Source organism: Porphyromonas canoris (assembly GCF_000769115.1).
GTDB classification, from domain to species: Bacteria; Bacteroidota; Bacteroidia; order Bacteroidales; family Porphyromonadaceae; genus Porphyromonas_A; species Porphyromonas_A canoris.
In genome coordinates this window covers 749,729-807,399 of the sequence record NZ_JQZV01000013.1, presented here as the reverse complement: position 1 = coordinate 807,399, position 57,671 = coordinate 749,729, and the positions used below count along the sequence as shown (strand labels likewise).

41 protein-coding genes and 1 CRISPR repeat array (2 of these 42 running past the window's edge) are annotated in these 57,671 nt (G+C 44.0%); of the genes, 16 read left to right on the top strand and 25 right to left on the bottom strand.

The features are described from left to right. The 10 genes from HQ43_RS08455 to purB form a co-directional block, all read right to left on the bottom strand. Positions 1-1,917 carry the 5' portion of an FtsK/SpoIIIE family DNA translocase gene (locus HQ43_RS08455; protein ID WP_036792181.1) on the bottom strand. 561 nt of this gene lie to the left of the window's left edge, so 1,917 of the gene's 2,478 nt are visible here — the first part of the coding sequence; its start codon is at positions 1,915-1,917; its stop codon lies beyond the left edge, outside the window. Positions 1,918-2,014: 97 nt separating this feature from the next. Beyond that, positions 2,015-2,770, bottom strand: coding sequence for a LytR/AlgR family response regulator transcription factor (locus HQ43_RS09560; protein WP_052103166.1), 756 nt, complete (start codon positions 2,768-2,770; stop codon positions 2,015-2,017). Positions 2,771-2,773: 3 nt separating this feature from the next. Then, positions 2,774-3,721, bottom strand: a complete 948-nt coding sequence (locus HQ43_RS08445; RefSeq protein WP_036866914.1) for a LiaF domain-containing protein — start codon at positions 3,719-3,721, stop codon at positions 2,774-2,776. Between the two features lie 421 nt (positions 3,722-4,142). After that, a complete protein-coding gene (locus HQ43_RS08440) occupies positions 4,143-4,970 on the bottom strand; it encodes a purine nucleoside phosphorylase I, inosine and guanosine-specific (RefSeq protein WP_036792175.1) in 828 nt (275 codons plus the stop codon). Positions 4,971-4,999: 29 nt separating this feature from the next. Next, positions 5,000-6,286 carry an amidohydrolase gene (locus tag HQ43_RS08435; protein WP_036792174.1) on the bottom strand — a complete coding sequence of 429 codons (1,287 nt, stop codon included), beginning with the start codon at positions 6,284-6,286 and terminating at the stop codon, positions 5,000-5,002. An 8-nt stretch (positions 6,287-6,294) separates the two neighbouring features. Beyond that, positions 6,295-7,659: a dipeptidase gene (locus tag HQ43_RS08430; RefSeq protein ID WP_036792173.1), complete on the bottom strand. Its 1,365-nt coding sequence runs from the start codon at positions 7,657-7,659 to the stop codon at positions 6,295-6,297. Positions 7,660-7,781: 122 nt separating this feature from the next. Then, on the bottom strand, positions 7,782-8,639 hold the full coding sequence (ypfJ, locus tag HQ43_RS08425) for a KPN_02809 family neutral zinc metallopeptidase (protein WP_036792172.1): 858 nt from the start codon (positions 8,637-8,639) through the stop codon (positions 7,782-7,784). A 467-nt stretch (positions 8,640-9,106) separates the two neighbouring features. Continuing rightward, the gene (gene asnS, locus HQ43_RS08420) at positions 9,107-10,510 is read right to left on the bottom strand and encodes an asparagine--tRNA ligase (RefSeq protein ID WP_036792171.1); all 1,404 of its coding nucleotides are present in this window, start codon (positions 10,508-10,510) and stop codon (positions 9,107-9,109) included. Between the two features lie 31 nt (positions 10,511-10,541). Then, positions 10,542-12,128 carry a pseudouridine synthase gene (locus HQ43_RS09730; RefSeq protein WP_081964578.1) on the bottom strand — a complete coding sequence of 529 codons (1,587 nt, stop codon included), beginning with the start codon at positions 12,126-12,128 and terminating at the stop codon, positions 10,542-10,544. Positions 12,129-12,278: 150 nt separating this feature from the next. Beyond that, positions 12,279-13,643, bottom strand: coding sequence for an adenylosuccinate lyase (purB, locus tag HQ43_RS08410; RefSeq protein WP_036792168.1), 1,365 nt, complete (start codon positions 13,641-13,643; stop codon positions 12,279-12,281). 120 nt (positions 13,644-13,763) lie between these two features. Here purB and folB point away from each other — a divergent pair, with 120 nt between their 5' ends. The 10 genes from folB (at position 13,764) to HQ43_RS09945 (ending at position 25,794) form a co-directional block, all read left to right on the top strand. Beyond that, on the top strand, positions 13,764-14,144 hold the full coding sequence (gene folB / locus HQ43_RS08405) for a dihydroneopterin aldolase (RefSeq protein ID WP_036792165.1): 381 nt from the start codon (positions 13,764-13,766) through the stop codon (positions 14,142-14,144). Between the two features lie 54 nt (positions 14,145-14,198). Then, a complete protein-coding gene (gene rfbA, locus HQ43_RS08400) occupies positions 14,199-15,086 on the top strand; it encodes a glucose-1-phosphate thymidylyltransferase RfbA (protein ID WP_036792162.1) in 888 nt (295 codons plus the stop codon). A gap of 822 nt (positions 15,087-15,908) precedes the next feature. Continuing rightward, complete coding sequence (argS, locus tag HQ43_RS08395; RefSeq protein ID WP_036792159.1) at positions 15,909-17,705, top strand: arginine--tRNA ligase; 1,797 nt, start codon at positions 15,909-15,911, stop codon at positions 17,703-17,705. A 44-nt stretch (positions 17,706-17,749) separates the two neighbouring features. Next, a complete protein-coding gene (locus tag HQ43_RS08390) occupies positions 17,750-18,193 on the top strand; it encodes a dCMP deaminase family protein (RefSeq protein ID WP_036792156.1) in 444 nt (147 codons plus the stop codon). Next, positions 18,183-19,916: a S41 family peptidase gene (locus HQ43_RS08385; RefSeq protein ID WP_052103165.1), complete on the top strand. Its 1,734-nt coding sequence runs from the start codon at positions 18,183-18,185 to the stop codon at positions 19,914-19,916. Before HQ43_RS08390 ends, HQ43_RS08385 begins: the two co-directional genes overlap by 11 nt. 4 nt (positions 19,917-19,920) lie before the next feature. Further along, positions 19,921-20,493 carry a 5-formyltetrahydrofolate cyclo-ligase gene (locus HQ43_RS08380; RefSeq protein WP_036792152.1) on the top strand — a complete coding sequence of 191 codons (573 nt, stop codon included), beginning with the start codon at positions 19,921-19,923 and terminating at the stop codon, positions 20,491-20,493. Further along, on the top strand, positions 20,493-21,671 hold the full coding sequence (locus tag HQ43_RS08375) for a 1-deoxy-D-xylulose-5-phosphate reductoisomerase (protein ID WP_036792150.1): 1,179 nt from the start codon (positions 20,493-20,495) through the stop codon (positions 21,669-21,671). Before HQ43_RS08380 ends, HQ43_RS08375 begins: the two co-directional genes overlap by 1 nt. A gap of 24 nt (positions 21,672-21,695) precedes the next feature. Beyond that, a complete protein-coding gene (gene rseP, locus HQ43_RS08370; protein ID WP_036792147.1) occupies positions 21,696-23,000 on the top strand; it encodes an RIP metalloprotease RseP in 1,305 nt (434 codons plus the stop codon). Further along, positions 23,001-25,469 (top strand): endonuclease MutS2, encoded by a 2,469-nt coding sequence (locus HQ43_RS08365; protein WP_052103164.1) that lies wholly within the window; start codon positions 23,001-23,003, stop codon positions 25,467-25,469. 163 nt (positions 25,470-25,632) lie between these two features. Further along, the gene (locus HQ43_RS09945; RefSeq protein WP_161785902.1) at positions 25,633-25,794 is read left to right on the top strand and encodes a hypothetical protein; all 162 of its coding nucleotides are present in this window, start codon (positions 25,633-25,635) and stop codon (positions 25,792-25,794) included. Positions 25,795-26,188: 394 nt separating this feature from the next. On the opposite strand, the gene rho is transcribed toward HQ43_RS09945, so the two are convergent. The 5 genes from rho to aspS form a co-directional block, all read right to left on the bottom strand. Then, positions 26,189-28,312 (bottom strand): transcription termination factor Rho, encoded by a 2,124-nt coding sequence (gene rho / locus HQ43_RS08360; RefSeq protein WP_036792145.1) that lies wholly within the window; start codon positions 28,310-28,312, stop codon positions 26,189-26,191. Positions 28,313-28,651: 339 nt separating this feature from the next. Beyond that, entirely contained in the window at positions 28,652-29,974 is a 1,323-nt protein-coding gene (gene tilS / locus HQ43_RS08355; protein ID WP_161785901.1) for a tRNA lysidine(34) synthetase TilS, read from the bottom strand. A 140-nt stretch (positions 29,975-30,114) separates the two neighbouring features. Continuing rightward, positions 30,115-30,870 carry a zinc ribbon domain-containing protein gene (locus HQ43_RS08350; RefSeq protein WP_036792139.1) on the bottom strand — a complete coding sequence of 252 codons (756 nt, stop codon included), beginning with the start codon at positions 30,868-30,870 and terminating at the stop codon, positions 30,115-30,117. Between the two features lie 10 nt (positions 30,871-30,880). After that, positions 30,881-31,987 (bottom strand): Nif3-like dinuclear metal center hexameric protein, encoded by a 1,107-nt coding sequence (locus HQ43_RS08345; protein WP_052103163.1) that lies wholly within the window; start codon positions 31,985-31,987, stop codon positions 30,881-30,883. A gap of 12 nt (positions 31,988-31,999) precedes the next feature. After that, on the bottom strand, positions 32,000-33,763 hold the full coding sequence (gene aspS / locus HQ43_RS08340) for an aspartate--tRNA ligase (protein ID WP_036792137.1): 1,764 nt from the start codon (positions 33,761-33,763) through the stop codon (positions 32,000-32,002). A 1,140-nt stretch (positions 33,764-34,903) separates the two neighbouring features. On the opposite strand from aspS, the gene HQ43_RS08330 reads away from it, so the two are divergent. The 6 genes from HQ43_RS08330 (at position 34,904) to HQ43_RS08305 (ending at position 43,775) form a co-directional block, all read left to right on the top strand. Continuing rightward, positions 34,904-36,307: an MFS transporter gene (locus tag HQ43_RS08330; protein WP_036792132.1), complete on the top strand. Its 1,404-nt coding sequence runs from the start codon at positions 34,904-34,906 to the stop codon at positions 36,305-36,307. A 27-nt stretch (positions 36,308-36,334) separates the two neighbouring features. Next, a complete protein-coding gene (gene rsfS, locus HQ43_RS08325; RefSeq protein ID WP_036792131.1) occupies positions 36,335-36,691 on the top strand; it encodes a ribosome silencing factor in 357 nt (118 codons plus the stop codon). A 99-nt stretch (positions 36,692-36,790) separates the two neighbouring features. Next, positions 36,791-38,749, top strand: a complete 1,959-nt coding sequence (ftsH, locus tag HQ43_RS08320) for an ATP-dependent zinc metalloprotease FtsH (protein ID WP_235305971.1) — start codon at positions 36,791-36,793, stop codon at positions 38,747-38,749. Between the two features lie 82 nt (positions 38,750-38,831). Further along, positions 38,832-40,352, top strand: a complete 1,521-nt coding sequence (gene guaA, locus HQ43_RS08315) for a glutamine-hydrolyzing GMP synthase (protein WP_036792124.1) — start codon at positions 38,832-38,834, stop codon at positions 40,350-40,352. A gap of 135 nt (positions 40,353-40,487) precedes the next feature. Then, on the top strand, positions 40,488-41,822 hold the full coding sequence (locus HQ43_RS08310; RefSeq protein ID WP_036792121.1) for a PhoH family protein: 1,335 nt from the start codon (positions 40,488-40,490) through the stop codon (positions 41,820-41,822). An 87-nt stretch (positions 41,823-41,909) separates the two neighbouring features. After that, positions 41,910-43,775, top strand: a complete 1,866-nt coding sequence (locus HQ43_RS08305; protein ID WP_036792102.1) for a biotin/lipoyl-binding protein — start codon at positions 41,910-41,912, stop codon at positions 43,773-43,775. 989 nt (positions 43,776-44,764) lie between these two features. Here the strand turns inward: HQ43_RS08305 and ahpF are convergent. From ahpF to HQ43_RS09975, 10 genes are all read right to left on the bottom strand, one after another. Beyond that, entirely contained in the window at positions 44,765-46,315 is a 1,551-nt protein-coding gene (gene ahpF, locus HQ43_RS08300) for an alkyl hydroperoxide reductase subunit F (RefSeq protein WP_036792099.1), read from the bottom strand. A gap of 129 nt (positions 46,316-46,444) precedes the next feature. Beyond that, a complete protein-coding gene (ahpC, locus tag HQ43_RS08295; protein ID WP_036792096.1) occupies positions 46,445-47,011 on the bottom strand; it encodes an alkyl hydroperoxide reductase subunit C in 567 nt (188 codons plus the stop codon). A 119-nt stretch (positions 47,012-47,130) separates the two neighbouring features. After that, complete coding sequence (hisS, locus tag HQ43_RS08290; RefSeq protein WP_036792093.1) at positions 47,131-48,489, bottom strand: histidine--tRNA ligase; 1,359 nt, start codon at positions 48,487-48,489, stop codon at positions 47,131-47,133. 386 nt (positions 48,490-48,875) lie between these two features. Then, positions 48,876-50,617: a CRISPR direct-repeat array (repeat unit 37 nt; unit sequence GTCTTGATAGTCTTACTGACTGAATATGTATAGATAC). A 172-nt stretch (positions 50,618-50,789) separates the two neighbouring features. Further along, entirely contained in the window at positions 50,790-52,010 is a 1,221-nt protein-coding gene (gene cas6 / locus HQ43_RS08285; protein WP_052103161.1) for a CRISPR system precrRNA processing endoribonuclease RAMP protein Cas6, read from the bottom strand. Next, positions 51,988-52,746 (bottom strand): type III-B CRISPR module RAMP protein Cmr6, encoded by a 759-nt coding sequence (gene cmr6 / locus HQ43_RS08280; RefSeq protein WP_036792089.1) that lies wholly within the window; start codon positions 52,744-52,746, stop codon positions 51,988-51,990. The genes cas6 and cmr6 overlap by 23 nt, the downstream gene beginning before the upstream one ends. After that, complete coding sequence (gene cmr5, locus HQ43_RS08275; RefSeq protein ID WP_036792088.1) at positions 52,743-53,180, bottom strand: type III-B CRISPR module-associated protein Cmr5; 438 nt, start codon at positions 53,178-53,180, stop codon at positions 52,743-52,745. Before cmr5 ends, cmr6 begins: the two co-directional genes overlap by 4 nt. Further along, on the bottom strand, positions 53,173-53,883 hold the full coding sequence (gene cmr4, locus HQ43_RS08270; protein ID WP_036792087.1) for a type III-B CRISPR module RAMP protein Cmr4: 711 nt from the start codon (positions 53,881-53,883) through the stop codon (positions 53,173-53,175). The genes cmr5 and cmr4 overlap by 8 nt, the downstream gene beginning before the upstream one ends. 13 nt (positions 53,884-53,896) lie before the next feature. Beyond that, positions 53,897-55,087: a type III-B CRISPR module-associated protein Cmr3 gene (gene cmr3 / locus HQ43_RS08265; protein WP_036792085.1), complete on the bottom strand. Its 1,191-nt coding sequence runs from the start codon at positions 55,085-55,087 to the stop codon at positions 53,897-53,899. Between the two features lies 1 nt (position 55,088). Continuing rightward, positions 55,089-56,717, bottom strand: a complete 1,629-nt coding sequence (gene cas10 / locus HQ43_RS08260) for a type III-B CRISPR-associated protein Cas10/Cmr2 (protein ID WP_235305965.1) — start codon at positions 56,715-56,717, stop codon at positions 55,089-55,091. Beyond that, on the bottom strand, positions 56,692-57,671 hold the 3' portion of the coding sequence (locus HQ43_RS09975) for a hypothetical protein (protein ID WP_036792083.1). Its footprint extends 259 nt past the window's final position; 980 of the gene's 1,239 nt are visible here — the last part of the coding sequence; its start codon lies off the right edge, out of view; it ends in the stop codon at positions 56,692-56,694. The genes cas10 and HQ43_RS09975 overlap by 26 nt, the downstream gene beginning before the upstream one ends.

Here is a 57,671-nt window from a genome sequence, read left to right as displayed (position 1 = left end):
AATAATAGAGTGTATTCCCACTGCACGGGCTTTTTGAGCGATTCGAGCAAGAGGAAGCTCTATCTCTTTACCCGCTGTCATGATGAGATCTCCATACTCATCTATCACCAGCACTATGTATGGCATAAACTTATATCCGTTGCTCGGACTCAAAAGCCTGCGTTTGAACTTGTGGTTATACTCCACAATGTTTTTTACACCTGCTTTGGTGAGAAGTTCATACCTGTCATCCATCTCCTTACAAAGAGAGTTAAGTGTACTTACAACCTTGGCTGTATCGGTGATGATAACCTGTTCTTCATCTTCCAACTTAGCCATATAGTGGTTTTGAATCATGGAAAAGACACTAAACTCAACCATTTTAGGATCCACCATGACGAATTTAAGTTCGCTCGGATGCTTGCTGTATAGCAGTGAAAGAATGATCACATTAAGACCTACGGACTTTCCCTGCCCCGTTGCTCCGGCTACAAGAAGATGAGGAATCTTTGCAAGGTCGAAGCTGAACACTTCGTTCGTAATAGTCCGACCCAATGCAACCGGAAGCTCGTACTTTTTCTCCAAAAACTTTTGAGAGCTTAGCACAGAACGGAAGCCGACAGTCTTTGGATTTCTATTGGCTACCTCTATACCGATAGTACCTTTGCCCGGAATAGGAGCAATGATACGTATTCCAAGTGCAGACAAACTAAGTGCAATATCATCCTCCAAATTTTTTATTCTGGAAATGCGCACACCATCTGCCGGTACCACTTCGTAAAGAGTTACAGTAGGACCAACGGTTGCCCTGATAGAGACAATGCTGACCTGAAAACTCTCTAATGTCGCAGTGATACGCCTTTTATTATCTTCTATTTCATCTAAATCTACCGTCTGCGTATCCTCTTTTCTGTCGTCCAAAAGCTCTATGGAAGGCATCTTGAAATGACTCAATTCGATATGAGGATCATACTCTCCCAACTCCTGCAATAAGGCTTGTGCTAAGGCGTTATCTTCTAAAGTATCACTCTTGGGACGTACAACTTCAAGATCTATTCCATCTTCTTTTCCGGAAGCATAGGTTTCGATATGATGATCAATAAGTTCCTCATCAGAACCGGAATGGGTTGGCGAATAGGATGATGCCGGTTGAGAAGAGGAATCGGAGGTAAAAACATCTTCATCAATGCCTTCAATCTCATCTCCCAAAGCATCATAATCGTCTTCTTCTTTTCTTCTCTTTTTGAAACGTGCAAAGAAACCATTTCCTTTTTTCTTCTCTTCAGGCACAACAGGGATGGCTTCGGCTGGCTGTTTTTTCTTTATCTCCAACCATCCTTTGACCTTTGGAGTGAAACTCTGAAAGAATATGAGCAGTATCGCAAAAAGGAAAAAGATTAAGACAAGAATGGTTCCCGGATATCCTATCTGTAATACACTGTAATCTGCGAGCTTTTTACCAAAAAGGCCACCAAGGAAAAAGAACTGATTCGGGAATAATGCGCCTCCTGCAAGACCCAGTAAAAGCATGCTCCAAAACATCAATGAACCACACAGGAAGAATAGTCTTATGTATCCCCCTTTGCGATTACGTAAAATGCGCAACCCGGCTAAGCAGATAAAGACAATGGGGAAAATGGCAGACAATCCAAGCCACCCATTAACAATATTGTGCATGGAGTACGCGCCCTTTACTCCCGAAGGATTGGCAATAGTATCTCCCGTAGAGACTTCAGCTTGTGGGACATTAAGCACAACACTCTGATCCGCCTTTCCGGTAAAGAAATAAGAGAAGAATGCTATAAGAAGAAAGACTCCCAAGAAAGTCAAAAGAGCACCGATCAAAAGCACATACGTATCCCTCGTAACGTGTATGCCGGTATTCTTGACCCATTCAGGGAGTTTTATATTTTTGGTTTTGCCTTTATTTGTCTTCATCTTCAGAGTAAGGAGAGATTATTTAGCTTAGCAAATGTAGTGATTTTTTCGTACTATTCAGAGCCTTTTCTGCCCTTACATATCTCTTCTTTCTCTTTTATAATCCCAGTTTTTGTCTCAGTAAACGGTATCTGGAAAGACTGATGCGTATAATGTCCCCACTATGTAAAACCAGCTGTCTCTGCTCTCCATAACGCTCTATTCTTGCAATGTGCTTGACATTTACAATGTAGGAACGGTGTACACGGACAAAAAGATCCTGAGGAAGCATATCTTCTGTTGCTTTCATCGTTTGCTCTTTCAGCCAATGTCCGTCCGGTGTATGGATAGCAATATAGTCTCCATCCGCTGCAATATAAAGAATTTCATCTAAAGAAAGTATGCGTATTTTAGATCCGCTCCTTACAGTCAGCTTATCTGCTACCGGAGAAGAAGCGGTCAAAGCCTGTTCTTCAACGGGTATCTTCTCTTCCTCTTCCTGTGTCTCTTTCACTTTGTTGAGGTATCTCATCATGAATATTATCCCGAACAGACAAGTGATCAACACTCTTACCGGAGCCGTTTTCAGCCACTGCTCCCATGAAAGAGACTCAAAAAGATTTAGAAAAAGATACTCTGCACCAACAGCCACAATGCTTATACACAACAATGCAACAGCTATCCAAACTCTTACTTTACTAAACCGGAGCAGGGAAGAAAAGGCATAACTTCCTAAGAATAGTACCGCAGCATAGAAAAGTATATCCCAAACAGAAAGATAAAGATTAAGCCCTCCTACTGCAAAGGTATATACTGATGCTATTACCAAACAAGCAAAGATGCGGTGTTTCTCTATGTTGTGCAGCTGCTCCATCCGTTATTTGATCTCCACTCCGGAGAATATTGCAGACTTGACATTGATAATCAGTTTGCGGTCTGAATTCTGATTGAAAATTCTCATACGCTTATTGGAAACACCTCCGAATGTAGAAACTGATTTTACCTCTACGTTCCAATCGGGCGGCATCAGTATCTCAACACCACCAAAAGCTGCTGTAACCACCAATTCAGTCTCTCCAACAGGAAGCGTGGTCTGTCTTAAATCCAAATCGACTCCGCCAAACAAAACATCTATACTCCCTCCTCTGAATACCGGATCCAGTACAACGTACTCGCCACCGGAGAAAAGATATCGGCAATCTATTCTTCCATCATCTGTTATCCCATTGCCATTAGTTTCTTTGGTATAGTGTCTTGTAAAAGATTTTCGTAGTTTTTCCCTCCTGTTATTCTGAATGGCCGGTAAGGCATACAGAAAAAGAAGAGCTCCCAAAATCATTGCTCCAACAGGCCAATATGTAGACAATGACTCCAGATAAAAGGATATTTCCGGAAATATCTTACTAAGCTTCAGCAGAAGAAAGCCCAAACCAAATCCGGTAACCACCAATCCTCCGATATCAAAAGAGTGAGACAGATAAAAAAGTCCGACAGTAATGAGCAACATCTGCCATGAGAATATGATTCTAAGGAATGATTTGTCCAATAATCCCATGTTAGACAATAAAAAGAGAAGTGCTCCTGCTATGATCAATAACGCAATCGAAGCTGTTGTATTCCTGCCTCCGGTATCTCTTTTAGCTAAAAACCGTCCCATGAATCCCGCTCCTAATATATATAGCATCACCGCTCCCAATATTTCTATAAGAGCATCGAAGTTGTCCCCTCCGGATATAACACCGGCAAACAACAGACCTCCACCTGCTATCATAAGCAAGAGAGAAAAGAACAGAGTAAATCCCGATTTTTGATTTGAAATATTCATATCACAATACATTAGTTTATCAGTTACTATTCAGACCAAAGAGTTGGCTCTCTCATCCGGAGCAGTACTCTCGTCTATCTGATACAAAAATAGGATAATCAGGCTCCTAATACAATACAACCCCGACTAAACGGCTTAATAATCCCGATGAATGACCTCTTTTAGACGATCAAAACCGACAAAATCAATCTTCATTTTTTGTTCCTTATACCGATAAGGTGTTCTTCCCAAAGGTCTCCTGAAAAGGCATTCCGCCTCTCTGTTTTTATCGAAAAAGACCGACACTGCCTTCTAAAGCAAGTCGGTCTTTCTGTTTTATTGTCAAACATTATCTCTGTCAGAGATCTTCCCTCAAACTAATCTTTCATAAAGATTTTTGCATCAAGGGATTTCGTACAGGATAACGCCTTTGAGTCAATCATCAATACAGAGATCGGATAACCTCTGTAAAGAGTGCCGTCATCTTCTTGGAGGCGGAATTTGCTGCTCGTATCACGTCATCGCCATCATTTACAAAGTCATCATCGAAATGATACCCCTCATTTGTTATCACGGACATACCAAATACACGAATATCGCAATGGCGAGCCATTATCACCTCAGGCACTGTACTCATACCTATTGCATCCCCTCCGATTATATTCAGGAACTTATACTCCGCCGGTGTTTCATAAGAAGGACCTGTCCAACCCACATATACACCCTCTTTCAGAGCGGTATTCTGTTGGGCTGCCACCTCTTTGGCTTTTGCGATAAGTGCACGATCATAAGCTCTGGTCATATCGGAAAAACGAGGTCCAAACTCTGACATATTCGGTCCAATGAGAGGATTGGGCAGAAGATTTATATGATCCGTTATGATCATCAAGTCTCCGACCTTAAAAGATTCGTTGGTACCTCCTGCGGCATTGGAGACAAAAAGATACTCTATACCCAAAAGCTTGAACACTCTTACGTGGAATGTTACCTGCTGCATGCTGTACCCCTCATAGTAGTGAAAGCGTCCCTGCATGGCGACAACCGGAACACCCCCCAACTTTCCTACGATAAGCTGACCTTTGTGCCCTATGGCTGTGGACTTTACAAAGTTTGGAATTGTATCATAAGGTATTGCCTTGGCATCCTCTATCATATCTGCCAATGCTCCCAATCCGCTACCAAGCGTGATGGCAACCTTTGTATCTTCCGGGATGAAGCGACGCAGATAAGCTGCCGCCTCTTCATAATGTTTATATTCAAACTGTGTCATAATGTAGCAATATAAGTGTCTGTTAATATTTATCCTCTTCCGGCTCTGCGAAGCAAGTCGTTAGAAACTTCCACTCCTTTCTTTAAGAGGACATCGTATTCCGGTATCTGCCGTTCTCTCATCAGTACTTTTCCATCTACGATAGTGGTATCCACGGCACTACCGGAGGCAGAATAGACCAAATTTGAGATAAAGTCATGGCACGGCGTCATTTCCGGAATATCAAGTCGGACAAGAGACAAATCTGCCAGTTTTCCCGGCTCTATCTCTCCCCCGTCTATTCTAAGAATCTCGCTTCCTGCCTTTGTCGCAGCCACGAACATCTCTTTAGCCGGTGTTGCTTTGGGATCTCCGCGCCAAGCTTTCCCAAGAAGTGAAGCGAGTTTCATCGCTTGCACCATATCCAGATTGTTGGAAGAAGAGCATCCGTCCGTACCTATTCCCACACGTATTCCTTTCTCACACATCTCTTCGCTCCTGAACTTGTACCCGGATGCCAACTTCATATTGGAAGCCGGATTGTGTACGGTGCTGCAACCATAATCGGCAAGGATTTGCAGCTCTTCACTATCCATCCAAAGGGAGTGAGCCAAAACCAAACGAGGAGAAAGGACGCCGAGATCTTTGAGATACCTTACCGGCGTTGTTCCAAAGTTCTTAGTGCAGTCTTTCCACTCTTGATAGGTCTCAGCCAAGTGCAGATTCACGAGACAGTCATGCTCCTTTGCAAACTCATGTGCAAACTGTAACTGAGGAGCAGAAACGGTATATATGGCATGAGGTCCTACTGCAAACCGGACTCTGTCGGAGTAATGAGAAAACAGCTCAAAGTACTTATGGCAGTTTTTCTGATCCAATTTTGCTCGTGCATCATCCCATCTGTCAAACATGGTGTAAGACAATACGGCTCTTATTCCACTATCTTCCACCGCCTGAGCAGTAGCTTCCGGGAATGTGTACATGTCCAAAAAAGCCGTCGTTCCGGTCTGTATCATCTCCATGCAAGCCAGACGAGAGCCCCAATAGATGTCGTCCGGCGTAAGATGTGCCTCTACCGGCCAAATCATGTTTTCGAGCCAATCCATCAAGTCTCTATCGTCTCCATAACCTCTAAAATAGGTCATCGCCGCGTGAGTATGACAGTTGACCAGTCCCGGTATCACTCCCCTGTTTTTACCGGGAATGATATCCACCTCACCTGAAAGAGATGCCGGATTTATAGACCCGGAATTCTCTACCTTTGTTATTCTGTTTCCTTCTATTAAAATATCTACCTGCCTGTCTATGTGCAGGACATCTTGTATCAGTATAGGCATGTATCCTCTTATTTATGTCCAAAACGCTTGTAAAACTCAGCCACGGCTTCTATACCTTTCTTCCAGATATCTATGCTGATATTTTCGTTTGGAGAGTGAATGGCATTACTTTCAAGTCCGACCCCCATAAGTACGCTCTTAAGACCCAATACTCGCTCGAAAGTGGCAATAATAGGAATACTTCCACCGCTTCTACGTGCCAATGGGCGTTTGCCGAATGCTACTTCAAAAGCCTCTTCCGCTACCTTGTAAACCTCAAGATTAGTAGGGCAGATGTATGGACTGCCTCCGTGAAGAGGTGTAACCTTTACCTTGATGTAGTCCGGAGCAATGCTCTTAATGTGTTTAACGAAGTCTATGGAGATCTTTTCAAAGTCCTGATTAGCCACCAAACGTGTAGAAACCTTTGCATAAGCCTTGGATGGCAATACTGTTTTGGCGCCTTCTCCGGTGTAGCCACCCCATATACCGCAACAGTCTAAGCTCGGACGAGAGCTGTTCCGTTCAAGGGTATGGTATCCCTTTTCCCCATGTACCGCATCTATCTTTAAGAATTTCTTGTAATCTTCTTCCGAGAATGGAATCTGCTTTATCATCTCTCGTTCTTCCGGAGACATCTCTTCCACATCATCATAGAAATGAGGAATAGTGATCTTGCCATCCTCATCGGTCAGCCCGGCGATAAGCTTACAAAGCTCATTTATAGGATTTGCAACTGCTCCCCCAAAGTGTCCGGAGTGAAGGTCGTGGCTTGGTCCAGTAACCTCTATTTCCCAGTATGCCAAGCCTCTAAGCCCTGTACAGATGGATGGTACATCCTTGCTTATCATACTGGTATCGCTTACCAGAATGATGTCGGCACGGAGCTTCTCTTTGTGTTCTATGCAGAACTCTTCCAAAGAAGGAGAACCCACTTCTTCTTCACCCTCCATGATCACCTTCACATTGCAGTTGACATAGCCCAACTTCAATGCTGTCTCAAACCCCTTGATCTGTACCATGCTCTGACCCTTATCGTCATCTGCACCACGTGCCCAGATATGTCCGTCGCGAATTTCGGGTTCAAACGCTCCACTCTTCCATAATTCGATAGGCTCTGCCGGCATCACGTCATAGTGTCCGTACACCAATACCGTAGGAAGAGCTTGGTCTATGATACGTTCGGCATAGACAACCGGATTGCCTTTGGTCGGCATTACCTCTGCTTTTTCAAATCCGGAGCTCAGCAGCAACGCTTTATATGCTTCCGCACAACGGATCATATCCTCTTTGTGAGTAGTCTTGGCGCTGATAGAAGGGATACGAATAAGATCGAATAACTCTTCTATAAATCTATTTTCATGCTCTGCAATGTACTGCTTAATAGTAGCCATAATGTTTATATTTTTAGTTGGTTTTATATTGTTTCAAGGCATATCATTCCAAAGATACCAAGATATTGCAAGATAGCCAAGCTAAAAAGAGTGCGCCCGGATAGTCCGGACGCATCATCTTTTCATCTTTTGGGGTCAGGCAGATTAAATGTATCTCCTCCTTCCAACGTACCTGTGGTATAGCCTTTTCTCAACCAGGCCATCCGCTGTTCGGATGTACCATGATTGAAAGACTCCGGCACCGTATATCCCTGTGCCTGCATCTGAAGTCTGTCATCCCCTATGGCTTGAGCCGCAACAAGTCCATCTTCCAGGTCGCCTATCTCCATGGACTGAAACATTTTGTTGTCATGATGCGCCCAAAGCCCTGCATAATAGTCCGCTTGCAGTTCGAGCCTCACACTGATGGCATTGGACTCTTTCTCGGAAGCCTTTGACATGGCTGCATGAGCCTTATCCAAAGTACCCAAAAGATACTGAACGTGATGCCCCACTTCATGGGCTATGACATACGCAAAAGCAAACTGCCCTTTGGCTCCAAACCTCTGCTCCATCTCCTTAAAGAAAGAAACATCCAGATATATAGTCCGGTCTGCCGAACAGTAAAAAGGTCCTGTCGCGGCAGAAGCATATCCGCAGCCGCTATTGGTGGCTCCGGTAAAAAGCACCAAGCGGGGAGGTTGGTATCTGCGACCATAGTCCGCAAAAATCTTTGTCCAGACATCTTCTGTTCCTGCGAGTATCTGAGAAGAAAAAGCAGCCAGGGCATCTTCTTCTGCAGAAGGTTCATAACTCTGCTCTGAACTGAATGAGCCACCTATGCCTTCCTGTATCACCGTAAGAGGATTCCCTCCTAAAAGCCACGTGATAAGCCCTACAATGATAAGCCCACCCAATCCGAGTCCTCCGGCTTTGCCGGATATTTTCATTCTTCTATTGTCTTGAACATTACTGCTCTCTCTTCTTCCATCAAGCCTCATAATCAATATCTTTTTTGCTTAAACTACTGTACAAAGACAAAATTACACGAAATTTTATCATTCAGGCTCGTATGCAATAATATGAGACTTTTGAAAAAGGATTTTTTTAGCCGTTCAAAACTTTCTGTTACCCTGTTAAGAACTTTTCCTGAACAGATTCAATCTTCACATTCAAGGCTTGGTTTTTAGAAATCGGCGCTTGGTTGCCATTCTTCAAATCTTGATCTCCGGAAATCGTGCCTTGATCTGTAAAGCTGTTCCTGTTTAACGAAACTATTGAACGGGATAAGAGAAACATCCGAACGCTTTTACCTCTTCTTCAAGAAAGCATCATGAGTTTATCTCAACCTTTGCATAGCACCTCATCTATCATTAAACAAGAAGCAAACATAGCAGAAAGAGCCACACAAAAATGTGCAGCTCTTCCCGTTTCTATGCAGACCTCTCTGTCTGTTTATCTTGAAATATTAAAACTCTGCGTTGTTTGGAGTTCTTGGAAAAGGTATCACATCTCGGATATTACTCATACCCGTAACGAATAGAAGCAGACGTTCAAAACCTAATCCGAATCCGGCATGTGGAGCCGTACCGTAGCGACGAGTGTCCCAATACCACCACATCTCTTCGTGAGGCACACCCATATCTATGGCTCTTTGGGTAAGTTTATCGAAGTCAGCCTCTCTTTCGGATCCTCCGATTATCTCTCCGATCTTCGGGAATAGGACATCCATTGCGCGGACAGTCTTACCATCATCATTCTGCTTCATGTAGAAAGACTTGATCTCCTTAGGATAGTCTGTCAGAATAACCGGTGCTTTGAAGTGCTGTTCCACCAAATATCTTTCGTGTTCGGAGGCAAGATCTGCTCCCCAAAAGATTGGGAACTCGAACTTAACGCCATCTTTCACCGCTTTTTCCAAGATTTCGATACCCTCCGTGTATTTCAAACGCACAAAAGGTTTGTCCAAAACAAACTTTATACGGTCGAGAAGCTCCTTATCTATCATGTCATTGAGGAACTTCAAATCATCTTCGCAATGATCCAAAGCCCATTGGAGACAATACTTGATGAACTCTTCCGCCAAGTTTTGGTTATCCTCGTTATCGAAGAAAGCCACTTCCGGCTCAATCATCCAGAACTCAGCCAAGTGTCTTGGAGTATTCGAGTTTTCGGCACGAAACGTTGGACCAAAAGTATAGATACCGCCAAGAGCCATGGCTGCTAATTCTCCTTCCAACTGTCCGGACACGGTAAGATTGGCGTGTCTTCCGAAAAAGTCTTCCGAATAGTCTATCTCTCCGCTTTCGGTCAAAGGCAGATTGTTAAGGTCTAACGTGGTTACCTTAAACATCTGCCCCGCACCTTCGGCATCGCTGGCAGTGATCAGTGGTGTATGGAAGTAGTAAAAGCCTTTGTTGTGAAAGAACGTATGGATAGCCATAGCCATGTGGTGGCGTATTCTGAATACCGCTCCAAAGGTGTTGGTACGAGGTCTCAAGTGAGCAATCTCCCTCAAAAACTCCATACTGTGTCCCTTCTTTTGAAGAGGATAAGTATTAGGATCTGCCGTACCCAGTACCGTAATAGAGTTGGCTTGAACCTCTACATTCTGACCTTTACCTTGCGATTCGACAACAACTCCGACAATACTCACACTCGCTCCCGTAGTAACAAGTTTAAGTGTCTCTTCATTCTCTTCGTTTGGTACTATAACCACTTGAAGATTATGGATAGTAGAGCCGTCGTTGAGAGCTATAAAGGTTACACTCTTACCGCCTCTCTTGGTTCTGACCCATCCCATAACGGTAACTTCCGACCCTACGGGAGTTGCCTTAAATACATCTGCTATTTTAGTTCTTTTGATAGACATATTTACTATCTCCTTTTTACATCAATCTATTTTATTCAAACGCTCCCATGCGAAGCATATTTACCTCTTCTTGACTTAGGTATCTCCACTTTCCTTTACCCAAATTCTTCTTGGTCAATCCGGCAAAATAAACTCTGTCAAGCTTGTACACCTTGTATCCGAGATGCTCGAATATACGTCTTACAATCCTGTTTCTTCCGGAGTGGATCTCTATACCCACTTGAGACATATCGTCTTGAGATACGTAAGAGATTGCATCGGCGTGTATCTCTCCGTCTTCAAGCTCTATACCATCGGCTATCTTTTGCATATCTTCTACTGCCACAGGCTTGTCGAGCCACACATGATAGATCTTCTTTTTATCGTACGACGGGTGCATCAACTTGGTTGCAAGATCTCCGTCATTAGTTAAAAGAAGGACTCCCGTAGTGTTTCTATCGAGACGTCCGACAGGATAGATACGCTCCTTGCAAGCAGTCTTAACCAAATCTAAAACCGTCAATCTCTCTTGCGGATCATCGGAAGTGGTTACGCAGTTCTTGGGCTTGTTGAGGAGGACATATACTTTGTTCTCCAAAGAGAGCAGTTGGTCATTCAACTTCACTTCGTCTGTAACATAAACCTTTGCGCCAAGTTCGGAAACCACAACACCGTTCACCATTACTTTACCTGCTTGAATGAGTTCATCTGCCTCCCTTCTTGAGCAGACTCCGGAGTTAGCCATATATTTGTTCAGACGTATAGGTTCTGTAACATCAATATGATCCTGAGTGTAAACTATCGGTTTAGGTCTTGGATGGAAAACTCTCTGTTGAGACTGATTAGACCTTTGCTTTTTGCCCTTATTGTTCTTAGAGAAATTATTGTTGGGTCTGTTGTTGCCGTAATAGTTGTTGTTAGGAGAACCATACCCTTCATTATACTCGTTTCTTTGAGGTCTTTGTCTGTACGGATTGTTGTTATTGTTGTAGCGACCACGAGACTGAGCATTGTTATTGCCATAACGTGGCTCTCTTGGCTGCCTGTAAGGAGTAAAGTTTCTCTCCCCGTGAGGATGATAATTGTTGTCTCCGTACTGGTTTTGTCTGGAATATCTTCTTTGTTCGTACTTCTCGTCGTATTCGGCAGACTGGGCAGGAGAGTAGCCGTTATTTTCATAACCGAATCTTTCTCTCTGGTAATTACCCGGAGAATAATCACGATAATTGTTGTTATCCTGATTATACCTGTCATTTCCTGCCTGATAGCTGTTATAAGATCGCTCGGATCTTCTGTTGTCTTGATACTGAGATCTTGGATGTCTGTTCATATTACCATACTCGTTAGGGCGATAAGACTCAGAGTCCATAGATCTTCTATAGTTTTGTTGATAGTCCGAAGAAGAACGCTCTCTGTCCATTTCGGATATGCGAACACGTCTCCGTCCCACAGGACCTGCGGGTGCATTGGATGCTCCATACTCTTCGGAGCGACCTTCAGCCTGTGGTTCGTTTCCATTATCCATTCTTCTTGGAAATCTTTGCTTCTGTGGTGATTGAGTGTACTCCTCAAAACCTCTCGGAGTCGAAGAGTTCTTTTCTTCTACTCTCTCTTCGTTCTCAAAAAACTTATTCTCCATCTTTTTTTGATTTAATGATGTAAACTCTACATTATTACTCTACAACCTCTCGGTTTTTTATCAGTTAAAACGATAAAAGGTAAGGTTTGTTGGATATTAGTGTAATGATTTCTATCGAAATTTTCCGGTATTATTTATTATGGTTTATACTTACTCCGTATAGTCCAACCTCAATCCGGTATAAGACTCAGGAGTTATGTTCTTTAGTTCTGCCTTGACTGCTTCCGATACGTTCAGGGTATCCACAAAAGCAGATATACTTTCTTTGGTAATGCTGTCTCTGCCACGAGTCAGTTCTTTAAGTGCTTCATAAGGTGCCGGGTATCCTTCTCTTCTAAGGACTGTCTGAATACCTTCTGCCACAACAGCCCAAGCAAGATCCAGATCTTGCGCTAATCTTTCCGGTGCAAGCCTAAGTTTACCCAATCCTTTCTTCAAGCTTTGCAAAGCAATAAGAAGATGAGCCACCGGCAAACCCATGTTTCGCATGACAGTCGAATCCGTTAAGTCTCTCTGAAGACGGGATATAGGCAGCTTGTGAGAAAGGTGCTCAAATATTGCGATGGCTATACCACAGTTTCCCTCTGCGTTTTCAAAGTCTATCGGATTCACTTTGTGTGGCATTGCAGACGAGCCTACTTCCCCCTTTACGACCTTTTGCTTGAAATATCCATCGGAGATATATTGCCAAATATCACGACACAAGTCTATCAGAATAACGCAAAGACGCTTGTAAGCATCGAATAAAGCAGCTAAGTTGTCATAGTTGGAAATCTGAGTGGTTACCGATTCCAACTCCAAACCCAAGTGATTACGAGTAAAGTTTGCCGCAAACCTTCTCCACTCCACATCGGGATAAGCCACTTTGTGAGCATTCATGTTTCCTGTTGCGCCCCCAAACTTTGCAGAGTGAGGAATACGAGCAAGCTGCTTCATCTGCTCCTTCAATCTGTAGACAAACACATATATCTCCTTGCCCAATATCGTAGGAGAAGCCGGTTGTCCGTGGGTTCTTGCAAGCATTGGTACTTCTTTCCACTCGGTGGAAAGAGTTTTCAGATAGTCTATAATAGCTTCTATCTCCGGATTGATCACCTGCTCCAATGCCTCTTTCAGCATCAAGGGTTGAGAGGTATTGTTGATGTCTTGAGAGGTAAGCCCGAAATGCACAAACTCTTTATAGCCCCCGAGTCCGAGAGTGTCGAATTTCTCTTTGATGAAATACTCTACCGCCTTTACATCATGATTGGTTACAGCCTCTATGGACTTCACCTTTTCGGCATCCGATTCGGAAAAATCCCGATAGATATTCCTTAGATCATCTTCGCTGCAAGGCAGTTTACCTTCCGGCGTTCCAAGACCTATCTCTTGTGCCAAAGCGATAAAATACTCTATCTCCACCAATACTCTGTAACGAATAAGGGCATATTCTGAGAAAAACGGAGCCAGACACTCCACCTTGCTTCTGTACCTGCCATCTACCGGCGATATTGCTAAAAGAGAAGATAAACTCATATCTGTTCGGAGTAAACTACTATACTTTCTAAGTCGCAAAGATAGCACTATACTTACAATGATGCAAGAAATCAAAGATTAAGCTTATATTTGTTCCTTAAACAATCATACATATTTGTCATGCAGATACATCCGGAGCAGACCATCAGCCTTACAGATCTTGAGTTTTATAGTTTTCACGGCGTTTTGGAGCAAGAGAGAGTCATAGGTGCTCACTACTTGGTCTCCTTGTCGGTATCGGGATCTTTTGAAGAAGCCATGCGGAACGACAGCATTGAAGATACCGTAAACTATGCCGAGCTGCACAGGATCGCACAGGAAGAGATGGCTTCTCCGAGCGACCTCTTAGAGCATGTCGTCTATCGAATACTTGCTCGTATAGGCGATATGGATAGCCGCAAACAGATAAAGGAAGCCACTGTATCCATTACCAAAAAAGCTCCTCCCATCGCCTCTTTCCAAGGCTCCGGAGCCTCTTTTACGGCAACGGCTGTTTTTTGATTACGGACTCGGCATCCAAGTTACTCGTCTAACTGCATCAAAACTATCAGTACAATGAAAGGTATCATTCTTGCCGGAGGAAGCGGTTCTCGTCTTTATCCCGTTACCACAGCCGTTTCCAAGCAGCTTCTCCCCATATACGACAAACCGATGATATACTACCCGCTCTCCGTGCTTATGCTGGCAAAGATTCGGGAGATACTCATCATCACCACACCCGAAGACGAGAAAGCATACAAAAGACTGCTTGGGGATGGTTCCCAATGGGGTATCTCTCTGACCTATGAAGTGCAGCCCAAACCGGAGGGACTTGCTCAAGCATTCATCATAGGCGAAAAATTTGTCGGCTCGGATTCTGTCGCGCTCATTCTCGGAGACAATATCTTTTACGGACAAGGATTTACGCAGCTTTTGGCTGAAACCATCGAACAGACCTCTCGGAGCGAAAAAGCCCACATCTTTGCCTACTATGTCAATGACCCGGAGCGGTACGGAGTGGTAGAATTGGCAGAAGACGGCAAGCGAGCTCTGTCCATAGTGGAGAAGCCGAAAGAGCCAAAAAGCAACTATGCAGTGGTCGGGCTCTACTTCTATCCGCCGGGAGTGGCTGAAATGGCTAAGGATGTAAAACCTTCCGATCGGGGTGAACTTGAGATTACAACCTTGAATGAAATGTACCTGAAGCAAGACAGACTTCAAGTAACTACCTTTGGAAGAGGTTTTGCATGGTTAGATACCGGAACTTTCGACTCTATGTACGATGCCTGCACATTCGTCAAAGCAATCGAAAACAGGCAGGGACTGAAGATTGCATGCCTGGAAGAGATAGCTTTGAGAAATGGTTGGATAGAAGTCTCATCCTTAGAAAGCCTGCTTGGCAGATACCCCAACAGCAGCTACGGACTCTATCTGAAAAAAATGATAGAGAATCATCGGAAATAACCCTCTGCCTTTTGTCGAAAAAGGAAGGCTTTTTTTCCATTTTATCCAAAACGACCGAATGCTTTTTGCAAGACAGAAAAAGATGTTCTGCAAAAGGCATTTTTATATATTCCATCCCTCCGAAAACCTCTTCAAAAACCCATTCTCTATTTTGATCGGAGGGGTCGTTTTCAGAGCACGGCAGAATTGTTAAATTCGCCCTATTTTATTAACACAAATTCCGATACCTGTTCATCCAAAACGCTAAACGAGCATATTCTTTCGGCTTAACGTGTTTAATTTTTCAATGAACACGTTTACCGATTTCATTTAATACGTTTACCGGATTCAGTTAAAGTGTTTAGAATTTTTACTTACTTATTTGGTTATTAGTGTTTTAGCTATTTCTTCCTCTTTTCTGCTACTTTTTGGCTCAAAATTGCATTAGGATTTATTTGCAGATATAGGCGTTAAAATTCACACCAATTAACGCGAAAAAGCCCCATGAAATGGACTGAGAAAAAATTTTTTCCAAATTCAAGATTTTTCGCATAGAATTGATTACAAATCAGTTACCATTTCACACAAAAAGAGGTCGGCTCAAAAACGTCAAAACAGATGCCTCCAGCCAACGGCAAACAGCCCTTCCATTTTTATATAAAAGTTCTCCAAGCCCCTCTCTTTTTCCTCTTCGCAACGGGATTTCAAGCATAGATTTTTTTTAGAAAAGTCATGCCTCTATTTATTCAGAACATCCAAAATTCCGTATCTTTGCGTAATAATAAATATGGTATCATATATTCACGTACAAAAGATATAGATTATCACTAATCAGACACGACAATGCACATACAAGACCAACTAACCAACACGATTGGAGCGATCCTTCAAAAACTATACGGAGATAGCGTGCCAACGGCACAGATTTCGAGAACAAAAAAGGAGTTTGAAGGGGACTATACTTTGGTTGTCTTCCCATATCTGAAATATTCTCAGAAGAAAAATCCGGAACATGTCGCACAAGAAATAGCAGAGATGCTTCTTCAAGAGAGCGGCTTAGTAAAGAGCTACAACGTGGTAAAAGGCTTTCTGAACCTTTCTCTCACGGATGAAGCATTCATCCAAGAGACCAACCACATCTCTTCTTCGGACAACTACGGGCACAAGACAGAGACAGAAAAGTCTCCGTTGGTGATGGTCGAATACTCTTCCCCAAATACCAATAAACCTCTTCACCTCGGACACATCAGAAACAACCTTTTGGGGTATAGTCTCTGTAAGATCCTTTCGGCAAACGGAAACCGTGTAGTGAAGACCAACATCGTTAATGACAGAGGAATACATATCTGTAAGTCGATGCTTGCATGGAAGCTTTGGGGTAATGGAGAAACGCCTGAACAGAGCGGACTGAAAGGAGATCACTTGATAGGGAAATATTATGTCCTCTTCAACACCAAGCTCAAAGAAGAGACCAATACCTTACCCGAAAATGAGCGTACTCCCGAAAACATAGATAATCTTCCCTTGATGCAGCAAGCAAGAGAAATGCTTCGCAAGTGGGAAGCCGGTGATAAAGAGACATTGGAACTTTGGGGAATGATGAACCAATGGGTTTACGATGGCTTCGATGTTACTTATAAACGATTGGGGGTCGACTTTGATAAGATTTACTATGAGAGCGACACCTATCTCGTAGGTAAGGAAGAGGTGTTGAGAGGATTGGATGAAGGCATCTTCTGCAGACACGAAGACGGATCGGTTTGGGCAGATCTCACAGACAAAGGTCTGGATCAAAAAATCCTGCTGCGGGCTGACGGGACTTCTGTATATATGACACAGGATATCGGAACAGCGAAGATGAGATTCAACGACTTCTCCATAGATAAGATGATATACGTAGTAGGGAACGAACAGAACTACCACTTCCAAGTCCTCTCGCTACTACTGGATGCTCTTGGATTTAAGTTCGGTAAAGATCTCGTCCACTTCTCTTACGGCATGGTAGAGCTTCCGGAAGGAAAGATGAAGAGCCGTGAAGGCACGGTGGTAGATGCTGACGATCTTATGGATGAAGTGATACAGACAGCCTATAACACGTCCAAAGAGCTTGGCAAGGTGAAAGAGCTTACCGAAGAAGAGGCTTTGGAAGTTGCAAGAAAGGTGGGGCTTGGTGCTCTTAAATACTTCTTGCTGAAGGTGGACCCCAGAAAGACTCTGCTGTATGATACCAACGAGTCGATAGACTTTAACGGCAACACGGGACCTTTCCTGCAATATACCTATGCACGTATCAGAAGCATCGTACGCAATGCAGAAGCACAGGGGATAGACTTTAAGGGAGTTTATACCAAAGCCGATAGCGAATACGAACTTTCCGATAAGGAAAAGACACTGGTACTAAGACTTGCGCAGTATCCTGAGATAGTCGATGCAGCAGGCAAGGAGCTGAGTCCGGCACTGATAGCAAACTTCACATACGATCTTGCAAGGGAGTACAACCAGTTTTATCATGACCATTCCATTCTGAATGCTCCGAATGAAGAGGTCAAGAGATTGCGTGTAAAACTCTCTTACATTACTTCCGAAACACTCCGCAGAGCTTTGGATCTTCTGGGAATAGAAGTTCCGGAAAAGATGTAACTTCATAACGATATACAAAGTATCTCACACAACGCATCACCAACATGGATAAGCAACGGGAATTGGACTTGAGATATCTCCGAATGGCTCTTATCTGGTCGGAAAACTCATACTGCAAGCGCAGACAAGTGGGCTGTCTTGTGGTCAAAGACCAGATGATTATATCCGATGGTTATAACGGGACACCTTCCGGATTTGAAAATATCTGCGAAGACGATGATGGGGTTACGAAACCATACGTACTCCATGCAGAAGCAAATGCCATAACAAAAGTTGCCGGCTCATCTAACAGTAGTAAGGGAGCGACAGTCTATGTAACGGACTCGCCATGCCTGGAATGCGCGAAACTGATCATACAAAGTGGTGTCAAAAGAGTAGTATTCGGACGCCCATACAGGCTTACAGATGGAGAAGATCTGCTGAGACGTGCCGGAGTAGAAGTATTGTTTTTGGATATTTCTCAGTTTGAACAAAACCATGAAGAATAAAAGTCTCTCCCCGTTCTCCAAGATACTTATTCTGGTTGTAGTATTCGGAGTCGGTATATTTATCGGATCAAGATCCGTCACTTACCACTTTATATCCTACGGTAACTCTTCAAAAGCCGCAGGGATAAAGAAGGTAGAGAAGGCTCTGCAACTAATAAAAGACAACTATGTGGATGAAGTCTCCATAGACTCTATCGCTCAGAACATCGTCCCGACCATATTTTCCGAGCTTGATCCTCACTCAAGCTATTTTACCAAAGAAGATTATGAGCAAGAGGCGGGAAGGCTTTCCGGTCATATCTTCGGCATTGGTGTTTCATTTAACAAGCTTATAGACACAGTAGTTGTTCTTCAAACCGTACCTAACGGGCCTTCGGATATCGTAGGGATAAAAGCCGGAGACAGAATTATAGCAGTCGATTCTATAAGCATTACCGGAAAAGAAGTTTCCCAAGATAGTATCATGGGACTGCTTAAAGGTCCTAAAGACTCTGCTGTAAGATTGTCTGTGCACAGACCATCAGAAAAGAAGAATTACAGCTTCAATATAAAAAGAGGACAGATACCCGTTCCTTTGGTCTCTCCGGCTCTTCTTTTGTCTGACAGCATCGGATACATCAACATAAAGAGCTTCGGGCAGACGACCATATCGGAGTTTCAAAAAGCGGCGGTATCTCTCATGAAAGATGGTGCTAAAGCGTTGATACTGGACTTGAGAGACAATTCGGGAGGACTCGTACAGGGAGCACTCTTCATTGCAAACGATTTTCTTCCTCCTAAAAAGCTCGTTACCTATACAGAAGGTAGAGCACACCCCCGAAAAGACTACATTTCGGACGGGACAGGATCTTTTCAAGATCTGCCCGTGTATATCCTTATCAGCCAATTCTCTGCGTCTTCGTCCGAACTGTTGGCCGGCGCATTACAAGACAATGATAGAGCTATATTGATAGGACGAAGAAGTTTCGGGAAAGGAGTCATCCAGCAACCATTCTTCTTTTCAGATGGTTCGGCAATACACCTGACCGTCGCCAGATACTACACCCCAAGCGGTAGAAGTATTCAGAAAGAGTACAAGCTGGGACAATCTGCCCAGTATGGGGAAGACCTCATAAAGCGTAGCATGAGTGGAGAGTGGTTTGTCAAGGATAGCATACACTCGGATAAGTCTCTCCTCTACCATACCGCCGGAGGAAGAGAAGTGTACGGAGGTGGAGGTATCATTCCGGATATATTTGTGGCACAAGATACTATGGGCATCACTTCCTACTATTCGACAGTGATGAAACAAGGATTGATATCGGAGTATGCTTTCAGATATGTGGATGCAAGAAGAGAACTGTTCAAGAGTTTGGAGGGAATAGAGAAAGCTCTTCCCTATCTTAAATCTCAATCTCTTCTATATGATTTTTCAAGATTTGCAGCAAGAAAGGGAGTAACACCCAAGAATTATCTGATTTTCAAATCCAGAGAGCTTATTCTGGAAGCTATTTTCTCGCAAATTCTTTTCTTTGCATACGATGAAGGGGAACGTATAAAACTTCTTGCCTTAAATGACTGGGATATCTTGGAGGCACAGAAACTCGTGAAAGAAGGATTTACCTCTCCTCTACACTTAGAAGGCTATAAACCTTCTTCCCATAACAGGTACTTGTTCTATACAGTAAGTATTCCGACCACTGATGAAGAGGACGAAAGTGCCGAAACACCAATAGAGCAATAATGCTATGACAAAAAAAGAAATACGGCAACAAGTAAAGCAGAAAATAAAATCTCTAACTCGAACTCAGCAAATCCAGGAAGCAGGAGAAGCTGCAACGATTTTGGTAAACTTTTTGGAACAAAACTTTCCCAAAGCAAGCGTGGCACTGTTTTTCTCTATGACCGGTGAGATTGAAACAGGAGACCTGATCCATACTCTAACTACAAAAGATTTCAAGGTGAGTCTGCCTCGTGTGGAAGGTGAGCACATTCACTTCTATCCTGTGGGGAAACCGGGAGGAGACTTCTTTGATATATCCGAATATGGTATTCGAGAACCTATCGGAGAGGTAGAAGATCGTGTATGCAAAGAGGTTGAAGTAGTTATCGTTCCCGGAATGGCATTTGATCACAAAGGAGCGAGGCTGGGCAGAGGCAAAGGTTTTTATGACCGCTTTCTGAATGCGCACCCTTCAACCGTGAAGGTCGGTTACGCATTCAATTGCCAAATATTGCCGGAAATCCCCACAGAAGAACACGATATCAAGATGGACTATGTAATATCAGCGTCCGGCTTGAAGATCTTTAACGATAGATAATGACACAAGGAAATCAACGGAAAAGATCCATAACCATACTTGGAAGTACCGGATCCATCGGGACACAAGCCTTAGACATTATCAATCGTCATCCGGATCTTTTTGAGGTCTATGCTCTTGTTGCTAACAGAAATAGTGATCTGCTTATCTCTCAAGCAAGAGCATTTTCTCCTGCAGTGGTCGTAATTGCAGACGAATCCTGCTACTTAGAGGTGAAAGACGCTTTGAAGGATCTTCCTATCCATGTATGGACAGGCAAGGATTCTATTACCGGCGTGGCTGCATCTCAAGAGGCTGATATTGTTCTTACCGCAATGGTTGGGTTTGCAGGACTGGAACCGACAATAGCTGCAATAAAAGCAGGAAGGACAATTGCATTAGCCAATAAGGAAACTCTCGTGGTAGCAGGAGAGATGATCACTGCCATGGCAAGCCAATACAATGCGTGTATCATTCCTGTGGATTCTGAACATTCTGCGATCTTTCAATGCTTGGTGGGAGAGAGTTGCAATAAGATCTCAAAACTGATTCTTACCGCATCCGGAGGCCCTTTCATAGATATTCCGGCTTCGGAACTTAAAAATGTCAGACCGGAACAGGCTCTTAAACATCCAAACTGGAAGATGGGGAATAAAGTAACTATCGACTCGGCTTCTCTTATGAATAAGGGATTTGAGATGATAGAAGCTCGATGGCTCTTTGATGTTAATCCTTCTGATATAGAAGTATTCATCCATCGCCAAAGCATCATACACTCGATGGTTGCATTTGAAGATGGTAGCTTGAAGGCTCAATTAGGACTACCGGACATGAGAGTTCCGATCGCTTATGCTCTCTCTTTCCCTTACAGAAAGCCAACAGGCGTTCAAGCACCCTCCATTCAGGCTATGAGTTCTCTCTCTTTTGAGGCTCCTCGCACAGAAGATTTTCCAAATCTTTCTCTTGCCTATCGCAGTATAGAAGCCGGAGGTGTTGCTCCGTGTATTTTGAATGCGGCCAATGAGATTGCCGTAGAGCGTTTTCTCAATCACGAGATCGGATTTATGGATATATCTCATCTGATAGAGACGATGCTGAACAAATACTCATCCAACTGTGCAAACCCTCTTTCTTTGGACGATCTCATCTCTCTCAACAAAGATGTAAGGCATAGTGCATCTTTGTGGTTAAAACATTAAAATTGATTTTTTAGACTTTCATATATGTCTCCTTTCTTAATCAAAGCTCTCCAGCTCATCCTATCTTTTTCCATACTCATATTCGTACACGAGTTAGGTCATTATCTTTTTGCACGTCTCTTTAAGATACGTGTCGATAAGTTTTATCTCTTCTTCGACTGGGGATTCTCTCTCTTTAAGTACAAGCCCAAGGGCTCTGATACAGAGTTTGGTATTGGTTGGCTTCCTCTTGGAGGTTACTGTAAGATTGCAGGCATGGTGGATGAAAGCATGGATACGGAACAACTTTCCAAACCGGCAGAGCCATGGGAATTCAGATCCAAACCAGCTTGGCAAAGATTACTTGTTATGGCAGGAGGAGTAATATTCAATATCATATTGGCTGTTGTCATATACACAGGCTTGGCATTTAACTATGGAGATGACCTGCTCCCGATGTCATCTGTCGGTCATAATATCGCTTACAGTAGTGTAGGACACGATATGGGACTAAAGGATGGGGATATGCTTCTTGCTGTGGATGGCACTCAACTGGAATACTACGATAATACCCTGCTAAGAAAGATCGTTGACGGTAAGGTTTTAACGGTAGATAGAGACGGCGTAAAGCAAGACATCGAAATCCCTGTTGATCTCATGCAGGCAGTCATCGCTTCCAACAAACCATTCTCTACCCTCTCCCTGCCTGCCATCATCGAGAATGTGATCCCCGACTCCGAAGCATCCAAAGCTGATTTGAAGAGTGGAGATAAGATTTTGGAGGTAAATGGAGCAACCAAGGATCTGCAAGGATTTGTATCGGCAATGGAAGCCCATAGAGGAGACTCGGTAGAGCTGCTTGTTGATCGGAATGGAGAAAAAATTTCCATATCGGCAATGGTGAACAGTGAAAACAAGTTGGGTGTATCTCTTGTCCGCCCAACTATCCATATCTCCTACTCCCTGCTCGAATCCGTTCCTGTGGGGCTTAAAAAGATGTACACGACTTTGTCTTCTTATGCCTCTTCTTTGAAATACTTGTTTACCAAGGAAGGAGCTTCCCAAATAGGAGGGCTTGGAAGTATAGGCAGCCTATTCCCGGAATCTTTCAACTGGATGAATTTTTGGAGCTTAACCGCTCTGATCTCGATCATATTGGCGGTGATGAATATTCTGCCCATTCCTGCTTTGGATGGGGGGCACATCGTATTCTTATTGTATGAGATCATAACAAGAAAGACCCCCAGCATCAAGGTTCTCGAAAGAGCTCAGATCTTTGGATTAGTACTCCTCTTTGGTCTTATGCTCTATGCGAATATCAATGACATCATCAAGTTTTTCTTTAGATAGATGACAGAAAATCAAAAGCCCGGCAGCAGAAGAAGACACTACAAACAGAGCTTTAGAACAGCTTCTCCTTTATATCCATCGGATGTGGAGGAGAAGCTTGGTTTTGTTAAGACTCGGGAAGAGATTTTGGAGAGATGCGGCAATGAAGTCAGCAGACATCTTGCGGAAAGCATCAAGTTCTCGACCGACTTCAAGGAGATTTCCCATCAGCTCTCCCTGGTAAGAGAGATGCAGACGCTTACCGCATCTTCCGGCAGTGCTTTCCCCTCCACAAGATATGGGGATATTAAAGAAGCTATTTCTGCCATTCGCCCCGAAGGAACGTATCTGCCCATAGAGAAGTGCATTTCGTTGAGAGAGCTTCTGTCTGCTTCCGAAGAGGTGCAACGCTACTTTGAGCAGTATTCCAAGCAAGAGGGCGAAGATTCTCCGATTTGTATCGACAATCTCAGAGAAGTAGCCTCTCAAATCGTACCTGTAAGGAATGTCTCCAAAAGACTTTCCGTGATTCTGGACGATGAGGGCAATGTTTCGGACAGTGCTTCTCCGCTTCTTCGAGACATTCGGAGGGAGATGGCAAGAATGGAAGTCGGCATTGGGAAGACGATCCAGTCCATCCTCGCCCAAGCACATGCCGAAGGCTGGGTAGACAAAGATCACAGCGTTACGATGAGGGATGGCAGACTTGTTCTTCCCGTGATACCTCATGCCAAAAGAATGGTTCGAGGGATACTGCACGACGAGTCCGCCACGGGTAAGACGCTCTTCATAGAGCCGGAAGCCGTTGTCGAGGCGAATAATAAGCTTAGAGAAAAAAGGAGCGAAGAGAAGAGAGAGATCGTGCGCATACTGAAGGAGTTCACGGCACTCGTTCGCGAGCATCTTCCCGAAATCAAAAGCAACTCGCTTGCTCTCGGAGTGTTGGACTTCGTCACTGCCAAAGCGAAGTGGGGCAGCAAGTACCATGCGATCGTTCCTCTTCATCTTTCTGCCTCTCCGGGGCTTCAGTGGAAGGAAGCCCGCCATCCTTACCTGGAGCATCACCTCAAGCAGGAAGGGAAAAGCATTGTGCCTCTGGACATAAGGCTGACCAAGAGGGAGCGCATACTGGTCATTTCCGGTCCCAACGCCGGAGGCAAGTCCGTCTGTCTGAAGAGTGTCGGGCTCCTGCAATATATGCTGCAGTGCGGTCTGCCCGTGCCGATGTCCGAAGAGAGCCATGCCGGCATCTTCAACAACATCTTTCTCGACATCGGAGACCAGCAAAGTTTGGAGAACGACCTCAGCACGTACTCCTCTCACCTCTCCAACATGAAGCACTTCATCCTTCATGCGGGGTCTCACTCGCTGCTGCTTATCGACGAGTTTGGTTCCGGCACGGAGCCCGTCATCGGTGGAGCCATTGCGGAGTCTCTGCTGGAATGCTTCATAGAGAAAAAATGCTTCGGCGTGATCACCACCCATTACACCAACATCAAAGACTTCTGTGAGACTCAAGAGAGTGCCGTCAACGGAGCCATGCTTTTCGACCGGCACAAGATAGAACCTCTTTTCAAGCTCTCCATCGGTCAGCCGGGAAGCTCCTTTGCGATAGAGATCTCCAGGAAGATAGGTCTGCCGCAGGAGATACTCGGCCGTGCTTCCGAGAAGGTGGGCGAAGAGTTCATCATGCAAGACCAGTATCTTCAGAGCATCATGAGGGACAAAAAGTACTGGGAAGAGAGAAGAGCCGACCTCAAGACAAAGCTGAGCGAGCTGGAGCAGGAAAAAAGAAAATGGGAAGAGCGGAACGAAAAGCTCAAGCTCAAACAGACACAGCTGATCAAAGAAGCAGAAAAGCAGGCGGCAGCAATCATAAAAGGCGCCAACTCCGAGATCGAGAAGACCATCCGGGAGATCCGGGAGTCCGGCGCGGACAAGTCCGTAACCAAGGAGCTGCGACAAAATCTCTCCGAGCAGCACCGCCGCCTGGAGACCAAGAGCCGATCTTCCGAGAAGGCATCCTCCCCTGCCCCGACCTTCAAGCCCGGAGACAGCGTAGCCGTAGAAGGTGCGGCAGAAGTGGGAGAAGTCCTGGAGATAAAAGGCAAAAAAGCGCGCATTCGTTTAGGGCAGATCTCTATGGAAGTGCCGGTGAGCCGGCTCAAGCCCTCCCTAAAATCGCCCACGAAAGTACAGAAAAGCACCTCGAAGATCGTCCTTGAATCCGGCTCCGAGAGCAGGCTCCACTTCAAACCTCAGATAGACTTGAGAGGCATGAGAGCCAACGAAGCCATGGAAGCGCTGGCGTACTACATAGACGACGCGTATAAGATAAACATCTCGCCCGTCCGCATCCTTCATGGCACGGGCACCGGGGCATTAAGAGAGATGGTACGAAGCTTTTGCGCCTCCTCACATCTCGTCAAGTCGTACCGGGACGAACACGCCGACAGAGGAGGAGCAGGCATCACCGTCGTGGAGCTGTAATCCTCTCTCTTCTACCCTCTTTCCCGGCTCCTTACCCTCTTCCGAAAGAGCTTGCGACAAGCCCCAAAAATCTTTTTTCGGAGACCTCCCAATACTTATAGACACAGAAAAAACCTTCCGTTCGGAAGAGCAAAAATTTCTATGGGCATAGAAAAAAATTTTCATGGGCATAGAAAAAAATTTCCGTGGCCAAGAAAAAAAATTTCCGTGGCCAAGAAAAAAAATTTCTGTGGCCAAGAAAAAAAAATTCCGTGGCCAAGAAAAAAAATTTCCGTGGCCAAGAAAAAAAATTTCCGTAGGTAAGAAAAAAAATTTCCGTAGGTAAGAAAAAATATTTTCGTAGGTAAGAAAAAAAATTTCCGTAGGTAAGAAAAAATATTTTCGTAGGTAAGAAAAAAAATTTTCGTAGGTAAGAAAAAAAATTTCCGTAGGTAAGAAAAAAAATTTCCGTAGGTAAGAAAAAATATTTTCGTAGGTAAGGAATTTTTCATGCTTCCCGAAAGCGGCTAAATGCCTGAGTATTAAAGCTGTTTTCGGAGAGGGCGACTTTTAAGATCAAAAAGCAGAAAAAGCATCCCCGTCCGGCTTGTGGCGACACAGGACAGAGCTGGGAGAAATGAAAAAGTTCCCGGCGCCAACAGATGCGGCACCGGGAACTTTTTGTTCGTTGGCGGATGCCCGAAACGAAGATTCGGGACATCGGCGGATCATATTGCAGACTAATCGTTCATGTTTTCGAGGAAGCTCCTGTTGTCCAACGTCAGCTCCATGTTGCTCTTTATCTGCTCCATCGCCTCTATGGAGTTCATCTCCCCGACCATGCGGCGGATGATTCTCATTCTGTTGAGCGTGAGGTCGTCCTGGAGCAGGTCGTCGCGCCTTGTGCTGGACGCCAAGATGTCCACCGCCGGGAAGATGCGCTTGTTGGCAAGACGCCTGTCGAGCTGAAGCTCCATGTTGCCCGTTCCCTTGAATTCCTCGAAGATCACTTCGTCCATCTTGGAGCCGGTCTCGGTGAGTGCCGTAGCCAAAATGGTGAGACTCCCTCCCCCTTCGATATTGCGCGCGGCACCGAAAAATCTTTTGGGCTTCTGGAGCGCATTCGCTTCCACCCCACCGGTCAAGACCTTTCCGGATGCGGGCTGAACGGTGTTGTAAGCACGTGCCAGACGGGTGATGGAGTCGAGAAGAATGACCACGTCGTGCCCGCACTCCACGAGTCGCTTCGCTTTGTTCAGGACAATCTCCGCAATCTTGACGTGCTGGTCTGCCGGCTCATCGAATGTGGAAGCAATCACCTCCGCATTGACGCTCCTCTGCATGTCCGTTACCTCTTCGGGACGCTCGTCTATGAGCAGCACAATCATGTAGACCTCAGGGTGATTGTACGCAATGGCATTGGCTATATCTTTGAGCAGCATCGTCTTACCGGTCTTTGGCTGAGCCACGATCAAGCCTCGCTGACCCTTACCGATGGGAGAGAACAGGTCTACGATGCGCGTGCCGATCTTGTCGAAAACTTTTGGGGACTTGGGTGCTTCCAGGTTGAACTTCTCCGTCGGGAAAAGTGGCACCAGGTGGTCGAACGGAACGCGGTCTCTCACCTTCAACGGGTCGCAGCCGTTGATGCCCTTGACCGTGGCAAGAGGGAAAAACTTGTCGCCATCTTTCGGTGCTTTTACGACGCCTTCGATGACGTCGCCCGACTTCAATCCGTAATACTTGACCTGCTGAGGAGAAACGTAGACGTCATCGGGAGAAGAGAGATAGTTGTAGTCCGCCGAGCGTATGAAGCCGAAGCCCTCACTCATCACTTCCAAAACACCGCTCATGACGAGCGCCTCGCCAAAGTCGTAGTAGGCATCCGTGAGCAGAGCGCTCTTCTTGCCGGACTGCTGATGAGGGGCAGGAAGAACCATGGGAGTGGCTTTTACACCTTTCGCCACGGACTGAACGGCTTTGTGATCCTTTGCTTCGGCATTCGCCCCATTCAGAGGTGCGCCCGCCGATTGGCCATTCTGCTGTTTCTTCTTGTTCTCCTGCTGCTTCTTCTGCGGGTTGGGAGTAGAGATGAGAGGCATCATCTCTCCAAGCAGAGAGTTGTTGGCTTTCGGATTTTTGAACACAAAAGCTCCCTGCGATGCCTCCGCCGGCTTTACCTCCTCCTCTCTTGATGATTCTTCCGGGTGCTCCGAAAGGAGATTCTTCTGCACTCCGTTCTCCTGCGATGGCTCGGAAATCTTCTTTGGAGAGCCGGATGGAGATACAATCTTGATATGTGAGTCCGGTCTCGCAGGCAGAGATTTTACTTCCTCCGAGGTTGGCTGTCTGTTTTCTTCCGCACGAGGAACCAGCCTGATATTCTTGGAAATCTCTCTTGTTGCTGCGTTATTATCGGTTGACGGAGTAGCAGAAGATACGGGTTGCTCCTGCTCCTTTTTTCCCTTTTGAGAGGGTACGAGCTTGATGTGAGACTTCTGAGACTTGCCCTCTTCCGCCTTCTTTGCAGATGCTCCTCCCACAGGATCTTTTGCTCCCTCCGGGGTCTGAGCAGAAGGCTTCTCTTTTCTTTCTTCCGCCGCTTCGGCTTGCTGTTCTTCCTTCTTGGGACGCCCTCTTTTGCGCTTGGCTTGAGCCGTATTTCCGGCTCCGTTGGGCTGTTTTGCCGAATCTTTCCCCTGCAATTTCGCCGCCATCATTACGGCTTGCTTGTCTAATATGGAGTATATAAGATTCTGCTGAGTGGCACTCTCCGCATTGGGAATATCCATGGACTTTGCCACCTCTTGCAACTGCTCCGGCGACATTTTCTCAAGTTGAGAAATATTGTAATTCTGTGACATACTTATTTTAATCTCATCTCCATCCGCAAAAGAATGAAGAGTATCGGTTTATAGTAATTTGATGTATGAACTTCTAATCGGATTTCCTTAGATACAAAGGAAAACGTACAAAACTAAAAATGAAAAGAAAACACTCGGTCCGGAAAAAGACCAAATAAGATAAAAACAAAACAGAGAATCTTTCCAACTTTCAGTCCTTAAAACAGGAATTTAGAAGATAAAAGGTTATTCGGAAAGAAGCTCTAAGGAATTTTGTTCTGCGCAAAGGTAGATTAAAAATGCGACTTATACAATATTCAGAGGTGGATACGAGGATCGGAATCAATTAAAAACCTCTTATTATCTATCGGAATGACAAGGATGTTCCCATTTGAGGCAGAAAACTTTCCGTGTATTAGGACGGATCTTGACGGAATCTGCGACTCTAAAGGGCAAAACTCCCAATACCTCTCCCACAGCTTCTATTACCAAATAATTGGGTCTGAAAATATTGGGTACTCCATGATCTTTAAGAAAGTCCGTTGCTTCCTTTCGTCCCCTCATCCCCATGGGAGAAAAAGAGTCTTTGGTATCTACGGTACGGAGAACGAGTGTCTCCGGAATTGTATCCGCATCCAGATATAAACATCCTTTATCGTATGCTCCGACTTCCTCGACATCGAGAAACGAAGCAGCAATAGTACCTTTTCCTACGTGCCAAGAGCCATTGACTTTGGGTATTGTTATCTTAAACTCTCTTTCCGCATTGGCAGGAGAGAGATAGAGCGCGCCTCTAAAGAGTTCGGCCTCATAAGACAAGTCTCTATTGAAAAAACGACGTCCCGAAAGCATAGGCTCTCTTAAAATATCCGCGATAACTTCAGATGAAAAATTATAGTCCGAAAGATACTCATGTAAAAAGGCAGCAGGAGAAGTGCTTATCACAAGTTTGTGCATATCTAACCTCTGCCCGAAGCGTGTAATTGCAACCTTTGCAAAATCCAAATAGGACTTCTGAAAAGCAAGATGCTCTTCCTTCCAGTAATCTACACTCTTGAATAACGTGTCTTCTATCGATGGATTAAACTCTTTAAGCAAGGGTAACAGCTCCAGTCTGACCTTATTTCTCTTGTAGATAGGCTGATGATTAGAAGAATCTTCTATGGATGGTATGGAATGAAGCTTCGCATACGCTCTCAACTGCTCTTTTTTTATTCCCAAAAGAGGACGCAAAATAGGAGATCTCCACTCTTCCATTCCCAAAAGACCTCTGATTCCTGTTCCTCTAATCAGATTTAGAAGGATCGTCTCTACTTGGTCAGTGTGATGATGTCCAAGGGCTATCGCTTCTGCCCCATAGGTCTCTTTTAGTTCTTTCAGCCACGCATGGCGGAGATCCCGGGCAGCCATTTCGATGGAAATACCTTTCTCTTTTGCTACCTTTTGTGTATTAAACACCATGTAGAAAAAACGGTGATTAGACCAACGTTCTGCGCAGACATCACGCACAAAAGCTGCATCTCGTTCCGACTCTTTGCCTCTAAGCTGAAAATTACAATTGGCTATAATAAGATTGTAACCGGCCGCATTCAATAAGTGGGTTAGAACCATGGAGTCCAAACCACCACTAAGACCAACAACTATGGTAGCACCTTCCGGTAAAATATCGGAAGTGCGCTCCATAACATACGATTTCAGATCTATTTGCATAGTAAGACCTGCAGGAATATAAACGACAATAATTACAATCTAAAAGCCAATCTTCCCTCTCCCCTTCGAGAAGTGAGGAAAAATCAAGTAAAGAGTATCACAAAGAGAAAACCTTACTTCTCTTCTCCAAGATTCTTATCTACCAAGATGCGCCCGCAGTACTCGCAAACCACAACTTTCTTTCGAGTCTTAATCTCAAGCTGTTTTTGAGGAGGAATCTTGTTAAAGCAACCCGAACAGGACTCTCTATCTACTGTTGATACAGCCAATCCGTTTCTGGCAGATTTGCGGATACGCTTGAATGCTTTGGAAAGTCTCTCATCCAACTTTGTCTCCAACTTGGATGCCTTCTCTCTAAGTTTCTCTTCTTCCACTTTGGTTTCCGAGACTATCTCATCCAACAAGCCTTTCTTTTCTTCAAGATCTTTGCTTCGTTCAGAAACAACCTCCATGATCTCTTCCAAGACCGACTTGATATGCTTGATCACACCTTCATCTTCTCCAATCTTCTTTTCCAAGAACTGAATCTCAAGAGACTGATACTCAATCTCTTTGGTTAAGCTCTCATATTCTCGATTGTTCCGAACAGAGTCCAACTGAGCAGTATATTTTTCAATCGCTGTCTGTGCTTCTTTGATCCGCACCTTTCTGTCAGCAATGATTTTCTTAATCTCTGCAATGTCTGCCTCGCACTTAGACTGTCTGGTTTGAAGGCCTGCGATTTCATCTTCAAGCTCTTGAACTTCTATCGGAAGCTCTCCGCGAAGAATACGAATACGGTCAACCTCAGACATTACGTCCTGAAGATCATAAAGCACCTTCAGTTTCTCCTCGATGCTTATCTCTTGTTCTACTTTTTTCTTGGCCATGTATATATTACTAATGTATATAGTGAATCGGATTTTGATTTCTTTCTGAGAAACAGAGTGCAAAGTTACTGAATTTCTGTGATATTACCTCCTTAAAGCATTTCAATGCAATCATTTCGGATTCATAATGCCCTATCGTTGCCAAGACGATGCTCTCTTTTGCGTCCAGATAATCGTTATATTTTGCCTCTCCGGTGATAAAAATATCAGCATTGGCACGTATGGCGTGCTTTAACAGGAATGCACCGCTACCTCCACAAAGCGCAACCTTCCGAATCTTTGTCTTAATCGGATGGGAATGAGCTATCTGCTTTATGTTCTCATTACTGCTTTTCAGCAAATTCCAAACCTCTTCAAGGGGCATTTCTTCGGGAAAATCTCCCACGATACCTGCTCCATAAGAAGAAAAAGATGTCTCAAGAGGCAAGATATCCATAGCAACCTCCTCATAAGGGTGCACCGCCTTTATTCTTTTTACTCCTTCATGCAGAAATATTCGTGGTACCACCGTAGATATTGCCTCTTCCGGCTCGGTGTGAATCTCCCCCGGAGAACCACAGAACGGATTCGCTCCATCAAGTGCTCTAAAACGTCCTTCTCCTGTATGGGTAAAGCTGCAGACATCATACAACCCCTGCTTCCCCCAACCGGACTCTGCCATAGCTTCACGAACTTTTTGAGCATGAGACTGCGGCACATAAACCTGCACTTTACAGTACTGCCCCTCCATAGGAAGAACGGGACGAAGATTTACGAGCCCCAACTCTTTCGCCCAATAGTGGTTAAGCCCGTCGGGATGATTGTCCAAGTTCGTGTGGGCTGCATAGATTGCTATACCATTTCGTAAAGCAAGTACGACGGCTCGTTCCTCGTACGTGGCTCCGGTAATCCTCTTCAGCCCTCTGAACAGAAGAGGATGATGCGCCAAAATAAAGTTATATCCTTTCTTTATAGCCTCTTCCACCACCTGCTCCGTAACATCAAGGGTCAGAAGTACGCCCGTCACCCGATCAGAAGGGATGCCCACCTGCAGTCCGCTATTGTCGTAAGACTCCTGCAAAGGGAGTGGAAAAACCCCCTCTATGGCACGACAAACATCTTGAACAGTAACAATCATCCGAATCTTTTATTACTTCTTCTGAGGAATACAGACCTGCAAACAAAGCTCTTCCAGCTGTGCATTATCTATGATCGAAGGAGCATCTATCATGACATCTCTTCCTGAGTTATTTTTAGGGAATGCGATACAGTCTCTTATACTGCCAAGACCGGCAAAGATAGAAACCCATCTATCCAATCCGTATGCTATACCGCCGTGAGGAGGAGCCCCATATTTGAAGGCATTGATAAGGAAACCGAATTGATATTGAGCCTGCTCATCCGAGAAGCCAAGCACTTTGAACATCTTTTTCTGAAGCTCGGAGTCGTATATTCTTATAGAACCGCCACCCACTTCTACTCCGTTTATGACCATGTCGTAAGCATTTGCACGAACAGCGCCCGGATCGGAATCGAGAAGAGATATATCTTCCGGTTTTGGAGATGTAAACGGGTGGTGCTTAGCATAGAACCTCTTGGTATCTTCATCCCACTCCAATAGAGGGAAGTCCACAACCCAAAGACAAGCATACTTATTCGGGTCCATGAGTCCGATCCGACGCGCCACTTCAAGACGAAGTTCACCAAGCTGTTCTCTCGTCTTCATGATATCATCTCCACTCAAAATCAGGATCAAGTCTCCCTCTTTGGCATTCATCTCCCTCTTCAGCTGCTGAAGCACTTCCGGAGTATAAAACTTATCTACGCTGCTCTTTACGGATCCGTCCGCTTCCACACGGGCATATACCATACCTTTAGCCCCAACCTGCGGACGCTTCACATAGTCTGTCAGGCTGTCTATCTCCTTTCTTGTCATGGATGCTTTGCCTTCCACACAAATACCTCCTATGTATGCGGCATTGTCAAAGACGCTGAATCCGTGTCCTTTCAAGATGTTATCCAGCTCTACAAACTTCATATCGAAGCGGATGTCTGGCTTATCCGAGCCGTAATATTTCATGGCATCGTGCCAAGACATACGAGGATAGCTCTCTGTCTGCTCTACTCCGAGAATATTCTTGAAAAGATGTTTGGAAAGCCCTTCAAAGGTCTGAAGAATATCTTCCTGCTCTACAAAGCTCATCTCACAGTCTATCTGTGTAAACTCCGGCTGTCTGTCGGCACGCAGGTCTTCGTCTCTAAAACACTTCACGATCTGGAAATATCTGTCGAAACCACTGACCATAAGAAGCTGCTTGAATGTCTGTGGAGATTGTGGCAGAGCATAAAACTCTCCTTCGTTCATACGTGAAGGCACCACAAAATCCCTTGCCCCTTCCGGAGTGGACTTGATAAGTACCGGGGTCTCAACCTCCAAGAAGTTAAGCGAGTCCATATATTTTCGCACCTCGATAGTCATTTTATGACGAAGTTCGAGGTTCTTTCTCACTGCGTTTCTTCTTAGATCGAGATAGCGATACTTCATCCGAAGATCGTCTCCTCCGTCTGTATCATCTTCGATGGTAAAGGGTGGAGTGGCTGCTTTGTTCAGTATCTTGATCTCCTTAACATCTATCTCGATCTCCCCCGTCGGGATGTTTTTGTTCTTAGACACACGTTCTATGACTACTCCACGAGCCTGTATCACAAACTCTCGCCCAAGATGCTCTGCCTGTTCCTTTAGATTGTTATCTCTTTCTCCATTGAGAGTCAGCTGAGTAATGCCATATCTGTCTCTGAGATCGACAAAAACCAACCCTCCCATAGTACGTACTCTCTGTACCCAACCGGCAAGAGTAACCTCTTTTCCTGCATCTTGAAGTCTCAGACTTCCGCAAGTCTCTGTTCTAAGCATGATATTTATTCTGTTAATCTATTACTTGTCTCATAGTTTTTACACTTCCACAAAAGTACATAAAATCTCTGTATTATTTGTAGATTTCTTTTGTATTAAATCTCTTACAAACTCTGCTTTTTTCTCCAATCTGTATCTCAAATATTCTGAGCAAATGATCGAATTAAACCGGTCTTTTTTAGACGTAAAAATCGACATAAAAAAGAGGCTTTGGAGATGGTATTTTTATATAAAAATGAAGAGCGAAAAGGTCCCGAAAAATGAAGTCGTCAAAACAGGAAATCTCCTAAAAATTTCAGGATAACACCGATAACAAACTCACCATGAAATGATTACAAAATATCGCGAATTTGAAAACTTTTTCCTCGTGATCGAATTGAAGCCCCAAATTCGAGTTAATAAAGATCAAAATAAGTCCGCAGAAATGTAAACAAAACACAACGAGGAAAATCGGGTAAAATCGGCAAAATCGACCACAAAACAGATAAAGCACTAATAACCAACCGATTAACTAAAAATTCTAAACACGTTAATCGAATCCGGTAAACGTGTTTAATGAAATCACTAAACGTGTTCATTGAAAAATTAAACACGTTAAGCCGACAAAATANAAAAATTCTAAACACGTTAATCGAATCCGGTAAACGTGTTTAATGAAATCACTAAACGTGTTCATTGAAAAATTAAACACGTTAAGCCGACAAAATATGCTCGTTTACCATTTTAGCTTAACAGCTATCGAAATTTGTGTTAATAAAACAGGCTCAATTTAACAATTCGATCGTACTCTGAAAACGACCCCTCCGATCAAAATAGAGAGAGCGAAAAAAGTGAGCATTTTTCGGGATGGAATATATAAAAATGAGGCTCTGAAAAAGGGGTCTCTATTGACAAAAAAGAGCGTAAAATGTACACGATACAGGGTGTATTTTTTAGGATATTTATCCGAAGAGTTTTGAGTATCCATTTGGGTGCCGAATAGCGATCGAATAAATCCGAAATCAGGAAACATAGAATGATTGGAAAATTGAGATAAAAACGAGAGACATTAGAACCGGATTGGTCAAACGCTCATCACTCGTTATTTTTTGTACATTTGTAAGCTATATAGAATAACCCTATAAATTTAACTTTAAGTAAATGACAACTCAAATTAACCACACTACCCTAAGAGAAAATGTATGGGTAAGATGGGGACTGCTTCTCGCAGTATCCTTCACGATGTTTTTTGCCTACATGTTTGTGGATGTTCTCTCCCCTATTAAGACAGAATTGGAACGCCCCGAAGTGTTAGGCTGGTCTTCTTCCGTGTTCGGAACGTATGCCGGCAGTGAATTTTTCATCAATGTCTATCTGCTGTTCCTCATATTTGCAGGTATCATTTTGGACTCTATGGGGATTCGCTTCACTATTCGTCTCTCCGGAGGGCTTATGGTGCTCGGTGCGCTCATAAAGGTTTATGCCCTGAGTGGTACCTTTATCAATGGAGGACCCGGATATGAGTTCTTCAACTCTTTTTGGCCCGAATTTCCTGCAACGGCTAAGCTTGCCTGTGTAGGATTTGCCATATTCGGCACCGGATGTGAAATGGCCGGCGTTACCGTGTCTCGCATCATCGTGAAGTGGTTTACAGGCAAAGAGCTGGCTTTGGCAATGGGGATGGAGATGTCTATTGCCCGCCTTGGTGTTTTTGCCGTATTCTGGCTCTCTCCATACTTGAACAAGACTTTTGAAAGTGTGCAAGCACCCGTTATCTTCTGCACAGCGCTTCTCATGATAGCATTCCTGCTTTATCTTGTTTACTGCGTATTCGACAAAAAGCTGGACAAGCAAGAAGGAGAAAAATCCATGGAAGCACAAGAGGATGAAGCTTTCCACATCAAGGATCTCAAATATATCGTTTTCAACAAGATGTTTTGGATTGTTTCGCTGCTTTGCGTTCTGTTCTATTCAGCAATATTCCCATTCCAAAAGTTTGCTTCGGATATGCTTCAAAGCAATCTCGGACTGAGTGTCGAGACAGCAGGACAGATATTCAGCTTGTTCCCTCTCGGCGCTGTGTTTATCACGCCACTAATGGGTATTTTCCTCGATAAAAAGGGTAAAGCAGCAACCATGCTGATGATGGGATCTTTCTTGATGTTTGTCTGCCACTCCATATTTGCTTTCTACGATTTTGACAGAGGAACAACAAGAGCCCTTGTTGAGGCTATCATGGCAATAGTTTTGCTTGGTCTTGCATTCTCTCTTGTACCTGCCGCTCTATGGCCTTCCGTACCTAAGCTAATAGACAACAAGGTATTAGGATCGGCATACTCTGCTATTTTCTTTATTCAAAACATCGGACTGATGCTTGTACCAACGTTTGTAGGTAAGGTTTTGGACTCTACCAACCCCAATGTTCAGGCAGGAGAACCAAAGAACTTTATGTTTGCAATGATGGTATTTGCCTCTTTTGGTGTTTTGGCATTCTTTTTGAGTCTTCTTCTTAAAGTAGAAGATAAGAAGAAAGGTTACGGATTGGAAAAACCGAACGCCAAGTAAACAGTAAGACACATACACTTTATTTGAATGATAAAATCAAAAGACATAGCCCTTGCGGCTATAAAAGGACTTGAAGAGAAGAAGGGTAAAGATATCGTTCTTCTCGATCTGACCGTTTTAGATGATCCTATCTGCGATTACATGGTCATTGCCAATGGTAACACCAACACGCAAGTGGAGGCTCTTGAAGACTCTGTCAGAACCATTGTAAGAAAAGAGACCGGAGAAAATCCGACTTGGAGTGATCGTGGTAGTGGCGAGTGGATCGCAATAGACTATATTTCCGTCATGGTACATATATTTGTACCCGAATTGCGTAACTATTATGCTCTGGAACAACTTTGGGCAGATGCTAAAATTACGCACATAAAAAGCGAAGAATAGAGTTTCTCCGACAAATTATCTAATACCAAAAACAGCATGAACGGAAATATGAACAGCAATAAACCTCAAGGACCGAACTCTTCAAGGGGTAGGAACCCCATGAAGGGTATCGGCTTTGGGTGGATATATGTAGTTATTCTAATAGTACTGGGAACAATGTTCTTAATCAGCCCATCTCCCGAAAACAAGATGGACTGGAGCGAGTTTCAGTCTTACCTGGATAGCAATAGCTTTGAGTCCATAACAGTCTATACTGAAAATGGAGAGGCCGTGGGGACTCTGAAAAGAGAAGCTGCGGAGAAGTATCACAAGTCGAAGCAAGAAGAAGCCGGTAATGACGATTCCATAGGAGCCAAAAGGACTCTATTGGCAAATAACGATGTTACGACGGAAGTACCCGGAGCAGGAAGTTTTGAAGCCTACTATCAGAAGTTGAAAGAAGCAGACAAACTCCCGGATGCAAGGATCAAGTATATCAATCCGAAACCGTCCATATTCCAATACATCTTCTCTTCTCTACCGCTCATCATTCTCATTGGCTTCTGGATATTCGTGATGAGTAGAATGTCGGGAGCTAAAGGTGGAGGTGGAGGCATCTTCAACGTGGGTAAGAGCAATGCCCAGCTGTTTGACAGAGAGAACAAAGTACGAGTAACATTCTCAGATGTTGCAGGTCTGAGTGAGGCCAAAACAGAAATAGAAGAGATCGTACACTTCCTTAAAGAGCCCAAGAGATATACTCATCTTGGCGGTAAAATACCTAAAGGTGCTCTGCTTGTAGGACCTCCGGGAACAGGAAAAACACTTCTTGCAAAAGCCGTGGCGGGAGAGGCTAATGTCCCTTTCTTCTCTCTATCCGGATCCGATTTTGTGGAAATGTTTGTGGGAGTCGGAGCCTCTAGAGTTAGAGATCTGTTCAAACAAGCAAAAGAGAAAGCACCCTCCATCATCTTCATTGATGAAATAGATGCCATTGGTAGGGCAAGAGGTAAAAATGCAGGCTTTGGAGGAAATGATGAGAGAGAAAACACATTGAATCAGCTCCTTACAGAGATGGATGGATTTGATACCAATAGTGGAGTCATCATACTCGCTGCAACTAATAGAGCCGACATCTTGGATAAAGCCCTACTGCGTGCCGGTCGATTTGACAGACAAATCCATGTAGATCTACCGGATCTTAACGACAGAAAGGAGATCTTTAAGGTGCACATGAAGAGGCTGAAGATGGACGAAAGTGTTGATATAGATCTTCTCTCCAGACAAACACCGGGATTTTCCGGAGCTGATATTGCAAATGTGTGCAACGAAGCAGCTCTTATTGCAGCTCGTAATGGTAAGGATGTAATACAGCGTGTAGATTTCATGAACGCTGTGGACAGAATAGTGGGAGGCCTCGAAAGGAAATCCAAGATAACCACTTCAGAAGAGAAACGCTCGATAGCCATTCACGAGGCCGGTCACGCAACCATCTCTTGGCTGTTGGAGCATGCCAATCCTCTTATTAAGGTTACTATTGTACCTCGCGGTAGAGCACTTGGAGCAGCTTGGTACTTACCGGAAGAGAGACAGATTACCACTACTGAACAGTTGTTGGACGAAATGTGTGCTCTCTTGGGAGGACGAGCAGCCGAAGAAGTTGTTCTTGGTCGTATATCCACAGGTGCATCCAACGACTTGCAAAGGGTAACAAAAATGGCACAAGCAATGATTACCTACTTTGGGATGAGTAAGACGATGCCTAACATCAACTTCCAAGATTCTCAAAATGAGTATGGATTTACCAAGCCTTTCAGCGAAGAGACTGCACGAAAGATAGATGAAGAGATCCTTGAACTGATCAATGAGCAGTACGACAGAGCTAAACAAATACTGAGAGATCATAAAGATGGTCATGCCGAAATAGCTCAACTTCTACTGACCAATGAAGTGATCTATACGGATGACGTGGCTCGTATCTTGGGAGAACGCCCATGGAAAAGCAGGACTGAAGAGCTTCTATCGCACGATATTCCTGAAGATAAAGTAGAACCCAAGGAAGAAGAAATCTTTGAATAGAAGAAATACCTCATTGATAGGTAGTTTTTTCTTAACTTTGTTCATGATATACTGACTTTTAGATACAAGAAACAGAAAAAATATGCTTGAAAAGATACTGATCTTAGACTTTGGCTCTCAGACGACTCAGCTTATTGGAAGAAGAGTGAGAGAGTTGAATACTTACTGCGAAATAGTCCCCTATAACCAATTTCCGGAAGACACTACTAGCATAAAAGGTGTTATCCTTTCGGGCAGTCCTTTTTCTGTTTATCAAGAAGAGGCATTCAAAATAGATTTGCAAAAGATTCGAGGAAAGTTTCCTCTATTAGGAATCTGTTATGGTGCACAGTATATCTCACACTCTTTGGGCGGAAAAGTAGAGTCATCTAACACTCGTGAGTTTGGAAGAGCAACCCTTGTGGAGATCTCTTGTGCCGATCCTTTGATGAAAGGAATTGCTCCGAACAGTCAGGTTTGGATGTCTCATGGAGATACGATAACCTTCCTTCCCGATAGTTTTTCAGTGGTAGCATCAACAGAGAGTGTGAAGAACGCAGCATTCCGTGTGGAAGGAGAAAAGACTTGGGGCGTTCAGTTCCATCCGGAAGTGTATCACTCCGAATGCGGATTGGGTCTGCTCAGCAACTTCTTGGATATTTGTGGTTGCGAAAGGAATTGGACACCTGCATCATTCATCGAAACAACCGTGGCGCAACTCAAGCAGGAGTTAGGCAATGATAAGGTTATCCTTGCGCTTTCCGGCGGCGTCGACTCTTCTGTTTGCGCCGTTCTATTGAATAGAGCGATAGGAGACAGACTCACTTGCATCTTTGTAGATCATGGGTTACTCAGAAAGAATGAGTTTGAAAATGTTCTAAAAGACTATGAGCATCTTGGTCTGAATGTCAAGGGAATTGATGCAAAAGACTATTTCTATGAACAACTGAAAGATGTTACAGACCCTGAGACCAAACGCAAAATCATTGGTAAAGGATTTATAGATGTTTTCGACCGTGAAGCACACAAAATAGATGATGTCAAGTGGCTGGGACAAGGAACAATCTATCCTGATGTCATAGAGTCTCTTTCCATTACCGGAACGGTCATAAAGAGCCACCACAACGTGGGGGGGCTTCCTGAAAAGATGAAACTTAAACTTGTGGAACCTCTTAGAACTTTGTTCAAGGACGAAGTACGTAGGGTCGGAATTGAATTGGGTATGAGACCTCATCTTATTCATCGCCATCCATTCCCCGGTCCCGGCTTGGGTATCCGTATTATTGGAGCAATAGATGCGGAGAGAGTAAGAATACTCCAGGATGCAGATGATATTTACATCAGTATGCTTAGAGAGTATGGGCTATATGATAAGGTGTGGCAAGCTGGAGTGATCCTTCTTCCGATCAAGTCTGTTGGAGTAATGGGAGATGAACGCACGTATGAAAATACAGTAGCTTTAAGAGCCGTAACCTCTACAGATGCCATGACAGCGGATTGGGCACATCTGCCTTATGAATTTCTTGCAAAAGTTTCAAACGAAATCATCAATAAAGTCAGAGGTGTCAATAGAGTGGTGTATGACATAAGTTCAAAACCTCCGGCAACCATCGAATGGGAATAAAAGCAGAAGCCTCTGAGTACTCTTGTGTGCTCAGAGGCTTTCTTTTTTGAATAAAGCAGACTAGAATATTTTGTATATTTGTTCAAGCTAGTAACCAACCATAAACATCGCGCAAGCGATAAAACTATTATGCAAATGAGTACCAGAAAAAACTTCATCTTGGATACCAATGTTATCCTGCACGACTCCGAATGTCTAAAAAAGTTTCAAGAGAATGATATTTACATTCCCATCACCGTAGTAGAAGAGCTTGACGGTTTTAAGAAAGGGAATGAACAGCTCAACTATAATGCCAGACAGTTTATACGCACACTTGATCGCTTTGCTTCAAAAGAGGATATAACCAAAGGTGTGTCTTTGGGAGAAGATATGGGAAGACTTTATGTGGTTGTAGATACCAACTTGGATCCCAAACTACATAACGCTCTTGTACAAAACACACCGGATCATCGTATTATCTCAATAGCCATAGCCGTGGCAAGAAGTGAGCCTGAAACAAAAACAATTCTAGTCAGCAAGGATGCCAATCTCCGTCTTAAAGCACTTGCATTCGGTGTACAGGCAGAAGACTATAAAAGCGGACGAGTAGAGAATATCCATCACATAGAGCAGCAACACATCTGGAGAGTTCTCACCAAACCAGAAGTTTTGGCAAGAGTAGCACAAAAAGAAGAGGTAACCATAAAGGAGGTTATGTCCACAAGAGGCAAGAAAATCCTTCCCAACTCCTGTTTTGAGCTGCGAGCAAAGCGTGGAGATACTCCCCTACTATGCAGAACACATGGAGATAGTCAAATATTAAAACCGGTAGAGTTCTCCGTCAATGCGGGCATAAAGCCAAGAAATATCGAGCAACAGTTTGCATTTGATCTTCTCAATGACGATGCTCTCTCTCTTGTTGCCATAACAGGTACCTCCGGAACAGGTAAGACTTTGCTTGCGATTGCATCCGCCATCGAGCAGAAAAGAAAGTTCAAGCAGATCCTTATCGCCCGTCCTATCGTTTCTCTTTCAAATAAAGATTTGGGATTCCTTCCCGGAGGTTATGAAGCGAAAGTAGAGCCTTACATGCAGCCGATCTTTGACAATATCAACGTCATAAAGGATGTTACCGGACAGCGACATGGTTCAAACTCTGAGATAGATGAACTTTTAAGGACTCGTTTTATCTCTGTGGAAGCATTAGCATATATCAGAGGTAGAAGTCTCAGTAACGTTATCTGTATTATTGATGAAGCTCAAAACCTCACACCTCTGGAGATAAAGACAATCATCACCCGCGCCGGAGAAGGTACGAAGATAATTTTCTCCGGAGACATTTATCAGATCGACTCCCCTTACTTGGATGTCAAAAGCAACGGGCTATCTTATATGATAGACCGCATGGCAGGACAAGAGTTTTTTGCGCACGTACATTTGGAAAAAGGAGAACGCAGTCTTCTCAGCGAAAAAGCAGCCAAATTGTTATAGATAACAGAAAAAATTCTCTTAATATACTTGCCGTGTCTATCTAACTTTGTATCTTTACAATCAGTAGTATAACATCAGTGTATATATATGAAACGACAAATCAAATTTAGTTTAGTTTACCGCGACATGTTCCAATCGTCCGGTAAGTATCAGCCAAGATTAGACCAGTTAGCAAGAATAGCACCCGTAATCGTCGATATGGGCTGTTTTTCAAGAATAGAGACCAATGGAGGTGCATTCGAGCAAGTGAATCTTCTTTATGGTGAAAACCCCAACAAGGCTGTCCGTACTTTCACAAAGCCATTCAATGAAGCAGGTATCCAGACTCACATGTTGGACCGTGGATTGAACGGACTGCGGATGTACCCTGTACCTGCAGACGTAAGACGTCTCATGTATAGAGTCAAAAAAGCACAAGGAGTAGACATCACGCGTATTTTCTGCGGACTCAATGACGTCAGAAACATCATCCCATCCATCAAGTACGCATTGGAAGCGGGCATGATACCTCAAGCCACACTCTGTATCACACACTCTCCGGTACATACTGTGGAGTATTACTCGAATATTGCGGACAAACTCATCGAAGCAGGCGCACCGGAAATCTGTCTGAAAGATATGGCGGGAATCGGTCGTCCGAAGATGCTCGGACGTTTAGTGAAGTCCATCAAGACTAAGCATCCTGAAGTGATTGTTCAATATCATGGACACTCCGGGCCGGGCTTCTCGGTTGCCTCCATGCTTGAAGTGTGCGAGAACGGAGCAGATATTATCGACGTGGCAATGGAGCCGCTATCCTGGGGAAAGGTTCACCCGGACGTGATCACCATCCAAGCCATGTTGAAAGATGCGGGATATGATGTTCCGGAAATCAACATGAATGCATACATGAAGGCACGCAGCCTGACACAAGAGTTTATGGACGACTTCTTGGGATACTTCATGGATCCGACCAATAAATACACCTCATCACTTCTTGTCGGATGCGGACTTCCGGGAGGCATGATGGGATCTATGATGGCAGACTTGAAAGGGGTACACTCCGGCATCAACATGTATCTCCGAAACGAAGGCAAAGAGGAGCTTACGATAGACGACCTGTTGGTGAAGCTCTTCAACGAAGTGGAGTATGTATGGCCAAAGCTCGGCTATCCTCCTCTGGTAACGCCGTTCTCTCAGTACGTCAAGAATGTCGCTCTGATGAATGTCTACAACATGGAGCGAGGAGAAGGCAGATGGCAGGCAATTGATGCCAATACCTGGGATATGATTCTTGGAAAAGCCGGAAGACTTCCGGGAGCATTGGATCCGGAGATCGTGGCGCTTGCAAAAGAGAAAGGTCTTGAATTCTCCGATGCCGATCCTCAATCCAACTATCCCGATGCTTTGGACACCTATCGTCAAGAGATGAAAGAGAATGGTTGGGATTTTGGTCAAGACGATGAAGAACTGTTCGAGCTTGCGATGCACGACCGTCAGTACAGAGACTACAAGAGCGGTGTGGCAAAACAACGCTTCAATGAAGAAGTAGAAAAGGCTCGCAACGCAGAGATGACCAAACAAGGCTTCTCCGCCGAAGACATCCTTGCCATCAAGAGAGCCAAATACATCGCCGTACCTGCCACTGCAACGGGGCAAGTCTTCTGGGAAGTGGACTTCCAAGACGGCTCTACACCTCCATCCGAAGGCACCGCTTACCGCGCAGGTTCCAAGCTTTGCTTCGTCATGACACCTATGGGCTATCCTGAAGACGTCAAGGTGAACATCTCCGGACGCATCCGCGAAGTAGCCGTAAAGCAAGGTCAGGTGGTGAAGAAAGGCGACGTCATTGCCTACTTTGAAGAGATCACGGACGAATCTCAGCTTCCACCCGTTGAAAACTCACAAGCGGCAGTGGACAGAGTAGAAAAGAAAAAGTTTGAATCCAAACCAAAAGCAGAGAAGAAGAAGTAACACGCTTCTTTCGGGATAAAAATAGAAACACCAAGCAGAGCTGCGGATCTTTCCGGTCCGTGGCTCTGCTTCTTTATATCTCCACATTCAGACAAAAGCCGCAAAACATCCGCTCTGTTCGGAGAGCTCTCTTCCTTTCGTCCAAAATCTCACCGGTTTTGCTCTAAAAACCGACTAAAAAAAGTTTAATTCCTATTGACTAAAAATCAAAAACTTACTTATCTAAAATTGATTTCCCAATAACCTTTTCTATATTTCACGGCGAGAAACTAATATTTCACGGCGAGAAACCAATATTTCACGGCGAGAAACCAATATTTCACGGCGAGAAATATAGAAATACTTATTAGTAATATGATTTTTACTCATTAGTAGTATATCTTTTGATCATTATCAAAACAACTTTTGTCTATTATCAAAACAGCTATTACTAATTATCAAAACAGACAGCACCAATTATTAAAACAGACATTACTAATTACCGAAACGGACAGCAATAATTACCGAAACGGACAACAATAATTACCGAAACGGACAACAATAATTACCGAAATGGACAACAATAATTACCGAAATGGACAACACTAATTACTAAAACGGACAGCAATAATTATTAAAACAGACATTACTAATTACCGAAACGGACAACAATAATTACCGAAACGGACAACAATAATTACCGAAACAGACAGCAATAATTACCGAAACAGACAGCAATAATTACCGAAACAGACAGCAATAATTACCGAAACAGACAGCAATAATTACCGAAACGGACAACACTAATTACTAAAACGGACAGCAATAATTATTAAAACAGACATTACTAATTACCGAAACGGACAACAATAATTATCGGAACGGACAGCAATAATTACCAAAACAGTTTTTGTTACATAGATTTTACGAAAAAGCACCAAAGCTTCCTGCCGAAAGCTTTGGTGCTTTTTGTGATAATATCTCAAACTCTCCCCGGAGAGATAAAGGGATCAGCTCCTGATGCGATCTTCAAAAGCAGAGAGTGCAGCCTTTGCTCCCTCGCCCATTGCCACAACAATCTGCTTATAGGGAACGGTGGTGCAGTCTCCCGCTGCGTAGATGCCGGGAGTGTTGGTGCGACATGAAGGATCTATCAGAATCTCTCCGCGAGGATTGGTCTCGACCAAATCCTTCACAAGTGCAGTATTGGCAGCAAGACCGATCTGAACAAAGACACCCTCCAAAGCGATCTCCGTCTCCTTGCCGGTGGCACGATCGGAGAGAACAATGCTTGTTACCTTGCCGTTCGTGCCGCGGATCTCCTTTGTGGCAGTGCTGAGGATCATCTTGATGTTACCCATTTCCTGCGCTTTCTTCTGCAACACTTCGTCCGCTTTCAACACGTCAAGAAACTCCACTACGGTAACCTCCGTGCAGATCCCTGCAAGGTCAATGGCAGCTTCCATGCCGGAGTTTCCGCCCCCGATCACGGCAACACGCTTGTTCTTGAAGAACGGGCCGTCGCAGTGAGCGCAGTATGCCACGCCGTTGCCGGTGTATTCCTTCTCGCCCGGAACGCCCAGCTTGCGCCAGGAAGCACCGGTCGCCATGATAAGAGCAGGTGCTGTGAAGAGTTCGCCCGATGTTGTTTCCACTCTCGATATGCCTCCGTCCTGAGTGATGTTCTTCACGGTGCGAGCCTCGAAGAGCGAGATGTCGTTCGCATCAATATGGTTGCGAAGATTGCCCGCAAGCTCTCCGCCGGTGGTGTAAGGCACGGAGATGAGGTTCTCAATACCTACGGTCTCGTTCACCTGCCCGCCGACACGCTCCGCGACGATTGCCACTTTGAGCCCTTTACGTGCCGAGTAGATCGCAGATGCGGCTCCGGCAGGACCTCCACCCACGACAATCACGTCGAAAGATCGCTCCTCCGGCTCTCCGACAGACTCTTGCGGTGTGCTGCCATAGCTCTCTTCCAGCTTGTTCAGCAGTGTCGCCATGTCTCCTCTGCCGACATGAATCACCTTGTCGCCCGCCATCACGGTCGGAACAGATGCTATGCCGAGACTCTCCACTTCGTCCGGAAAGAAAGATCCGTCCACCATCGTGTGAGAGATGCCGGGGTTGAAGATGGCAAGAAGATTAAGAGTCTGAACCACGTCGGGGCAGTTCGTGCACGAAAGAGAGACATAAGTGCGCAGCTCTATCGGGCCATTGAGGCTCTTGATACGGCGGCAGACGCCCTCGTCGGGAAGGTTCTTTCCGATGCCGTCGTGGTTAAGAATGGAGAGAAGAAGCGATGTGAACTCGTGTCCGCCCGGTATGCCTCGGAAGCTGATGCCCGAAGGCGTTCCGTCCACCAAAAGATCTATCCGGAAGTTTTCGCTCTCCTCATACGCAGCCGACAGCTTCTCCGATGTGGAAGCAAGCTCTTCGATCATCTCCTTGGCATCGTTGTACGAAGGATGAGAGGGCTGAGCTTTCAGCAAAAGCGTATATTCCCTCTTGAGTGGCGCAAAGTAGCTGCCCACCTGCACAAGTGTATCTTTATCAAACATGGGTATAATATTCTTTGTTTTTCTTGTTTCAGACTAAAAAAATAGCCCCCGACGGACTAATAAATAGTAGTCGAGGGCGTATTTGACTCATCTCTCAGCCCACCGGGCTACAGCATAAAAGCTCCGGAATCAGATCTTACCTACAAGGTCGATGCTTGGCTTCAGTGTCTGCTGACCTTCGCGCCACTTTGCAGGACACACTTGACCGTCGTGAGAAGCCACATACTGCGCAGCCTTGATCTTACGTAGGATCTCTTCCGCATCACGACCCACGCTGTTGTCGTTAAGCTCTACGATCTTGATGACCCCTTCCGGATTCACAACGAAAGAGCCACGGTATGCCATCTGATCCTCCTCGATAAGGATACCCAACGCACGTGTCAAAGCTCCCGTAGGGTCTGCCAACATAGGGTATTGCACTTTCTTGATGGCAGCAGAAGCGTCTGCCCAAGCCTTGTGTACGAAGTGAGTATCGCAGCTGCAAGAGTAAACCTCAACACCCAGTTGCTTAAACTCTTCATACTTGTTCGCAAGGTCTTCAAGCTCGGTAGGACATACGAATGTGAAGTCGCCCGGATAGAAAACCACCAAAGACCATTTACCTTTAAGATCTTCATTGGTAATCACTTTGAATTCGCCGTTTTGGTATGCGTTCAGCTTAAACTCCGGAAATGTTGTGTTCAAAATTGGTGTCATAATAAGTTGGATTGTTTTATGGTTTATAATTTTACTGACATCTATATTATTGCAAAACAAAGTTAGATATACTCATCAACCCATTCAACAGATAATATATATAGGGTTATAGATGCGATCTATAAGAAGAGCTTTACAAGCTCATCCATCGGATAGTCTTTCTGCTCTCCGCTCTTCATATCCTTGATGTTCACCACGCCGTTCTCCAGCTCTTTTGTCCCCACAAACGCCACGAACGGGATGTTAAGGTCATCGGCATAGCTCATCTGCTTCTTCATCTTGGCGGCATCCGGGTATAACTCCGTCCGCACACCCTGCATACGCAGCATGTTCAATACGGGCAGCACGGCATCCACCTCCTTTTCGCCGAAATTGATGAACAGCAGCTGCGTGCCTCTTGCACTCTCTTTCGGATAGAGATCCAGCATATTCAGCACATCGTATATACGGTCTGCACCGAAAGAGATACCCACGCCGGAGATATTGTCCAGACCGAACACCCCGGTAAGGTTATCGTATCTTCCGCCACCGGTGATGGAGCCCATCTCCACACCCACAGCCTTTACCTCGAATATCGCACCCGTATAGTAGTCCAGCCCGCGAGCCAGTGTCAGGTTCAGCTCAAGCTCATTCTTCAACGGCGTAAGGGCAAGTTTGTCGAGGATGAACTCCACTTCGTCCAAGCCCCGAATAGCTGTGGACGACTCGGCAAGTACCTCCCGAAGCACCGCGATCTTCTCTCTGTTGCCACCGCTAAGGCGCAGTATCGGCATCAGTTTCTCTATTGCGGCATCGGAGATTTCACGCTCTTTCAGCTCCTCCACCACTTTGTCCAATCCGATCTTATCCGTCTTGTCCATCGCCACGGTAATGTCTATGATCTTGTCCGCATGCCCGATGTACTCCGCAATACCGGTAAGGATCTTTCGGTTGTTCAGCAAGATGCGTACCGGGAAGCCGAGCTTCGTGAAGACCGTGTCTATAATCTGCGTCAGCTCCACCTCATTGAGCAGAGAGTCGGAGCCGATCATGTCCGCATCGCACTGGAAAAACTCCCGATACCTCCCCTTTTGAGGGCGGTCGGCACGCCATACGGGCTGAATCTGATAGCGTCTGAAAGGCAGCGTTATCTCATTGCGGTGCTGCACCACAAAGCGGGCAAACGGCACGGTAAGGTCGTAGCGCAATCCTCTGTCGCACGCTTTGGCGGCAAAAGAAGCAGAGTTTTTTGCCAAAAGCTCCTCGTCCGTAAACTTCGCCAGGCAGTCGCCCGAATTTAAGATACGAAACAGCAGCTTATCCCCCTCGTCTCCATATTTTCCGGTGAGAGTGGAGAGGTTTTCCATTGCAGGCGTCTCTATCTGACGGAAGCCGAAGCTGTGAAACACGCTCTTTATGGTCTCGAATATATAGTTTCTCCGCTCCATTTCGTGAGGAAGAAAGTCTCTTGTTCCTTTGGGTATGGATGGTTTTTGCATCTTTCTCTATGTTTTTTTGATTCTACTACAAAAATACGACTAAAAACCGACTTCCGGAAGCAAAAATCAAAATGCTACCCCCTGTCTCCCATGCCTCATCCCCTAACCGACAGACCGCCATCCGACACCCCCTCTCCCCTTTCCCGAAACACAATATACGGCTTAAAAACTTTCTCTGATCACGTCTAAATCTTTGATTGAACGGATTAAGAAAAAGAAATCGCGGCTTGATTTCTAAAAATCAAACCGCGATCTGTACCATTCAAGCCTTGCTTTCTCTCATCCAAGCCCTCATCTCCCTCTCTTTACACGTTCACCCCATCTTTTATCCCCTTTCAATCATTCTTCTGAACCCTTTTATCTCAACTTTCTTACTTATCAATCTGATGTAAATAGGCTTAATGACTGAATGTGTATAGATACTCACCTACATCTTCAAAGATTATAGAGAGACAAAAGAGTCTTGATAGTCTTACTGACTGAATATGTATAGATACCTTAGTGGTTAACAAGCGGACTATAGCCCCCGTGATCAGTCTTGATAGTCTTACTGACTGAATATGTATAGATACTGATTGAAAAGCTTACAGGTAAACCTTTCAATAAAAAGTCTTGATAGTCTTACTGACTGAATATGTATAGATACTCGGATTGGCATGCAGGAGAAGTTCCTGAAAGAGTCTTGATAGTCTTACTGACTGAATATGTATAGATACATAGAAGATCTCCACTTTGAAAGCCTATGGAGTTTCTTGTCTTGATAGTCTTACTGACTGAATATGTATAGATACTCTTATTTAATGGGCAGGGCTAGTCTGTGTATTCCTTGTCTTGATAGTCTTACTGACTGAATATGTATAGATACAGAGAAGCAGCTTTAGAGATAGCTGAAGAAGACGGGTCTTGATAGTCTTACTGACTGAATATGTATAGATACAGGACTACCAAAGATGGGGTGTTTCCCATGATCAATTGTCTTGATAGTCTTACTGACTGAATATGTATAGATACTTCTTTTTTACGTCTTGAAAGGATAATCCTTTACGTCTTGATAGTCTTACTGACTGAATATGTATAGATACATCTTCACTGAAAGAGAAATATGGTATTCAAAAAACGAGTCTTGATAGTCTTACTGACTGAATATGTATAGATACTCACTGAGGGACATAATATCAGCGATTTAGATGGTGGGTCTTGATAGTCTTACTGACTGAATATGTATAGATACTTTAAGATAATCTTCCTACTATTAGTAGGGATTTTATCGGTCTTGATAGTCTTACTGACTGAATATGTATAGATACTCCCTGAACAGCCTAAAGTTTGGAAGGTCAACATTGCTGTCTTGATAGTCTTACTGACTGAATATGTATAGATACAACAAAATCAGAGTTTCAACACCAGGAACTCTTGATGTCTTGATAGTCTTACTGACTGAATATGTATAGATACGCTGTTACCAAGGGGTATTATGATTGTAATTGCAAGGGTCTTGATAGTCTTACTGACTGAATATGTATAGATACAGCTGAGGGAACGAATCCAATCTCATGGTCAGTTGTTTCGTCTTGATAGTCTTACTGACTGAATATGTATAGATACTCAGGGACTCTCGGTCTGTGATTTCACTGGGAATGGTCTTGATAGTCTTACTGACTGAATATGTATAGATACAGCTCTGAACTTCTGATTATAGCAGAGGGATTATCCCGTCTTGATAGTCTTACTGACTGAATATGTATAGATACCAGAACTATTTGGCTTTCCAGTAATAACATATTGGAGTCTTGATAGTCTTACTGACTGAATATGTATAGATACACCATCTTCTGAGATTAAGTTTGAAGTTGCTAGGTGTTCTGTCTTGATAGTCTTACTGACTGAATATGTATAGATACATTGATAGGTGGGTTCATTGGAGTATCATAACAGGAGTCTTGATAGTCTTACTGACTGAATATGTATAGATACAAAAGATTATTTTCTGAATCTCCCAGGTCATATAATGCAGTCTTGATAGTCTTACTGACTGAATATGTATAGATACTTCCAAATCAAGAATGATCGTAACTTAGTCGCGGTTTTCGAGTCTTGATAGTCTTACTGACTGAATATGTATAGATACTATTTGATTATCAACGATATACAAAAAAGTAAATTCGCAACTCTCTGATTATAAACAAGCAAAATAATTTCGAAAATACCGATATATAACTGCGCATATGTCGTCAATATATCTCATAGAAAGATTATTCTTTCTTGAATAACAAAGATATCCCGCCGGCTATCTAAAATTCCTATTCAAGATGTAGAGGTTCTCCATTCCGAAGAATGCGGATATTGTTCTTGGAGCAATACTTTATCATGTTACCGCTTAGAGTAACACCTTCTGCTTCTATAGAGATCTCTCTTACTTCCGGAGCCGGCAGCTCTCTCACTATCCGGTTATCCTTGCGAATCAGTATAGTATCCCTGCTTACGCCGATAGCAGAGCCCTCTTCCTCTATAACAACAGGAGCAAAGGAGTGAGGGCTTCTTCTCCGTTCTCGGGAAGAAGAAACAGATGTCTCTTTAAGGGAGTCCCCTTGCTCTGCTACGATCTGTCCGTTACCCGATACGGTGTGAGTACCAATATGCACCCAATGAGCCACAGCCAGCATGGCAGCTGCAACAGGATGATAGGAAGTGCGGTAGTGAAGCTGTCCCAAAATACCGGACATATCGTAGTGTCTGTTCTCCTTTATGGTAGACTTACGCGGCATGCTTACTTGGGAGAGTAGCAGATCGTCCCTGTCCGGAAAGATGTATGGCTCTATCTGCATGCGCTCATCGGTAAGGAGATAGTGCCGGTAGAGGTCGTGAAGTCTCCGAGATACCCGGTTCATGAGACGAGAATATGGAATGAGATCGGTAAGGATATGGTCTATCTTGAGCGTTGTGGGCGAAAGGAAGCGAATGGTAAGGATATCTTCCCATTTCGGTGCATGCTTCAAGAAGAAACGGATATCGAGCCGAGCATTCTCTGCTTTCAGATCGGTCTGATACTTGTCCGTTGCCGGATCGAGCAGCTGATAGGAGTGGTAAGAGAGATGGTTCTCGTGAAAGAAGTTGTACTTCTGCCATTCGGGAAGAAAACGAAGGAACTCATCCACCGGTGCGGCATCTTTTGCCACTATGGTGATATAGAGATCCAACGGCTCTCTACGGGCTATGCGATGCCGATTGGGCTTGTCGGCACGGATGACAAGACGAGAAGAGATAGTGGATGTCTTCTCTTCTTCTCCTTTTGTACTCTCCGGCTTGAAAAGATCGGAGTAGAGATGCGAAAAGGTTTTGCTGTTTTTGAGAGCATTGCCCAAAGCAAAGCGAGGCAGGAAGTACCACTTGCCCTTAAACTCCACATCCTTTTGTGCTACAAACCTTACCCGAAAATGGTAAGCAGAGAACTCCCGAAGAAATATAGGAAGTTCTTCTGCTGTAATACCGGTATCAGGACTATTTATCTGTAAACTGTCCATATCCTACGTTGGTTTTCGCTCCAAGTCCGAACGTCAGTATGATCTCCCGGAATAGTTTTTCCTTAGCTTCCGCCGTAAAAGAGCCATTGTTCCTGAATAGGAAGCGGAACCGGTAAGTAACACCGGGATTTACTCTGAGGAAACGTACCGGATTGGGATCTTTTAATGGATTTTCGTGATGCGTGATATAATCGTCTCCAAAGAGAGAAGAATCACCACTTACGGAGACAGGGTAAGCATCCAGAAAAATATCCCTATCGTAGATAGACTTCCCTTCACCTTCAAAGATCTCTTTTATAAACTCTTCTTTCTTCCAACCGCTCCACACTTTTTGTTCATCTTCCTCGTTATATTCAAGAAAGTCCCACTCTTCGATGGCAGACCTTAACGCCCCTTTTATGGAAGATCCGGGTATAACGGGCAGACCGGAAGTGTAATCGAAATACATACCAAGATTGTAAACCTCTGGTGCATCATCTTCCTTCGGCTTATTTTTAGGACTGTTTATCTCGTGGTGATAGCCCACGCCACACAGCAAACCCGGATAGCAGGTCGTTAGCTCAAAGTCCGTTACCCCCTCAATATTCTCTTTATAGGGAAGAGTGACTCCCTTTAGTTTATTCTTTAGTTTATCATTCTTCTCTTTATTGAACTTCGAGAAGTTAGTCACAATACCCTTGCTATTGAGATTTATTGTATCAAAATACTCTTGGTAGTACCAGTGTCCAAAATTCATCGTTCACCCCCTTTCTGTTGTTCCGTTTCGTCTTTCTTGGACTCTTCAACGACAAAAGTTCGAAGAGCCAACTTGAGAGCAACTGCATACTCAAGTATTTTGTACTCCCACTCCTTTGCTTTGGGCTTTAACTGTTCTATGCTTCCCCCTTCTTTGCCTATTATAAGCCGGATAATGTCTGTGGAAAATTCATCAATCCCCTTTTTCTCTTCGCTCACTGCCATATAGTATAAAGCTCTGAGCCATAGAGTTCGCTCATCCTTATTGTAGAATATGAGCGTAGGGAGGAGTCCCGACTGAACTATATTAGGACCAAGCGCATTGATGTACCCCTCGTGGACTTTCTTAAACTTCTTATCCTTACCAACAATACCCACTTCTTCAATGGCCTGCATAGCCTTAGGAATCAAATTCTGTATGACTTTCTTATTCATTTTTGAGAGGATCTTTAATATTAGTAATCTTGCAAAAGCCGTAACCAATAGAACCATTAGCGCCTATTTGGATGACTCCCTTTTGGATTATCTCGTTGAAACTCGCAAAAATCTTTTCATTATCGTAAGATACGAAGAAGACAAAACGGCTCTCGGCAGGCACGACCTCTTCGTACCATAAGTTTTCACTCTTCCCATTGTCCAATTTATTACGGGCTATGACCGGGAGTTGCTCAAGATCCTCATTGGATAAATCCCTTTCAGTCCCTTCAGGTAACATCTCTTCAATATTCGATGGAGCGGAAAGAAGGTTGGCTAACTCCGTTATAGACTCTTGCAGAGCTTCGTTTGTTTTAAGCGTGTAAGGAGCAGGATCGTTTTGTTTCGTCTGAACAGGATAGGCTAATAGGTTGGCTTGGAAGAAGGTAAAGTTACCAATGCTATGCTCTTTTTCATTCTCCTGATTCCTGTTTTCTTTTTTCTCATTCCTATTCACATCAGCTCCAAACACGTGCTTGATGTCGGCAAAGCTATGCTTCAAAAAGAATTGTCTCAAAGCCCCTTTAAGGCTAGAGGAGTAAATGCAGGGCATCTCTGTGGTTACATCTCGTTGTACACATTTGTCCACCACTTCGTAAGTGGCATCTCCCTTACCCAGATGCATATTGGTAAGGCAACGGATCATATAAGTTGCTGTTTTCATATTCTGATTGTTGTTATTCTTTTGTTTTTGTTGGTTCTATAATGATGGCATGATTATAGCCAATGGTATGGAAGTTATTGATGTTTTCCTCTTTGTTGACTTCTTCCTTGAGGTGCTTACAGAATAGTTCCGCTTGCTCTTTAGTATCAAAGTAAAACACTGAGCCTCTGGTGTATAGTTCATTTTGACGACTTAGGGCAGTTCCTGCTTCTTTGATGTATTGTTCTTGTCTCTTCTTCTCCTTATTGTAGAACTTTTTTGTCCCTACGTGAGTGAGCAAACAAGCAAAGTCTTTTACCTCCGTACTTGCGAATATCACCTCGCCAAAGTGATTAGGCTCAATCATAGCATCGGACAGGAGTACTACGGTACAGTGCTTTTCATCGCTCGTAAGAGAGGTGCTCTCAATAGTGAGGTTGAGGGTCTCTTCGCTTACCTCCATAAGGAAAGGCTGTCGTTCTCCACCGAGGTAGACAACTCTCTTATCTAACTCTTTGTATCTTATATCTTCGTGGGTCTCCAAAAGTAGTGCAAAGCAGAAGTCGTGCTCTCTTACGAGCGGTTGCTTGCACTGCTCAGTCTTTTCGCCCTTTACCTTTTTGAAGTTGTTGAAGCGATAGTATCTCTGACGAAAGAAAGCATCATCGTTAGTCGCTCCTTCATAATCTTTGCGTATCCCGATACGCTCATCTTTTGTGAAGAAGTCCTCTTCGTTAAGGAGCGTATGGCTTTTGGAAGATAGCCAGCAAGACGCCATGCCTTTCTTGGATTTGTATTTACTAAAGATAGGAGGGCATCCATCCTCACAAGAGAGGTGTAAGAGTTCATATAGGTCTTCTCCTTTCTCCTTTTGAAACCGTCTACCCACAGGTAGGAAGTACTCATCCTTATTCTTCTTATCTATGATAAAGACAGGGGAGAGCGACTCGATAATACCAAACTGCAACTTCTTCTCAGAGAATGGAGAGAAGCTCTGTTCGCCAATCAGTTCTGCAGCTTTCTCTTTGTCTTGTATTTTATTATTCTTGAAGACTTCCTCTCCTGCTATTTGCAATAGTTGATAACGCAAAAGCCCCAACAAGGCAGTTTGCTGTGGGAAGAGGGAGGAATACACAAAGTAGTTGGCATTGTCATCGCCAAACGTTTTCTTCTGCCCAAGGAAAAACTTGTCCAATGGCGTAAGCTTAATAAGATAGGTAGACATATTATTTCTCTGTTTTAGAAGTTACAAATTGGCAGTAGCGCAAGATGCCGTGGAGCAGTTTTTTGTTATCAGAGAGTTCACCGGAAGTATCTTCGGAGTGATGCATAGAGTAGATAAACTCCTTGAGGAGTTCGAAAAACTCTTTGTTCTCCTTGTGAATCTCTTCGTCGAAAAAGTTGTCAAAGACCGCATTGATACGCTCTCGAGATTGGGTAACCTCCTCAACGAAAAGTATCTCATACATCTCTTCTATCCAATAGATAAGACTATTGAGCATGTTTCCATCGCCTTTGAAAGCTCGTACAAGCTCAATAGCCTTTCCATACAAGCTTTCCTTTCGATCAGTCTCATCAGTACTGCTATGCTTACACGGCAGCAGGAACTCTATCTTCTGCCCACTGTGTTTCTGTATGGATATAGCTACGGCATCTTTCTTGTTTTTGTTTTCCTTTTCCTCTTTCTCTTCCTTTGCTTTCCTTAACATACTATCGGCCATGTCTATTGCCTCTGACATGGGACTCTTGTAGTAAAAGATACTTACTCCGTAAGACATCGATAGACCTGTACCTATCTTCTTTTGGATAAATAAGTCATCTATCTTCTTGATAAGGTGGAATACATCCTTCTCAATATCACCCTCTAATACAGGAGCAAAAAGAAAGAGATCATCCCCTCCGATATAGACAGGTATAGCCTTTGTTTTCTGTATTAACTCATCGGCCACCTCGACAGAGAACTCGAAGAATGATTTCATAAATCTGCTTAGCTTATTTTCCTTTTCCTCGTCTACTTTAAGGTTTTCGATGTATGTCCCAAAGCCATCTCCGTCCGCCTTTATGACTGCCAAATACTTGTAGCAGTTTCGAAATTCTGTCTTTGAGGTTAATTGGGTGTACTCTACCTCTCCCTTCTCATCTTTGGGTGGGTCTTTTAGCCATCCGGACACGGCTATTTCTGAAGTGCTTAGGAAAGCTCTCTCTTTGGAATAATCGTCCAAGAACGAATTCTTCGAAGCCTCGATAAAGAGCTCCATATAGTCTTCTTCGGTTTGAGTGGAGGCTTTGTTGAACAACTCCTGTGTGTTCAAGTAGCTATTGAGTTGTTTCAAAATGCCGCAATCGGAGCTAAGCTCTACCGTTATGCAGGAGATAGAGAGGTAATTCTCTAAGTACTCGCAAATATACTTCTCGTCCTTCGAAGCAGCATTGCTATACCGACTTTTTATTTCTTCAAACTCTCTTCCACTTTTGGGCAATATCCTCTCTTTTTCCTTCCGAAAAGTCTCCTTGAATTTCTCAGCAAGTCCACAGAAGATTTCTCTTTTTATTTCTTTGATTTTTTCCTCTTCAAGCTTCCTTTCAGCAAAAAGTCTATCGGGGAATAAGCCCACCTTTTTAGAAATCTGCTTAAAATCAAAAAAGTCCTTAAAAATGTCATCCTTGGGTTGTATCGGAGAGATGATATTTATCTCTTTTTCGGGCATCCTTTCGAGCAATTCCCCCATTATCCAAGAGAAGAGGTAGCTCGCTGTCCAAAAGGACCTCACGCTTCGAGCCTTGTCTAAGGTTTTACCTATCGGCCCAATGGTTATTGCTGTGTATACTTTATTTTTTATTTCCTTCGAGTTCATCGTGAAGTTCTTTATGAAGTTTATTGTAAATAGCTTTTATATCATTGAAAATATCCTTACCCTCTTTCATTGCTGTTGATTTTCTTTGTTCCGGATCTATATTTGAGAATATATACCTAAGAGCTTTTTTCAAATCAATATTCGTTGGAACTTTCAAGATGAGGGGCTTCTCTCTGAGAGGAGTAGCATTTTCTTTGTGTAGAGCTTTCACGCAAACTTCGCTACCTAAAAAGTCGTTCCATCCAGAAGATTCCGGGAAGACATCAAAAAACACAGTAAAATTATTGCCAAAGCGAATAGGCTTGAACTGGATGGGAGACTTCAAACGAGAAAACTCTTCTACCCCTTTATCCGTTTCCTTTTTGCAAGTCTTCTTGACCTGATACTCTTTGCCTCGTGCTTCATCGGTAGAGAAACCTAATAGATCTCTAAAATCGTATTTCTCTTTAGAAGAAATATCTTCTATTTTATGCCTCTTCTTTTCCTCTTCAAGTTGCTGAGGAAAGAAATACTCTTTGATGCTCTTTTTGTCCCATTGTTTATTTAGAACGGTCGTTACGTAGTAATGTAGTGCCGACTTGAAGTAAAGGATACTTGTCTTTTGTTCTCCTTTCCCTCTATACTCGTTTATACCACTTCTAAGGCTTTTATAAAAGTAGTTTATTCTATTCATAACCTCTTTGTAGTCGTCGCCCGAAACATCGAAGGAGTATTTATAGACATCTCTAATTCCCTTTTTTCCATCGCTCTTTACTGTAAACGAACCGTATCCTTTGGATTGTCTTGTACCAAAGTTGTGAAGTTGAAAGAACCGAACAATGGACTGCTCTATACAACCTTTTAGAACCTCATCCTTTACCAATATGATTATCTTCACACTCTCTGCCGTAGCCAATCGTTTGGGCTTTTTTGCTTTTATGTTTCCAAAGTACATAGGTGCACTTTCTGCATCTA

What these genes read in the sequence shown, in the direction of transcription:
- HQ43_RS09560 (WP_052103166.1), bottom strand. Translation starts at nt 2,770, where the DNA reads ATGGAGCAGCTGCACAACATAGAGAAACACCGCATCTTTGCTTGTTTG.
- HQ43_RS08445 (WP_036866914.1), bottom strand. Translation starts at nt 3,721, where the DNA reads ATGAATATTTCAAATCAAAAATCGGGATTTACTCTGTTCTTTTCTCTC.
- HQ43_RS08440 (WP_036792175.1), bottom strand. Translation starts at nt 4,970, where the DNA reads ATGACACAGTTTGAATATAAACATTATGAAGAGGCGGCAGCTTATCTG.
- HQ43_RS08435 (WP_036792174.1), bottom strand. Translation starts at nt 6,286, where the DNA reads ATGCCTATACTGATACAAGATGTCCTGCACATAGACAGGCAGGTAGAT.
- HQ43_RS08430 (WP_036792173.1), bottom strand. Translation starts at nt 7,659, where the DNA reads ATGGCTACTATTAAGCAGTACATTGCAGAGCATGAAAATAGATTTATA.
- ypfJ (WP_036792172.1), bottom strand. Translation starts at nt 8,639, where the DNA reads ATGAGGCTTGATGGAAGAAGAGAGAGCAGTAATGTTCAAGACAATAGA.
- asnS (WP_036792171.1), bottom strand. Translation starts at nt 10,510, where the DNA reads ATGTCTATCAAAAGAACTAAAATAGCAGATGTATTTAAGGCAACTCCC.
- HQ43_RS09730 (WP_081964578.1), bottom strand. Translation starts at nt 12,128, where the DNA reads ATGGAGAATAAGTTTTTTGAGAACGAAGAGAGAGTAGAAGAAAAGAAC.
- purB (WP_036792168.1), bottom strand. Translation starts at nt 13,643, where the DNA reads ATGAGTTTATCTTCTCTTTTAGCAATATCGCCGGTAGATGGCAGGTAC.
- folB (WP_036792165.1), top strand. Translation starts at nt 13,764, where the DNA reads ATGCAGATACATCCGGAGCAGACCATCAGCCTTACAGATCTTGAGTTT.
- rfbA (WP_036792162.1), top strand. Translation starts at nt 14,199, where the DNA reads ATGAAAGGTATCATTCTTGCCGGAGGAAGCGGTTCTCGTCTTTATCCC.
- argS (WP_036792159.1), top strand. Translation starts at nt 15,909, where the DNA reads ATGCACATACAAGACCAACTAACCAACACGATTGGAGCGATCCTTCAA.
- HQ43_RS08390 (WP_036792156.1), top strand. Translation starts at nt 17,750, where the DNA reads ATGGATAAGCAACGGGAATTGGACTTGAGATATCTCCGAATGGCTCTT.
- HQ43_RS08385 (WP_052103165.1), top strand. Translation starts at nt 18,183, where the DNA reads ATGAAGAATAAAAGTCTCTCCCCGTTCTCCAAGATACTTATTCTGGTT.
- HQ43_RS08380 (WP_036792152.1), top strand. Translation starts at nt 19,921, where the DNA reads ATGACAAAAAAAGAAATACGGCAACAAGTAAAGCAGAAAATAAAATCT.
- HQ43_RS08375 (WP_036792150.1), top strand. Translation starts at nt 20,493, where the DNA reads ATGACACAAGGAAATCAACGGAAAAGATCCATAACCATACTTGGAAGT.
- rseP (WP_036792147.1), top strand. Translation starts at nt 21,696, where the DNA reads ATGTCTCCTTTCTTAATCAAAGCTCTCCAGCTCATCCTATCTTTTTCC.
- HQ43_RS08365 (WP_052103164.1), top strand. Translation starts at nt 23,001, where the DNA reads ATGACAGAAAATCAAAAGCCCGGCAGCAGAAGAAGACACTACAAACAG.
- HQ43_RS09945 (WP_161785902.1), top strand. Translation starts at nt 25,633, where the DNA reads ATGGGCATAGAAAAAAATTTCCGTGGCCAAGAAAAAAAATTTCCGTGG.
- rho (WP_036792145.1), bottom strand. Translation starts at nt 28,312, where the DNA reads ATGTCACAGAATTACAATATTTCTCAACTTGAGAAAATGTCGCCGGAG.
- tilS (WP_161785901.1), bottom strand. Translation starts at nt 29,974, where the DNA reads ATGGAGCGCACTTCCGATATTTTACCGGAAGGTGCTACCATAGTTGTT.
- HQ43_RS08350 (WP_036792139.1), bottom strand. Translation starts at nt 30,870, where the DNA reads ATGGCCAAGAAAAAAGTAGAACAAGAGATAAGCATCGAGGAGAAACTG.
- HQ43_RS08345 (WP_052103163.1), bottom strand. Translation starts at nt 31,987, where the DNA reads ATGATTGTTACTGTTCAAGATGTTTGTCGTGCCATAGAGGGGGTTTTT.
- aspS (WP_036792137.1), bottom strand. Translation starts at nt 33,763, where the DNA reads ATGCTTAGAACAGAGACTTGCGGAAGTCTGAGACTTCAAGATGCAGGA.
- HQ43_RS08330 (WP_036792132.1), top strand. Translation starts at nt 34,904, where the DNA reads ATGACAACTCAAATTAACCACACTACCCTAAGAGAAAATGTATGGGTA.
- rsfS (WP_036792131.1), top strand. Translation starts at nt 36,335, where the DNA reads ATGATAAAATCAAAAGACATAGCCCTTGCGGCTATAAAAGGACTTGAA.
- ftsH (WP_235305971.1), top strand. Translation starts at nt 36,791, where the DNA reads ATGAAGGGTATCGGCTTTGGGTGGATATATGTAGTTATTCTAATAGTA.
- guaA (WP_036792124.1), top strand. Translation starts at nt 38,832, where the DNA reads ATGCTTGAAAAGATACTGATCTTAGACTTTGGCTCTCAGACGACTCAG.
- HQ43_RS08310 (WP_036792121.1), top strand. Translation starts at nt 40,488, where the DNA reads ATGAGTACCAGAAAAAACTTCATCTTGGATACCAATGTTATCCTGCAC.
- HQ43_RS08305 (WP_036792102.1), top strand. Translation starts at nt 41,910, where the DNA reads ATGAAACGACAAATCAAATTTAGTTTAGTTTACCGCGACATGTTCCAA.
- ahpF (WP_036792099.1), bottom strand. Translation starts at nt 46,315, where the DNA reads ATGTTTGATAAAGATACACTTGTGCAGGTGGGCAGCTACTTTGCGCCA.
- ahpC (WP_036792096.1), bottom strand. Translation starts at nt 47,011, where the DNA reads ATGACACCAATTTTGAACACAACATTTCCGGAGTTTAAGCTGAACGCA.
- hisS (WP_036792093.1), bottom strand. Translation starts at nt 48,489, where the DNA reads ATGCAAAAACCATCCATACCCAAAGGAACAAGAGACTTTCTTCCTCAC.
- cas6 (WP_052103161.1), bottom strand. Translation starts at nt 52,010, where the DNA reads ATGGACAGTTTACAGATAAATAGTCCTGATACCGGTATTACAGCAGAA.
- cmr6 (WP_036792089.1), bottom strand. Translation starts at nt 52,746, where the DNA reads ATGAATTTTGGACACTGGTACTACCAAGAGTATTTTGATACAATAAAT.
- cmr5 (WP_036792088.1), bottom strand. Translation starts at nt 53,180, where the DNA reads ATGAATAAGAAAGTCATACAGAATTTGATTCCTAAGGCTATGCAGGCC.
- cmr4 (WP_036792087.1), bottom strand. Translation starts at nt 53,883, where the DNA reads ATGAAAACAGCAACTTATATGATCCGTTGCCTTACCAATATGCATCTG.
- cmr3 (WP_036792085.1), bottom strand. Translation starts at nt 55,087, where the DNA reads ATGTCTACCTATCTTATTAAGCTTACGCCATTGGACAAGTTTTTCCTT.
- cas10 (WP_235305965.1), bottom strand. Translation starts at nt 56,717, where the DNA reads ATGAACTCGAAGGAAATAAAAAATAAAGTATACACAGCAATAACCATT.